Origin of the sequence: Ramlibacter tataouinensis (assembly GCF_001580455.1) — a bacterium.
GTDB classification, from domain to species: Bacteria; Pseudomonadota; Gammaproteobacteria; order Burkholderiales; family Burkholderiaceae_C; genus Ramlibacter; species Ramlibacter tataouinensis_B.
The window spans coordinates 1,220,095-1,275,235 of sequence record NZ_CP010951.1 but is presented as its reverse complement, the minus strand read 5'-3'; the positions used below and the strand labels follow the sequence as shown (position 1 = coordinate 1,275,235).

Sequence of the window (55,141 nt, the reverse complement as noted above, 5' to 3'; positions counted from 1 at the left end):
CGGCGTCGAGCGAGCGCATCGCGGCCTCGGCCTCGGGGCTGCGCAGGCTGGCGAACGCAAAGACCGGCAGGCCCAGCGCCAGTGCGTCGGCTTTCAGCGCGTCCGGCCTGGCGCCGGGCTTGTCCGGCACGCAGAATACGCCGGCGATGGTGTCGCCGCGCGCCAGGAAGGCTTCGAGGACGGCCTTGCCGAATTCCTGCTGCCCGATGAACGCGATTCTCATGGGGTGCGTGCGGCCTCAGCGCAAGGCGATGCCGGCGATCCGGATCACCAGCTCTCCCGAGACGGGTCGTGGAGGCAGTCGGAAAAGGCGCATTGATTCTTGGCAGCCCGGTTGTCCCTGTGCATTCATCCAATATACCGGCCGGCTGGCCGCGTCAGCGCCGAATTTACCCGTTCGTTCCTTCCAGGTCGTCCGCCGGCCTCCCGGGTTATCCCGCACCCGCGCGCATGTTCCGCCGCGCACAACAACCCTTCGCGGGAAGGTTCACGCGTTACCCAGCACAATGGCCCCATGGATCTCTCCCGCTTTCCCCGCCGGCGCTACACGCCTTTCGCCACTCCCATCGAGCAGTTGCCGCGGTTTTCGGCGGCGCTGGCCGCGGGCTGTCCCGGCGGGCGCGGACCGGATGTCTGGATCAAGCGCGACGACATGCTCGGCCTGTTTCCCGGCGGCAACAAGACACGAAAACTCGAATTCCTGGTGGCCGACGCGCTGCAGCAAGGTGCGGACACGCTGATCACCTGCGGGGCGCCGCAGTCCAACCATTGCCGCATCACGCTCGCCGCCGCCGTGAAGGAAGGCCTGCGCTGCCGCTTCGTGATCGAGGAGCGCGTGCCGGACAGCTACAAGGCCGACGCGAGCGGCAACAACTTCATGTTCCGGCTGCTCGGGGTCGAGGCCATCACGGTCGTCCCCGGCGGCAGTGACATGGGCGCCGCGATGGCGCGCGTCGAGGCCGAACTGCGCGAACAAGGCCGCAAGGGTTATGTCATTCCCGGCGGTGGTTCCAACGCGCTCGGCGGGCTCGGCTACGTGGCCTGCGCCCAGGAACTGCAGCAGCAGTTGTTCGACCAGGGGCTGTCCTTCGACCGTATCGTGGTGGGCTCCGGCAGTTCGGGCACGCATGGAGGGCTGCTGGCCGGATTCCTGGGGAACAACATCCGCATCCCGATCACCGGTATCGGGGTCAGCCGCGATCCGGCGGACCAGGAGCCGCTGGTCCATCAGGAGGCGCAAGCGGTCATGGACCTGTTGCAAACCGGCATTCGGGTGCCGCGCGAGGCCGTCAGGAGCGTCGGCGGCTACTGGCAGCCGAAGTACTCGGTGCCCAACGCCGCCATGGTGGAAGCAGTGCAGATGCTCGCGCGGACCGAAGGCATTCCGCTGGACCCGGTCTACACCGGAAAGATCATGGCGGGCCTGATCGGGCTCGCGCGCAAGGGCGAGTTGGCTGCGGGTGAGCGCGTGCTGTTCCTCCACACCGGCGGCTTGCCTTCGCTGCACGCGTACGAGCCGCAAGTGCTGGGCGACGCATCGGTCTAGCCGCTGCGAGCGTCGTCTGTGCAGGTTCTGCCGTGGGTCGACAGCGGCCCTCGCGCAGAATGCCTGAATGATCGAACTAGCCAAAGACGTGCGCCAGCAGGCGATCGCGTCCATCGAACGCTACTTCCTCCAGAACATGGAGGAAAAGATCGGCAATGTTGCCGCTGCCGGGCTCCTCGGCTTCTTTCTCGAGGAGATCGGGCCCGCGGTCTACAACCAGGCTGTGCGCGACGTGCAGGAGCGCCTCCGCTTGCGCGTGGAGGAACTCGACCTTGAGGTGCACGAGGACGAGTTCACGTACTGGCAGAAGTTCGAGAAAGGCGGGAAGCGCCGCTGATCTTGGCCAAATAGACGAGATACAAAAACGCGGGCTGATTGATAACGGCCGAATACACGCGCGCCGGAGAGTGGGAGAACCCGCGGGGCACACGGGTCCGAGCGAACCCCGTCCACCCTGCCTCCCGTCCTTCGCTCCCGGAGATCGCCATGAGCCCGCGTACCGACATGATCCTGGGCGGCGCCACAGCCGTCGGCCTGGCCGCGAGGAGCGTGCGATGAACGAGCTGCCACGCTCTAGATCCGGCGAGGGACTTCGCGCCTGGCTTATGGTGGCTGCCTGCGCCGTCATGGTCGCGATGGGCTTCGGCGCGATCGTCAACATCGCCGTGTTCCTCACGCCACTCGCGGCGGAGTTCGGCTGGTCGCGAGGCGACCTGTCCCTTGCCTATTCGCTGGTGACCATCGGCACCGGCACGGGCGGGATCCTGATGGGCCACTTCGCCGACCGCATCCCGATCCGCAGAGTGGCCCTGTGCGGCGCCATCATTCCCGCGGCGATGCTGCTCGGCCTGTCGCAACTGCACAGCATGGGCGAACTCTATGTCTACCATGCCGTCCTGGGGCTGCTCGGCCTCGGCGCGATCATGGCGCCCATGAACACCGTCGCCGGCCTCTGGATGCCGCGCAATCCGGGGCTGGCGATCGGCATCGTTTCCGCCGGCGGCGCATTCGGGCAAGGCGTGATCCCCTTCATCGCCCGCCACCTGATCCTGGTGGATGGCTGGCGCCAGGCCTACGTCGGCATGGCCCTGCTGCACGTCGCGGTCATGCTGCCGCTCGCGCTGCTGCTGCGCAACGCGGACGGAGGCACGAGCGGACGTGCCATGCCGCAGGCCAGGCACTACGCCGTGCCGCGCCACGTGCTCATTGGCTTGCTGTGCCTGGCCGTCGTGTTCTGCTGCATGTGCATGGGCACGCCCATCGTGCACGTGGCCGCCCTCGGTGCCGATCGCGGCCTGCTCCAGCAAGAAGCCGCGGGCCTGCTGACGGTGATGATGTTGTGCGGCATGGTGGGCCGCATCGGCTTCGGAAAGGTCGCGGACCGCATCGGCAATCTGAAGGCCTACATGGGTGCTTCGGCTGGGCAGACGGCGCTGGCTTTCCTGTTCCCGCTGATGACGGGCAAGACGGGGCTGTACCTGCTCGCGGGCCTCTTCGGGCTGGTGTTCAGCGGCGCCATGACGGCGTTCATCCTGTGTGCGCGCGAATATGCGGACCCCCGCCGCGCCGGGTTCGTCATCGGGTCCGTCATGTTCTTCGGATGGGTGGGAATGGCCGTCGGCGGCTGGCAAGGGGGCGTCTTCTACGATCTTTGCGGCAACTACGAGGTCTCGTTCGCGAACGCTTCACTGGGCGGTGTGGTCAACCTGCTGGTGCTCGCGCTGCTCTATCGGTTCACCGTGGGGGCGCCTGCGCCGAAAGCGCCGGCATCGGGCCAGGTTGCAACACCATCGGTTAAGCTGGCCACTGTCGCGAAGAACCGCAGTGCGCAGTGACCACCGAACCCTATTGGCTTTATCTGCTCGAGTGCGAGGGCGGCGCCTACTACACCGGCATCGCGCTGGACGTGGAGCAACGCTTCTATCAGCACCTGTTCGGTGTCGGCGCCAAGTTCACGCGGGCGTGGTCGCCTCTTCGGGTACTGGCCGCGCGGGAGTACCCGAACAAGTCGGAGGCGCTGCGGGCGGAACTACGGCTGAAAGCTCTGGCCAGGGCCGACAAGATCGCCTTCTTTTCCCTTCCGTCTGACGGGTAGTCGAAGCTGTCTCAGGGAGCCGAGCTGCTTCTGTCCGGCCTCGATGATGAGCTCGAAGGGCGGCTGCATTGCTGCCCGTCTTCAGCAATCTGCAGCTGTCCCTTGCCGGGAGTCAGGAGCCAGCGCTTGTCGCATGCTCGAGCTTGATCGGCATAAACTCGTGTCGCTCGCCGCATCGCATCCCCGAACAGGAGTCCGCCATGCCCGCCTACAAGCGCATCCTCATTCCCGTAGACGGGAGCGACACTTCCAGCAAGGCGCTCCTTGCCGCCCTGCAACTGGCCCGCGACGCAGGCGGCCGCGTCCTCGTGCTGCATTCGCTGGAGCAGGCAACGCACGTCATCAGCTACGAATACGTCGGGCAGGTCATGAATGCCGCACGCGATGTCGCGGCGAAGGTACTGGATGACGCGGTCGAGGTCGCCAAGGCCGCCGGCGTCGAGGCCGAATCCAAGCTGATCGATGGGAAGGGCCGGCGTCTGGGCCAGGCTGTCGCGGATGCCGCCACGGAGTGGCAAGCCGACCTCATCGTTGTCGGAACCCATGGTCGCCACGGCTTCAGCCGCATGCTGCTGGGCAGCGGCGCCGAACAAGTGATTCGTCTGGCCCCGACCCCCGTGCTCGTGATCCGCGGCGAAGAATCGGCCTGAACTCGCGCACCTGGCTGCCCCGCCGCGGCGATGGGAGTTCGGCGAGGATCCGCGCCCTTGCTACTGAACCAGGCACCGCTGGCAATAGGCTTGGCCCATGCGTCTCGTGCACTCGTCCTGCAGCCCGATGAACGAGCGCTGCTGGAAGTAGCCGCTGTACGGCCGGCACTGCGGATCGGCCTCCATGGCGGCGATGGGGTTGCCTTGCGGCGGCGCCGCACAGCCGACCGAGAGCAGGGCGGCCGCAAAGGCGATGAAGGGGCGGATGTTCATGGCCACCTCGCGAGGATGGGGCCGCCAGCTTACACCCGGAAATTCGTGAATGCACGGTGACGATGAATGTCGGTATCAGCCGTCACCCAGGCTCCTCCATTCCGGCAAACAATGCCACGCCAGTGCCGTCACCCAGTACGGTTCCGAAGGATCGAAGGCCAAACCAAACTGCGGGCTGATCAGGAATCCTGCGCGCTCGAATGTCTCTGGGTCGTGAGTGCGGATGAAGGCGGCGAGGTTCGCGAAGGGCACGGCGAGATTGCCGATGTTCACCACCTCGGCCTCCCGCGTGATCTCCTCCAATCGCCCGCAGTCCTGAAAGCGATACACGACGTCTCCGTAGTCCATTTCGTTGAGACCCACGCCGTTTCGCTGCGCGCGCCAGGGTTTGCCGCGTACGCGCAGCACGTCGTCGCCCGAGAAAGTGAAAGGCGTGTTGTCGACCTGTACATAGGGATCGAGCCTCATGCTCCGATGCTAGCGCCAGGCGCAGGCGTTCGCCCCGTGGGCCGAAGGCCAGAAGCAGACGTTCACTGTTGAGCGAAATCTCGTGACCGGGATCACCGAGTCGATTGCGCATACGTCGCTGCACTCGTGGCCGTGTCCGGGCAGGATGCTCGATGTTGTGAACTTACTTGTGGAACTTTGACGCAGGGAGAAATGGACCTATGAAAACGCCGTTGTTGTCTCCCTCTGTCCGATTCCTTATCGCTTTGGTCGTGGCCGGAGCACTGGCGGCCGTTTGGATTTACGCTGAGCGGCAGAGTCGGACTGCGGTTCATGCAAGCACCAACGCGCTCAACGTGACCCGCGTAACCTTGCCGAGAGTGGAAATCGTTGGGCGCCGGGAGTCCGCCGATGCGGCCAGAGTCGCCGCATCGAGCGCAGCGCCTTCGCTTGAACGCGCAGGAGTTGCGCTCTAACGCAGCCCAGAACCGGTCAATGCCTCGTAAAAGCGAGGCTCTCCGGTTTGCCGCGTCGTCCAGGTCTCGGGCTACTTCAGGCCCGGTAGGCCTGTTCCCAAACGGCTGCTCTGCGCGACTCGATGTCTGCTTCTGGCCCGAAGCGGACTTGGGCGCCCCAAAGACGTCAGCCCTGCTTGTTCTTCAACTTGCCCTTGGGCAATACCGTTGTTGTCGGCGGAGTTGGCCGGTCCGAAGTTGAATCGCGTGGCGGTGCGGTGTCTTTCTTCGGCTTCTTCACCATCTTGTTGCTGCGTTGATCGCCTTTAGCCATGTTGGAATCCTCATCGGGTGTGCGAGCGCGAGTTGTAGCACGGCTTTGCGCCTGCGAATCAGCAGATTGCTTCTCCGGTCGCCAGGCCTTCCAGACCTGGGGCCGATCAGCGGCACTTTCCGCCCTACTCGAACTTCTTCCAGTACGTGAATTCTTCCTCCCAAGCGGTCCGGCATGGGTCTGCTTTCGACCCCTTGCCGCCTCTCGCAGCGACCGCCAAAACGACCACTTTGCAGCGATTGCTGTCGATCAACTTCCCGCGGCGAATGTACGGTCCTCGCGAGATACCGGCTCTTCGACACCTTCGCATGCCCCCAGTCATCGACCTTGTCCCGCGACTCGAGGTCGTAGTCGACCATCAGCATGCAAGGCCGCGATCGCATTTACCTTGGCCGCGGGCGCGGCCAGAACGTGGCGCTGAGCGGCAGGCTCTTCGGCTCGCACCGGGCCTCTGTCAATCAGAAGATGGTTGTGCTCGCCACCGCATTTTGAGCATGTCGCCCCCGCCGCTCTAACCCAGCACACTCTTCGTATGGCGGAACAGGTTGCCCGGGTCGTACTTTTGCTTCAATTTCGCCAGCCGCTCGAGGTTCGCCCGGCCATAGGCGGCCTCGATGCGCTCGCGGCCCTCTTCCTCGTTGAGGAAATTGATGTAGGTGCCGCCGGTCGAATGCGGGGCGGCGGCCGCGAAGCAGTCGCGCGCCCAGCGCTGGTTCACCGCGTCGTCCGCCGCCCTTTCCCACGAGCTGGTGATGTTGAGCACGAAGGCCGTGTCGCGGTTGCCGGCGGGGGAGTAATCCGCGGACAGTTCGCCCAGAGCGCCCTGCAACTGGAAGAAGATGATCGCCGAATGCGGCGACGGGATGAGCGCGGCGTGCTCGATCGCTGTCGCGATGATCTGTGGCTCGATTCGCGACAGGTAGTTCGACTTCCAGTAATAACGTCGGCCCTTGGGCTGCGTCGCGTCGAGCAGGCTTTGCATTTGCGTATAGGGTCGACGGGTGATGATGTCGGCCACAGGCCGGCCCAGCGTGCGCAGCGGCGCCAGGATCTTCTCCCCCTCGTCGATGCCGCCGCTGTGGCAAACGAAGACGGCAATGATCGGCTTGCCGTGGACGTCGGCAGGCAGCCATGGCGCCGGAGGCGCAATGCGCAGCACGGCGACACAGGTGGTCTCGCGCGGGGTGGTCGCCGTGAAGCTGCGATAGAAGTCAAGCACCTGGGCCGCGTCCTCGGCACGCCAGACTACGGCACCGCCCAGGATCTCGGGGCCGACCGGGTACAGCTTGTACTCGAAGGACGTGACGATGCCGAAGTTGCCGCCGCCGCCACGCAGCGCCCAGAACAGCTCGGGGTTCTCGTCGGCTGCGGCGCGCATCACCTTGCCTTCGGCGCTGACCACTTCCATCGACACCAGGTTGTCGCAGGTGTAGCCGTAGCGGCGAGACAGGTAGCCGAAGCCGCCGCCTGTGGTCAGGCCGCCGATGCCGGTGGCCGAGACGAAACCCAGCACCGCGGCGAGGCCGTGCACCTGCGTCTCGCGGTCGACGTCGCCCAGGGTGCAGCCGCCTTGCGCGCGCGCTGTCCGCCCCTTCACGTCCACCGACACGCCGCGCATCAGCGACAGGTCCAGCATCATGCCGCCGTCGCACACCGCCAGGCCGGCGATATTGTGGCCGCCGCCGCGCACCGACAGCAGGAACGCGTGCTTACGCGCGAAGCGCACTGCGTGTTGGACGTCGGCGGTGCCGGTGCAGCGCACGATCAATCCGGGGCGGCGGTCGATCATCGCGTTCCAGATCTGGCGCACCTCGTCGTACTCCGGCGCATCGGGGCCGATGACCGGCCCGCGGATGCCAGCCTTGAAGGACTGCAGGATCTCCGTCGAGACCTGCACGGTGCCGCCGTCGGCGGCACGCAGTTGGATGCTCACGTGCTGACTCCTTTGTGTGTTGTTTGCGTGGAGGTGGTCATGCTCAATCTTGCCTGAAGTACTTGGCTGCGACCAGCTCGCCGACCTTCTTGCCGATGGCGCTGCCGACCACCGTGGAGTTGCGGTAGTGCACGCCGTCGTAGATGCGGGCACTCGCCACTTCCTGCATGAAGTCGGCCGTGCTCGTCCAGCTGCGCGCAGCGCCATTGGCAGTCGGGCTGGTGGTGGTCAGCAGCGGCACCGGTCCGGCACCGATCTCGGCCTGCAGCACCGTGCCCACGGCGGCGGCTAGCACACAATGCGCGCACGGGTACTCCGGGTGCATGGGCGTGTCGATGAACGGCGTCCACGACGCATCGCGTTCGGTCGCGTCGTTGCCGTCGGTGTCGCCGTTGCGGATGGCGGTCACGGGGCGCCAGAAGTTGTAGTGGTACTTGGCGTCGAAAATGGCGATCGCCGCGTCGTCGCTGGCTTGGGTCGCGGCCATGAAGAGACGCGCGTTCTGCGTCGGGTCGCGCCCGGGCTGGTTGGTCACCGAACGCACCACACCGTGGTAGACCGGCGGCAACGAGTAGTCCCAGAAGCGCGCGATCGCGGTCTGCTCGGCGCTGCGGCTGGTGCTGTTCCTGCTGCCGATGGCCTTGATCTCGTTGTAGTCGCGTGCCCAAAGCTCGCTGTTGAGTGACGGCGGCGGGCCGGGGCGGAACTGCGCCGGGCCGGACATCACCCAGGGCTTGCGCTGGGGCCATTGCGTCACCGCGGGCACGACGGTGGGCACGTAGGTCCCCGGCGTCGTGTGCGGCCGGTAGGCCTCGGCAGCGTTGGCCTTGTCTTCGGCGGCATCCGCCAGCACGGCAGCAGCGGCCTTCTCGCCGACGGCGATGCCCGCCGCCTTGGCCGGGCCGTCCGCGACCTTTGCCAGTGCGGCCTGGTAGGCGCTGTCGACGGCCGGCTGGACCGACGGCAGCAGCTTCACCAGCGTGGCACGGTTGGCCGTGGCGACGGCGGCTTCCAACGAAGCCTCGGGTGCCGCGTCGAGCTTGAGCGCGCCGGCCGGATAGCGCCGGGTGACGGCATTCGCCGCCTCATAGACGGCGGTGTGCACGATGGCCAGCACGCGCATGGCCGGCGGCGTGCCGAGCTTCGCCTCGACGACCATCTCGTTGGCCTTGATGTTCCAGTCGGTGACCACGTCGGCGCGTACCGACGGGGCGGCCAGGCTCATGCCCAGCAGCACGGAGGCTGCAAGCGTGATTTGCGTAGGGCGTTGCATCTTGGATTCCCCGGTGGTTGAAGACGGCCCCAGTCTGCGGCGGGTTTCCTGCATTTCCATCCACCGGGCGGATAGTTTTTATGCACACGGGAATCCACGCGCGCATAGTCAGAACGGATGATTCGCTACTCGGGCGCAAGCAGTCCGTTCCGCACAGCAAAGGCTGCTGCTTCTGCGCGATTGGCCGACTGCGTCTTGTCGAGAATGTTGCGTACGTGGATCGCCACCGTGGCCGGGCTGCGGTGGAGCGCTGCGGCGATCTGCGGATTGGTCTTGCCGGCGGCGACGAGGCGCAGGACCTGCAGCTCGCGTTGCGACAGCCCGGCGGCGCGCTGCGCGCCAGGAGCCTGCTCAAGCTGCGGCAGCAGCGCCAGCGCCTGCTCTTCGATGCCGCCCAGCCCCAATGCGCGCGCTTCGTCGAGCGCGGCAGCGGCCAGCGAGTGCGCGCGCTCGCGGTCGCCCGGCCCGGCCCGTTGCAGCAGCATGGTTGCGAAGTCGCAGCGCGACCGGGGCAGCCAGGGGCGGCCGCCGCTGCGCTCGTCGAAATCGAGTGCGAACTCGAAGTGTCGCTGCGCCGCATCCCACTGCCGCAGCGTCGCCGCCAGCAGCCCGAGAAGGCGCGCTGCCGCACCGAGCGATGCGGTGTGCGCACCGAACACGATGCAACGTTCTGCGTAGGGCTGCAGCAACTCAAGGAGCACGGGCGCGTGCCGCGCATCGCCGAGCCGGGCGCAGACCTCCGCCAGGTAGGCGAGGCTGGCGGTTCGGATGGCGTCGTTGGCAATCGCGGCAAAGCCGTCGCTGGCCAGCGAGTCGAAGACCTGGCGCGCTTCTTCGTACGCGCCCAGCTCGCAGTGCAGGATGGCCAGCCCCGGCCGCCAGGCCAGCGAGCCGTGGTCGAGGAACTGCTTCAGCACAGGGGCCACTTCGCGCAGCCGCCCTTGGTGACGGCGCAAGGTAAACATCTGCACGCCGAAGATGCCAGCAGCGTTGGCGCGGTCGAAACGCTGGCCGCAGCGCAGCGATTGCATCGCCAGTTGTTCAGCGTCGGCGAAGCGGCCCTGGTGCGTGGCGATCATCGCCTGTGCCGCCAGGGCGGTGGCCTCGTTGAAGGGCTCGCCGGTCGCCCGGCTGTGTTCGAGGTGCGCGCGGGACGCGGCCAGGGCGGCCACGCTGTCGCCGGACTCCATCATGTCGCCGGAGTGCCAGCCCAGAAAAGTCGAGTGCGACCACGCCAGGTGCGGCGCGCGCCGCACCAGTTCGATGCCTTCGCGAGCGGCCTCAATGCGCAAAGCCAGTCCTTCGGGGTACCAGCGCCCGGAGACGATCGCGCTCAGCGCCTCGTACAGCGTCTGCGGATCGCCGAGCCGGCGTGCGATGGCGACGGCCTCGACCGAAACCTGCTGCGCCTCCTGCGGCCGGCTTGCGAAGAGCAATGCACGGCACAGCGCGCTGAGCAAACCAACGCGTTCGCGACTATCGGCTGGTGCCGTCCGCGACAGGGCTTCCTGCAGCAGCGGCACGGCGGGCGAGCCGTCGCTGCCTTGCCGCCAGATGGTGTTGCCGAAGCCGACGGCTGCCGTGGCAAACAAGCCGGCATCACCCACCCGCCGCGCAAGCTCTGCCGCGCGGGTGAAGGTGGGCAGCGCCCCGGCGCTGTCGCCGGCGCTGTTTTGCGCCTCGCCCAGGCTCAGCAGCAGGCGGCACCGCTGTGCATCGTGGACGGCAGCGGCCGGCAGCGCTTCGGCAGCGAGCCGGTAGTGCCGCGCCGCTTCTTCGTGCGCCAGCATGGACGTGGCCCGCCGTCCGGCCCGCGTCGCGTACTCGATGGCCTTGCTCGAGTCGCCGGCCGCATGCCAGTGATGAGCCAGCGCCGACAGTGCGGGTGTCGCATCGTCGGCGTGCTGCTGCTCCAGCGCTTCGGCCGTGCGCCGGTGCAGCACCTGCCGTCGTGCGGCGGCCAGTTCGTCGTACAGCGCGTCGCGCACCAGCATGTGCGAGAACTGCCATGCGTCGGTGCTTTCATCGACCAGGCTGGCCGCGCGCGCTTCATGCAGCAGTTCCATGCAGCGGGCGTCTGTGTCATCGGCTAGCCGACTGAGCAGCGCCGCGGGGAACTGCCGGCCGATCACCGCGGCGCACTGCAACAGGTCGAGGCAGGGCGTCGACAGCCTGTTGAGTCGCGCGCCTATGACCTCGCGCACGCCCTTGGGCACGCGTCGCAACGCGATCGCGTCGTGGCCGGATGCGGCGTGCGCGCGCAGCAGATCGCGCACCATCTCGGCAAGGAACAGCGGGTGGCCTTCGGTCTGCTCGTACATCAGCGCGCCCAGCTCGGGCTTGGCTACGCCGGCGGCGGCGACGAATTCGGCAGTCTCGGCGGCGGAGAAGCCGCCGAGCAAGAGCCGCTTCACTTGGGCGTGGCGGTGCAACTGCTGCAGGCAGTCGGTCAGCGCGTGCTGGCGCGTCAGTTCGGCGTCGCGATAGGTGCCGAGCACCATCAGGCGGCTGCGGCCGGCCTCGGCCATCACGAACTCCAGCAACCGCAGCGACGGTACGTCGGCACGGTGCAGGTCGTCGAGTACCAGCAGCAGTGGCTGGCGTTGTGACGCGCGCTGCCAGAAGCCGGCCACCGCATCGAACAGGCGAAAACGGGCCTGCGCCGCGTCGGTGTCCGACATGGCCGGCGCATCACCTGGTAGATGTCGGGCGAACTGAGGATCGAGCGATGCCAGCGGCGTCGCTGCCGCGCCGAAGTCCTGCGCAAGTTCGCTCTCGTCGTGCAGCGCGATGTAGCGGCGGATCAATTGCACCCATGGCCAGTACGGCGGCGCACCGGGCTCTTCGGGGCACCGGCCCCAGAGGGTGAGCACTTTGTGCCGAGCGGCGAACTCGATCATCTCCTGGGCCGTACGCGTCTTTCCGATGCCGGGCTCGCCGGCTAGCAGAGCGATGCCCGGTTGACCCGCCACGGCGTCTTGCAACGCCCGATGCAACGTCTGGAGCTCGCTGTGCCGGCCGACGAAGCGGCGCTCGGGCGAGCTAGCCGGCGGACTCGATGGGATGACCATGGAACGTCGGACGCCTGGCGACCAGGTTCACTCGGTGGCGCAAAGACGCACGCGGGCCGCCGCCGTACTCAGACAAGTGACTCGGGCCGAAACTCGCTGACCTCGACGATCACGTCGGCCGGAACGTTGGCGCGCCGCGCCGCTTCGCGGATGGCCTCGGCATTGGGCGCCTCGTACAGGCAGTAGGTCTTTTTCTTGTCGGCTGACAGAAACGAGAACAACCAGTGCACGCCGGTCTCGGCGTTGATTTTCGAGACTAGCCGGACGGAATCGGCCGTTAACTCCAACTGCTCAGCGAATTCTCGTTCGATAACAAACAAGGCCATGACGATCCTCCCGCAGGTATGAGTTACAGGCGCATTTTGCACGGCACCCGGCATTCGATCAAAGGACGGCAGCAAGGCTCGGATGGCTGTCAGGGTCGGGAACTCGCGCTCGAGCAGTTCGTTGCCCTTGGCGAGCAGCGCCTCGCCCACCTTCTTGGCGGCCTCGATCTCGCGGCGCTTGAGGGTGGCCGGCGTCGATGGCGCCGTTGGTCAGGCCTGGTTAGCCGCTTGCCGACGCGCCGGCGGCTTTGACCACCTGCTCGCCGGCTTCGGCCGCCGCGCCTCTCGATGTCGTCGAACTTGACGCTGCATGCTTTGTCTCATGTGATCTTCGCTGCGCCCACCCCAGCGCCGCGGCCCTTGCCGGCGGTGTCATTGCTCGTCTAAATGGGTTCACGGCCGAACGTCAAGGCCAGCTTCGGAGCGAGAATCTGTCCGGCAGCTTGGAGCGGTTTTTGCTGACTCTCGCGAGCGGAAGTTAACTGTCGGCAGCCAGTCTGAAGCGGCCGCCTGGGCAAGGTCAGATCGACCTTGCGCTATCGATGACCGCCCCCGCCACCAGCGCTGTGGGCCCAGGACGCCGCCGAGTGCGCTGGCGGGCATGGCACCCGCATTCAGAGGTCCGGTATTCAGCATCGGCAGCGGGCAGTTCGATCGAAGCGCGCGCCGTGAGCTGATTGAGCCGGCCTACCTTGCAGCAGGGCAGGGCTTTTGGGTGGCAGGCGAGCGCGAGCTCAGACTTCGACCTCCACCGCGTCACCAATCAGGCGCACCTTGTAAGTGGCGACATCGTCCGTTGCCGGGTCCATGGTCACGCGGCCGGTTTTGATATTGAATTTCGATGTGTGCCACGGGCATTCGACCTCCTCACCGCTGATCGCCCCTTCGGAAAGGGGACCACCCTCGTGAGGACATTCGTCATCGATCGCGTAGATTTCGCCGCCGAGGTTGATGAGTGCGAGGCGCTTGCCCCCGACCTCCACACCGATCGCCCCGTTTTCGGGAATCTCGGATTTCCTTGCAACTTCAACGAACCTGCCCATTTGCTTGTCCTGGCAAAAAAATGAACCGACCTGCGTGCTGCTGAGGTAGCGAAGTCTCAATCCAACATGAAATGGTACTGGCGGAGGTGGCTTTCTCCAGTCGATTTCCACGGATGAGTCACACCCGCTTAACCTGGTGCCTGCACAGTGAGCTAATGCCGAGCCACTTCGCCGCTGACTGTCCGACACTCCCGCCACCAGGAAAGCGCAGCGGGGAAGGCAGCGGCTCCCTGCTCCCGTTCCTGGCCTGGTCTCTTGCTGCAAAGGCACAGGTAGCTTCGCAGGAACGGTACCTCGACAGGAAAAACACATACGCTGATCTGCGTCCTGGACCGAACCCCCGTGGAGCGGGCCATACGGGTAGCCTTTGAAGTATTCACGCGCACCCGACGGGCTGAGCAGCTCGCACGAACACTTCTGGGCGGTCCAACGGCGGCACGCAACGTCGCCGAGAGCGGTCGTTCGACGGTTTCCACCGATCCGAAGCGGACGAGAGGGGCGACGAGGATCAACGGGGATCGTCGTCCTCGGCTCAGGGCACCGATCGCGGCGCCAGGAAGGTCTCGGCCGGGTCGAACGTCGAGCGCACACCGATGTCGGCTCGGTGCCGGGCGAGCCAGCCGTGCGCCGCGGCGTAGCCGAGGTCGAATAGTGCTTCGAGAAAGCGGCGCTCGGTATTGAGCTTGCTCGAAGGGTGGAGCTGTCCGAGGTGCTGTTCGTCGGCGATCATGTGCAGCCGCAGGTACTTGTACTCGCCTTCGCCCAAGCGCCCTTCGCGCATCAGCCGTTGCACGAAGGAGATTGCCCGCATCTCCGATACCAACGAGGCATTGAAGGTGATCTCGTTGACGCGGTCGGCGATTTCTCCACTGGTGTCGGGCGTCTCGGGCCGCACCAGCGGGTTGATCTTCACCAGCATCACATCGAGCGCTGGGGTCTCGTAGATCAGCGGCCAGATCGCCGGGTTGCCGCTGTAGCCGCCGTCCCAGTAAGGCTCCCCATCGATGACGACAGCGCGGAAGAGCTGGGGCAGGCACGCCGAGGCCAGCAGCGCGTCGATGCTCAGGTCGTCGCGGTGGAAGATTCGCGGCTGGCCGGTGCGGACTGCGGTCGCGGTGACGAACACCGCTAGCGGCCCCTTGCGCAGCGCCTCTTCACGGACGTGCCGCAGGACCACCTTGCGCAGCGGGTTGATATCGAGAGGGTTGAACTGGTAGGGGCTGAACGTATGCAGGAACTGCTGCGACCAGAGGTAGAGCGGGTTGTCCACGAGGTTGGACGCGGCGATCCCGGTCCGCGCAGGCCCGCTGCCACCGAAGCAGCTGCCTTGCTCGGCGACGTCGAGCCAGAACGCGCGCAGGGCCGCTTTCGCTCCGGAGCGGCCGCCTTCAGCCCAGCCAGTGGCCATCACTGCGGCATTGAGCGCGCCCGCGCTAGTGCCGCAGGCTCCGTCGATGGCAAGCGTTTGGTCGTCGAGCAGGCGGTCGAGCACGCCCCAGGTGAAGGCACCATGCGAGCCGCCGCCCTGCAGCGCGAGGTCGAGGGGTGCGCCCGGGCCGGCGAGCGAAGTCGGCTTCTTCTTGCGCGTTGCCATCGGTGCGAGGTTAGCGCGTCCCCGAGCGCGTGCATAGGTCGATTTCGGGAGCACGAGCGCAAGCGCGCGGCGCGGGAGGCGAGGCGGTCGAATAACGCCGGCGAGCTTGCGGCCACCGTGTCAGACGTGCTCAGCCATGGGCTTCTCGCGCGGTCATCTTTGACTCACAGCTATTGAAGTCCATCCTGCCAGCAGAAATCATCTGTAGCATGAACGGTCCTCGCAGCAAGTGCGCCCAGGAGGTGAATATGAGGCTTGCTCTCGCCCGTGTGCTGGTCTTGTGTTTCCTCACTTTCCCGATTGCCGGGATTGCACAAGGATCTTTTCCGGACCGTCCAATCAAGCTGGTTGTTCCCTTTCCGCCAGGCGGGGCGACCGATACGTTGGCGCGGGTCGTCGGGATCGCCCTTGGTGACAAGCTTGGACAACCTGTGGTGATCGAGAACAAGCCGGGAGCTTCCACAATTGTGGCTGCAGCGTATGTCGCCAAGACTGCCTCGGATGGCTACACGCTCATGCTCGGATCGAACAGCACGTTGACTCTCAACCCAGCGCTGCGAGCCTCTTTGCCGTACGACGCGGTTCGCAGCTTCACGTTCCTGGGTCCCGTCGCCCGCATGGATCTCGTGGTTGTGGTGAATCACAGTTCACCCCTCGACTCCTTGAAGGGCCTGGTCCAGCGCGCAACCCTGAGTCCTGACAAAGTCAGTTACGCCACATTCGGCGCGGGTTCGACGGTTCATTTCGCTGCCGCGATGCTGAGTTCATCGGCCAATGTGAGCATGGTGCATGTCCCATTCAACGGAAGTGCGCCCAGCCTCACTGCGTTGATGGGAAACCAGGTTGACCTTGCAGTCGATTCATTGGTCGCCTCCGCTCCGCTTATCAAAGCGGGAAAGCTTAGGGCGCTGGCTGTACTTTCGGAACATCGCTCACCACTTGTTCCTGAAGTGCCAACCGCCGCAGAGAGCGGCTATTTGAACGTGAACCTGGAATCGTGGTTCGCCCTGATGGCGCCCGCGAACCTTCCGGCGGCCGTCCAACGCAAGCTCGAAACAGCGTTGCGAGAAGTTCTTGAGATTCCAGCGGTGCGCCAGAAGCTGCTCGAATTGGGCCTCACTGCCACACCAGGGACAGGGACATCGGTCATCTCTCGCATCGATCGTGAACTGCCGCAGATGCGAGCGGTCGCCGCAAGAGCAAACATGAGAGCTGATTGAGCCGGCATCGACTTTCGGCCGCCCTCCTGATCGCACTCGCACTGGGAGGGCATGCCCGGGCGCAGACGCAGGACCGGCCGCCGTTGCCGGAGCTGCTGCAGCGGGCGGGCGCCGCAAACAGCCGCGGTGCCGCCGACCTGACCGGGCTGGACGCTTCCCCGACACGCGACCAGCAGCTGCCGTTCTTCCGGGCGGTGATGGCCGCGCCGCTGGATGCGCCGTACCGTGCCGGCGTGCTTGGAGATTCCTTCCGGGGCGCGGCCGGATCGCCGCGTGAACTGATAGGCCGGGCTGGGGCGCTTTGGGGCGTCCGGCTATCCCGTCCGGCCGATTTCGGCATGGCCGCCATCGAAGCGCGGCTGCGCACGGCGCCTGACCCGCTCGCGGCCGGACTGGCGTGGATGGCCTCGACGAAAGCCGGCGCCGGCTGGGTGCCCCAGTTGCCCGATCAAACGCAACTGCCCAATCCCTTGCGCTACGAGCTTGCGCGTGTGCTCGCCGCCATGTCGCAGCCGCACCAGTTCCTGCAACGCGCGTTCGAGCGCTTTCCTCCCGGTGTGACGCCGCAGCTGCTGCGCCGGCAGGCGCACGAGGACCACCTCTCACTGTCCAAGGCATCGGACTATCGACAGCTGCTGCCGCTGGTCGAGCGCGAAGCCGTCCTCGCCGGCATGCTCGATCTGGCCGGCGCCATCGAACGCCTGCAAGCCTTCGTGAAGAACGAAACGGCGCTGCCTTCGGTCGCGTGGTCACTGCAGACGCCTTTCGGCTGGATCGTCGTCGACACCACCGGCCGCAACAACCGCCGCCAGCTGAAGGATGCCTTGCTGGTGCTGGACGTCGGCGGCGACGACGACTACGAGTTCCTGGAGCGGGGCGACACGCACGCGATCAGCGTGCTCCTGGACCATCGAGGCAACGACAGGTATGTGACGGCCGCCCCGGGGGCAGACCCGTCGAGCGCGACGCTCGGCTACGGCATCCTCTGGGATACCGAAGGCGACGATCGCTACGAGGGAACCCAGCAAGCGCAGGCCTCCGCGCTCTTCGGCGCCGCCTTGCTGGTCGATGGCGGCGGCAGCAACCGCTTCGTGGCGGGCAGCCGTTCGCAGGCCTACGCAGTCGGCGGGGTCTCGGTGCTGGTCAGCGGGGGCGGCGACGACGAGTTCACTGCGCAAACCTACTCACAGGCGACAGGCGGCCCGCGGGGCGTCGCGGTGCTGGTCGACACCGGCGGCAACGATCGCTACACGCTGACCGCCTTGCCGTTGGTCCGGCCTTCATCGCAACTGCCGAACCGCAACACGTCGATGGGGCAGGGCGCGGGCTACGGGATACGCGGGGATTTCTTCGACGGCCGCTCCATCGCTGGAGGGATCGGCATGCTGCTGGACCTGGCGGGGAACGATCGATATGAAGCGCAGGTCTACGCGCAGGGCTTCGGCTACTACGAGGGCCTGGGCATGCTGTTGGACGACGGCGGCAACGACCGATTTGAGGCGGCCTGGTATGCGATGGGCGCATCGGCCCACTACGCCGCGGGGATCTTGCTCAAGCGCGATGCCGGGAACGACGTTTACCGCTCAAGCCACGAGATGGTGTTGGGCACCGGGAACGACCTCTCGGTCGGCGTCTTCGTGGACGAGGGCGGGGACGACGAGTACACCGTCGGCCAGCTGAGCCTGGGGGTGGCGTACGCGAACAGCACGGGCATCTTTGTCGACGGCGCGGGGAATGATCGCTATACCGTCATGTCGCCCACATGCAGCGCGCTTGGAGCCGCGTATCAGCACGGGTGGGGCAATTCGCGCGAGACCTTGCCGAACCTCGGGCTCTTCCTCGATCTCGGAGGCGTCGACAGCTACCCGGCGCATTGCGTGCGCGCGGCGAATAACAAGCTCTGGGCGGGCCCCCGCGTGTGGCCGCTGCTCGAGTTGCGCAGCGAAGCAGCAGCTGGAGTCGACGGTGAATGGCCGCTTCCGTTCGCACTGCGCCTGCTGACGCGGCCGGCGACTCCTGCGTCCGCACCATGAGGACGGCTGCGTGTCCGACTGGATCGTGAAGGCCGGATAGTGGCACGCCGGCAGGGTCGGATGAATGCCCCGGTCCCCACGGACAGGTGGTAGGCGGTCGCGGCCTCCGGCGGCTACCGCTCTTGGGGTGGAATGGTTTTGGGCACGGACGTTTCTGGCCGAAAGAGGCCATCACGGTCGATCGCTGGTTCGAACCTCCTGGACTCTGAATACGGCGGATCAGAAGGCAGCCCAATGGTGATCTAGTTCCGCGTGCGGGCACCGACCGCGTTCAGTACGCGCAACGCCAAGCCCCAAAGTACCCCTGTACAGCCATGGCTGCTTTTGGCCGAAAGAGGACATCCGCACCAGCGTATCCTCACACGATCACAAGCGTGCCAGCGCCAACTCCTTTCAGTCGGCACGCCGAACCTTCTCGTCTCGAAACCGCTGCACCGCAGTCGGGCCTTGCGGCGCCGTTGCTATCGCCCCCTCGGCTCGAGCGAGGGCTTTAGGGCGCATTCGAGCGGTACGTATAGCTGACCGAGCTTTCCTGAACCTCGGACATGGATTTCCTTTCATCACCAGACCGGATTGAGGCCACGACGCGCTTGTACGTGGTGATCTGATGGGGAATCAGTCCATCAGTCTCAGTGACCAGGCGGATGTTTTCCTCGACATCGATGGATTCCATGACTTCGCCCTTGCCTGGTGAGGGGAGCGCAAACTGCCGGGAGAACGAGTCAATTGCTGCCGCCATATCCGCCTGATCGGGCGTGGTTCGCATCTCGAGCTCAACACACTTCCTTGCCTGTCCGGTCCTTGTGCAAGGCACCTCCTTGATAACCCTGAATTTGGACTGCATCTTGATGGTTCTACCAGGGAGCAGCGGAACGGAGCCCTCGTATTCGGACGAATAGGTCTCACCCATGTCAAGTGTCGCGTCAACCCAAAAGCCGACGTTCTGATTCCACTCCCCGCCAACGGCAGCCGTCAAGAAGTCTTCTGAGGTTACTTGCTCAAGCAATTGACGTAGCTGCGGGACCTCGTACATGGCAGGCAGTACCTGTTTGAAAAACCTCAAATATGCAACCTTGAAGGCGGCTGCGTCTTCAAGGCGATCAAACTCGCCTGACTCCTTCACAACATATGGTGGAAGGGCGGCCTGAGCAAACAATTGGAGTTGCTTGTCAGTATCAGAGAGTGCCGAAGATGCCTTCGAAGGCTTAAGGCGGACGTTGGTGAAAGAGATGACGGTCCCTGCAGACCCCTTGATCGCCTTCATGTCATACGACAAGGTTACCGAATGTGGGGCTGGGGTTCCTGTTCGTACTCGGCTCTTGGTTTGCGTGACCGTCGCTTGTAGTCCGTCGGGCCATGCAAAGTCCAACTTCACCTGCGCTAGTGAGGCGCTCGCGCTCAAAGTGATTGCCGTGGCCAGTATGCAAAGTCGAAGTTTGAACATGGGGAACAGGAGGTTTGCTAGGAGAGGAATCGCTTGAGTGAGTGAGTGTAGTTCGGCCACCCAGTCGGCACTGAGCGCCTGGGTCGGCGTGGAACCCCGCAAATGCTCTCGACCTTAGGGTAGGCGGTCAAAACGCGACTTGAAATCGGGATGAAGCTGCACCGCTGTGCGGAACTTGGATGTCCGCTTCTGGCCGAAAGCGGACTTGGGCGCCCCAAAAGACGTCAGCCCTGCTTGTTCTTCAACTTGCCCTTGGGAAATACGGAAATACCGTTGTTGTCGGCGGAGTTGGCCAGTCCGAAGTTGAATCGCGTGGCGGTGCGGTGTCTTTCTTCGGCTTCTTCACCATCTTGTTGCTGCGTTGATCGCCTTTGGCCGATCAGCGGCGCTTTCCGCCCTTCTCGAACTTCTTCCAGTACGTGAATTCTTCCTCGTGCACTTCGCGATCGACTTCTTCCACGCGTAAGCGCAGCCGCTCCTGCACATCGTGCACCGGCCTTGTTGTAAATTGCGGGCGCGATCTCCTCAAGAACATCACCCTCTCGATCTCCCCTGAGAAGCTGCGTCAAGGCGTGCATTTGAGCAGGTAAGAGCCCTGGACGACCAGGTACCTGTCGCGCATCCCGGCTGGAGGCTCGACTCGTTCGTAGTTGTTCCTTAGCCCAAGTTCACGCCAGTTTGGAATCATGCGGTTCGCCAGCCCTCCACGCGGCACCTGTGCGGGGAACTCCACGAATTCACTAAGGGCAAGCCGCTCGTTATTCCCGGGGTCGAGCACTCTCACGCGCAGGGTCATTCCCTCGGCCGCCTTGAGGCCGGAAGGCAAGATCGCGATGCCCTCCCACCACCCGTCGGTCATGACAGCGCAGTGCACGCCGACTGCCCGCCCGGCTGCGATGTCGCCATCACTCACCCCAGCGGCCCTCAATTGAGTGAGCTCAACTGGCTTCAATCGATTCGGCTTGTCTGCTCTGCCGAATACCTCCCACACCTGAACTGTGGCCACGCTGTTCTGCGCGGGCATCGAACCGCAGCCTGCCAGGAGTGCTGAAAGGGCGGCCATCGGGAGAAGCGCAGAGGTGGCCTTTTTGTGTCGCATCCCGCCATCTTGCCCGATCGGCCCTCTGGCCACACTCACCTAGTGAGTCTGTCCGGGTCTCCGGGCCCGCCGCAAAAGTCGTTTGTGGGGTCACACCTGCGGGCCCGGCGCGCTCAGGATCAGGCCACTGATGGGTGGTTCCACATCACCCAGCGCGGGTCCACCTGATGCGAGTAACGTGGCTCCACTTCGGTCCAGTGCTTCGGACGCGTGGGCTCCTTGGCCTTAGGAAGCGTCAGGGGCTTGAACATGCCTGCACTGTCACGGGTCAGCGCGGCGACGTTGGGATCGACGGATATGTACCAGCCAGAGACCTTGCCGCTGTTGTAGCAGTCACTCGATTTCGTGTTGTTGGTTCGCGCCTGTCCCGTCGTCGAGCAAACGCAGTGCCATACGCCACCTTCGTAGCGCGAAAACTGCCTCCCATAGCCCGGGTATTTCGCGGACTCCACCGAGTACACGCCATCCTGGTCAGGCGGAGCGCTCATTGGCATCAATGTCACTTCTTCCATGAACAATGGCTCCGTACCCTTGATGGGGGCAATCATCGATCTCGCGAAGGCGTGGTTGTTGACCCGTGGCAATTAGAGGTGCAACAAACAGCGCTGCTTGAGCTGCGAAAGGAAGGCGACCGCACGGGCAAAGGAGTCCATATCGAGGGCGCGAGGCGCTAGGTTTGCACGAGCGGTGCCGTGTAGGTGGTGGCTTGGCCACTGAGGCAGACCTCGCCTTTCTGGTTGCGCACCTCGACGGCGATCTTGCAGATAGGCTTGTCTTCTCGCACGCTCATGATCTCAAGGCTGGCACTGGCTGTGTCACCGACATAAACGGCCTTGACAAACTTGAGCTGCATGTCCAGGAAGACTGAACCTGGACCGGGCAGATCTTCGGCGACCAGCGCGTTCAGCAGTCCGGACGTCACGCCACCCTGCACGATCAGCCCGCCGAAGACACTTTCTCGGGCTGCCCGCTCGTCGTAGTGCAGCGGATTGCGATCACCTGTGATCTCCGTGTAGAGCTCGATGTCGCGCATGTGCATCGTTTTGGAGCGCTTGGCCGTTTGTCCCTGGACAGGCATGCCGCGCAGCGTGCCCGTCCATCCATTCGCAGGAGTCATGGCAGATCCTTTCTATTTAGGGTGGGGCAGCTACAGGCCGAACGCACTTTCGGCCCGCATTAAAGAGATGATGCTCCCAAAGGCGCCATGCCCGGAAGCCCGGTCCCTCCGCCGCACGCTGTTCCTTCCTGACATTGAAGTCCGTACCTTCAAAAGGCCATCAGCATCCCAAACCTCGGCCTCACGTATGCTTCCGTTCCATGTCCAGAGAAGTCGTCGTCGCCATCGACTTCGGTGGTGAGTACATCACCGCGAAGTGGGGTATCGGTTCGCAACCATGCGCCGAGCTATGTTGGGACGCGCCGGTGCGAGAGCCGGGTGGGCCGGCGTTCTGGGAGACAGACGACTGTCATGCGCTCATCCTGGAAGCGCTTGCCGTCGCGCACTTCCCGAACGTGGATAGGCTCGTGCTGGCCCTGCCTGCCAGCGAAGCCGACGCGTACCGCTCCGGTCTGGAACAGACGTACACGGGCATCCACGACGTGCGCAACACCGAATGCCGCTCACAGCGGCTGGCAGTCCAAGTCCGCCGGGTCGCCGTCGTGTCGCAGCCCCCGGCGCCTCACGCCGCGGCGCGCCAGAGTGACGCCAGCTAACGACCGCATCAATCAAGCCGATCAATCCAAGAACGCCACAGGCTGGAGCGGCTTGCGGTTCACCGAGAGAGAAAAAACATCCGGCCGGGCATAGTGGCCGCAGACGTCCAATGAGCGCCGTGCTCGTCGCGCCGCCTCGGCATCGACTTCGGCATAGAGAATTCCCTTCTCCCGATGCAATGGCCCGGCGGTGACGGCGCCGCCCGGATCGACGACGACTGCGTCACCATCGTTGATCCATTCGTCCGGTTTGTAGAGCCGGTCGCGCTCGGGAAAGTCCTCGGCCAGGTCACAGCCCTGCAGCGCGGTGGCGGTTCCTATCACCCAGCAACCCGCCTCCCTGGCGATGTGGCGCAAGGTCACCAGGCAGGCATCGCCGTTGTCCCAGGTCGGATTGACGAAAATTTCCAGGCCCTGCGCGTAGAGGGCATACCGCGCGAGCGGCATGTAGCTTTCCCAGCAAATGAGTGCACCCAGCCGACCGGCGGGCGTATCCGCGACCCTCAGGCCGCTGGCATCACCCATGCCCCAGACCATGCGTTCCGGATTGGTCGGCATCAGTTTGCGATGACGGTTCAGGAGCGCCCCGTCGGGGCCGATGACGACCACGCTGTTGAACAGCGTGGTGCCGGAAAAACGGCTGTCGATCTCGTTGATTCCCATGACGACGGTCACCGCGTGCTTGCTTGCCGCCTCCTGCAGCGGGCGCAAGTGATCCCGGTTCAGGTCCACGGCGTTGCGCCGCAGCCTGGCATGAAGCTCACCCGACAGCTTCATGTCCCCGCCCGGCTTGAGCCGCCAGATCCAGGCCGGGTAGCCGGGGATGTAGGCCTCGGGAAACACCAGCAGGGTGGCGCCCGCGTCCGCGGCTTCGTCGATCAAGCCAAGCGCACGTTCAATCGTCTGATCCCGATCGAGCAGTAGCGGGGGCTTCTGTATGACACCAACTTTGGCGGGCATGAGGGCCTCCTGTCGATTGAGCACTGCTATCGAGACAGCAACGATTGTGGGATAGACACTTGGCCGGACCATGCCGTAAGTGTCTGCAATCAGGTGTTACTCAGCCCCAACTTGATCGTCGTCGTGCCTAGACTGCCGGCTTTCCGACGCAGGACCACCGATGAACAAGACCGAACTCGTGCAATCCCTCGCTGCAGCCACGGAGCAGCCTCAGGCCGCCGCACTGAGGTCCGTTGACGCCTTCGTCAAGATCGTTTCCGACGAGCTCGCGAAAGGCGGAGAAATCCTGATTCCCGGCTTTGGCAGCTTCAAGAGATCCGAGCGTGCGGAGCGCGCCGGCCGCAATCCCCAGACCGGCGAGGCTCTGACGATCGCTGCGTCCACCAGCGTGCGCTTCGTACCCGGTGCGGCGCTGAAAGCCGCCATCAACAACAAGAGCGAATAGCGTCCTGGCCGGGGCGTCGGTCCGCGTCCGGCCGCAGGCCGTCACCCCGCCCCATGGCACTTCTTGTACTTCTTCCCGCTACCACAAGGACAGGGATCGTTCCGGCCCGGCTCCGCCGCTTTCCGCAGCGGATCGATCCGAGGCCCCAGGCTGCGCCACAGCTGCCGCAAGTCGTACACCGCCCAGATCGCCGCTCCCACGGCGTCGAGGCGCTCGTTGCTCACGCTCGGCGGGCCGTCTTCGGTGTACATCGACACCGCAGGCTCGCCCGCATCGCCTGCCGTGAGCGCAACGATGTCTTCGAGCGCCGCATCCAGCATCGCCGCGGCTTCCTGGTCCCGGGGCGGCAGCCAGTCTTCCGGCCAGTTCTCCACCGCATACATGAACCCCAGCGCCCACACCTGCGCGTAGGCCGGCAGGTTGTCGGTGTCGCCCGCCGCACGCTCTTGCGCGGGCAGCGCCAGGATCGCGCCGCGCGTGTCCAGCGCTTCGGGATGGTAGGTGCGCTCGTCCTCCAGTTCTTCCACCGGCTGGTCGAGCGCAAGCGCAATCTCATCGCGGCGCCGGCGCCAGCGCCACACGAACTCCATGTGCGCCATGGGCTGAAAGGACTCTCCGAGCAGCACCGGCCAGTATTCCTCGGGTGGCACCTCGCGGCGCATGCAGACCACTGCGGTGAGAAAGCCTTCGCAGAATTCCCATTGCGGAATCTCATCGTCCTGCTCGCGCAACAGGTCGAGCTCGGCGTCGAGCAGGTCGAAGTCCTCCGGGGTCAGGGGGCCGGGATGGGGTGCGGGCGCGTGGGTCAACTGGATGTCCGGGGAACGGAGAAGAACGGAGGAGGTAGCGGCGATGGCGGCGGCGGAAGAGGGGATTATCCCTCGCGCCCATTTGCCGAAAGCCGCTATGGAGAGGCACGGTCCGGAGAGCGCCGGACCATCGCCAGCCAATCGGATGCGGGCAGCCCCCAGCGCTTCTCGATCTCGACCGCACGCGCGGCCAACATATCCGGCGGCGTCTCGCCGTCGTGCGCGATGACAACCACATTGCCCGCCTCGGTCGGCGGAAACTGCCATACCGCCCGGGGCTGCAGGCCCGCGCGGATGCGAGCCACGCTTTGGCCGGCATCCAGCCCCCGTCCCATGAGGTTCACGGCCACCGTGGCGCCCTCGCGCAGGCTGGCCCGGCAGTCGGCATAGAAGGCTTCCGTGTCGATCGCGGGCTTCTCGACCGACGCGTCGTACGCATCGACCTGAAGCACGTCGATGCTGCGTTCATGGCGATGCTGCGCCATGAACCAGGCGGCGTCTGCATGCACCACCTGCAGGCCATGGCCATCGGGTGGCAACATGAAATGCGTCCGGCATGCGTCGATCACCCCGGCATCGATTTCCACGGCGGTCGCCTGCATGCCGAGCACGCGGTAGGCGAACTTGGTGAGCGAGCCCGCGCCGAGTCCCAGGGTCACGAGGTGCTTGCCCGGCAGGCTGGCTGCATCGTGAAACAGCAGCCAGGCCGACATGCGCACCGCGTATTCGAGTTCCAGCTGGTCCGGCGCATCGATGCGCATCGCCCCCTGGCACCAATGGGTTCCAAACTGCAGCAGTCGAAACCCTTCGGTTTCGGTGATGACGATGTCCACCGGAGGAAGCCTACCGCAGTCGCCTTGGGCCGCGAGCGGAAAGCCGTTGCCGTCTCTTGCGCCGCCGTCCGCGTGTCATAAGGTGAGACGAGCTTTCATGTTGCAGTGCAATAAGAAGGCGCTTTTTCCCCAATAATCCAATCAACGCCATGGCCCTCGCGCCACGTGCCCCGGTTATCAACTCTGGAGAAAGCATGTCGTCCATCCTGATTCTCGGTGCCTCGTACGGCTCCCTGCTCGCGACACGCGCGGCCATGGCCGGGCACCAGGTGTGCCTGGTGTGCACGCCCGGCACGGCCGACCTGATCAACGCGGAGGGGACGCGCGTGCGCTTCCCGGTGCGCGGGCGTGAGCAACTCGTCGAGGTTGACAGCCGGAAGCTGCCGGGCTCGATCCGCGCCGCCGCGCCCGCCGGTGTGCAGCCCGCGAACTTCGATCTGGCCGTCCTCGCGATGCAAGAGCCGCAGTACGGCGAGCCGGGCGTCCGGCAACTGATGGACCGCCTCGCGCGCGCGGCCATGCCCTCGCTCGCCATCATGAACATGCCGCCCTTGCCCTACCTGCGCCGCATCGCAGGCCTGGACGCGGACGGGCTGGAGCCGTGCTTCACGGACGCTCGCCTGTGGGACGCGTTCGACCCGGACCTGCTCTCGCTGGCCAGTCCCGATCCGCAGGCCTTCCGTCCGGTGGACCAGCCGAAGAACGTGCTGCAGGTCGGGCTGCCGACGAACTTCAAGTGCGCTCCGTTCGCGAGCGAGCACCACACCGCGCTGCTGCGCCGGCTCGAGGCGGACATCGAGGCGGCGCGCTACGACCAAGAGGGCGAATCGCTGGAGTTGCCGGTGAAGCTGAAGGTCCACGACTCGCTGTTCGTCCCGTTCGCGAAATGGCCGATGCTGATGACCGGCAACTATCGCTGCATCGGCGACGAGGAGATGAGTCCCATCGCCAATGCGGTGCACGACGACATCGAGCTTTCGCGCTCCACCTATGGCTGGGTGGCGCAGCTGTGCCTGTCGCTCGGTGCCCAACCGGACGACCTGGTGCCGTTCGAGAAATACGCCGCGGCGGCGCGCTCACTGCAGAAGCCGTCGTCCGTGGCGCGCGCGCTGGCCGGCGGCGCCACGCGGATCGAGCGCGTCGACCTGCTCGTGCAGAGCATCGCGCGGCAGAAGGCGATCGCGCATCCGGCGGTCGACCGCGTGGTCGAGCGCGTGGACGCGCGCTTGCGCCGCAATGCGGCTGCGGTCGAGCGCCGGGTCGCCTGAGCGGCCTGGAAAGTGGAAAGGAAAAAGGCCGGCGTGAGCCGGCCTTTTTCATGGGCTTGCGTGGTGAAAAGGCGCCGCTAGTCGGCACGCACCTTCACGTAGCGGCCGGGGGCGGGCTCGATCGGCTTGAAAGCGGCATTGCCGAGCTTCTTGGGCGCCGGAACGCTCTTGCCCGCCTGAGGCTTGAGCCATTTCGCCCAGTGGGTCCACCAGCTGCCCGGCATGGACTGGGCGCCGGCCAGCCACTCGTCGGCATCCGCACCCTGCGTCCCGCCGGCCCAGTAACTGCGCTTGTTCTTCGAGGCCGGGTTGATGACGCCGGCGATGTGGCCGCTGGCGCCCAGCACGAACTCGGTCGGACCGCTGGTCAGCCCGGTGGTGCGGTAGGCCGAGCGCCACGGGACGATGTGATCCTCCTGGGTGGCCAGGACGTAGGTGGGCACGTCGATCTGGCCCAGGTCCACCGGCTCGCCGCAAACCGACAGGCGGCCCGGCTCGCGCAGGTTGTTCTCCAGGTACATGTTGCGCAGGTACCAGGCGTACATCGGACCGGGCAGGTTGGTGGCGTCGGCGTTCCAGTACAGCAGGTCGAAGGCGGCCGGCGTCTTGCCCTTGAGGTAGTTGTTGACGACGTAGGGCCAGATCAGGTCGTTGGCGCGCAGCGTCTGGAACACGAATCCGAGCTCGGCGCCCCGATAGATGCCGCCCTTGCCGATCGTCATTTCGCGTTGCAGCACGTTGGCTTCGTCGATGAAGACGCCCAGGTCGCCAGGCTCCTCGAAGTCGAGCATGGTCGTCAGCAAGGTCAGGCTCGCCACGCTCTCGTCCCCGCGGGCGCGCAGCAGTGCGAGCGCCGAGGAGAGCAGGGTGCCACCCACGCACCAGCCCAGCGTGTTCACCTGGTCGGCCCGGCTGACCTTGTGCGCCACGTCGAGCGCCTTCATCACGCCATCCTCGACGTAGTCGTCCCAGGTCACGTGAGCCTGGCTCGCATCCGGGTTGCGCCAGGAGACCAGGAACACCGTCATGCCCTGTTCGCAGGCGAAGCGCACGAACGAGTTTTCCGGCTGCAGGTCGAGGATATAGAACTTGTTGATGCACGGCGGCACGATCAGCAGCGGGCGCGACGCGACCTTGTCGGTCAGCGGTGCGTACTGGATCACCTGCATCAACTCGTTCTCGAAGATCACCGAGCCTTTGGAAGCGGCCACATTGGTGCCGACTTCGAAGGCGGTTTCATCGGTGATGGAGATGCGTCCGCGGCGCATGTCTTCCATCAGGTTGCTGAGGCCGACCTGCATGGTTTCGCCCTTGGACTCCAGCGCGCCGAAGATGGCGTCCGGGTTGGTCGATGCGAAATTCGCCGGGCTCATGGCGTCGGCGAACTGGCGCGAGAAGAAGCGCAGCTTGTGTTTTTCGCGCGGGTCCATCGCGGCGGCTTCGACCATGCCGTCGAGCAGCTGGGAATTCAGCAGGTAGTTCTGCTTGAGCAGGTTGAACCAAGGGTGCTTGCTCCACTGCTCGCCATGGAAGCGCCGGTCGCCGCGCTCGGCGTCGACCACAGGTTCCAGACCATTGCCGGAACCGGCTGCAAGCGAACGGGTCCACAGCGCAGCCTGCTTCTCCCAGTAGGTCCCGGCCACGCGAGCGAGTTCGCGAGCCGTCTCTTGCGTTGGCGGTTTTGCCGCCGACCCAAGCCCGCTGAAGGCCTTCAGCATCGCCTGCCCGGACTTGAAGAAGCCTTGCACGTACTCGTCGGGCGCATTGAACAGGTTGATCATCTTCACTCCGTTTCAATCAGGCCATCAGCATGGCGAGCGACTCCGCCACCATCACCGGGCGCTCGAGGTCACCCTCGCAGTACGCGGTGTTGCGGCAACGTACCAGCGTGCGGCCGGGTCCCTTGGACTGGACCTCGGCCAGCTCGACGCGGATCACCACCGAGGCGTCCGCGGCCACCGGCGCCAAAAACCGGACCTTGTCGGAGCCGTAGTTCAGGATCTGGGTCGTGTCCGGGGGAAAGATGCCGACGTCGTACTGTGCTTTCGTCGTCAAAGACATGAGCAACAGTCCGTGTGCGATCGTGTTCCCGATGGGGCTGTTGCGGGCGCGCTCCACATCGACGTGAATCCACTGATCGTCGCCGCTGCACTCGGCAAACTGGTCGATACGCGACTGAGAGACGCGCATGGCGCGCGAGAGTCCGAAATCGTGACCGACATGGGCGGGCAGCGTCGAGAGGGAGTAGTCAATGGGCTTGCTCATGAGAGGATTGTCCTAGGGGAAACCCTAGGGCCGCCCCCTCTTCGGCGGGGGGGCAGCTCAGCAGCAGGCCCTGCTACTGCTGAGCCAGCGCCGGCCGGCGCAGCGAGCTGAAACCCAGCGGATACCGCGTCGATACAGAGCGGCAACGCATCGAAAAACCGCCGATACCGGCGTCGCCCAGACTGCCTCGGCCCGACGCGCTGCGCCGCGAGCGGCTATTCGTTGACCCATGACCGGGAGCCACCATGCCAACCACCATCCATCATGTCCGCCTGCCCGGCGGGATCACCATCGAATGCGCTGAGCAAGGGCGTCGCGGCGGCCCGGCGCTGCTGATGCTGCACGGCATCACCGACACCTGGCGCTCGTTCGAGCCGGTGCTGCCCTTGCTGCCGGCCGACTGGCACGTGATCTCGATGACGCAGCGTGGCCACGGCGGCTCGTCCGTCGCCGCGAGCTATCGCACCCGCGACTTCGCCGCCGATGCCGCCAGCCTGATCGCAACGCTGGGGCTGAAGCAGGTGCTGGTGGTCGGCCACTCCATGGGCGCGGTCAACGCTTTGCGCATGGCCATCGACCAGCCGGCCCGGGTGCGCGGCGTCGTCGCTGCAGGCGCCTTCGCGAGTTTCTCCGACAAGCCGGACTTCGTGGATTTCGTCCGGAGCCAGATCATGACGCTGGGCGAGCGGGTGCCGCGTGCGCTGGCGGAGTCTTTCCAGCGCGACACCGTGGCCGGTCCGGTCGCCCCGGGGCTGATGGACACCATGGTCGAGGAGTGCCTGCGCACGCCGGCGGCCACCTGGCGCGGCGCCTTCGCCGCGCTGCTGGAGGACGACTTCAGCGCCGAGCTGCACGCCGTCGAGGTGCCCGTGCTGCTGCCCTGGGGTGAGGCCGATGCCTTTTCGCCCGAGTCGGATCAGCAGCGGCTGGAGCGGCAGCTGCCGCGGGCCACCCGGGCCGTCTACGCCGGCGTGGGCCATGCGCTGCATTGGGAGCAGCCACGCCGCTTCGCGGCCGACCTGCTCCGCTTCGAAGAGATGTTGGCGATGACCAGCTGAATCGCAGAGGGGGCGAAACGGGAGCAGCCCGCGCCGCGGCTAGGCCGCCGCGGGATGCAATTCTTCGTGCAGCGCGACGTACTCCTGCGTGAGCTTGTGGCGAGCATCCAGGAAGATCATCGGCTTGGCGAGGTCATGGGATTCCTTGACCCGGACCGACGAGCTCAGGTAGGAGCCCAGCACCGGCAGCCCTTCTTCGACCATCTCGCGCACCAGCCGCTGCGGCAGGTTGGCCCGTGGCTGGAACTGGTTGACCACGATACCCTTGACCTTCAGGTGTTCGTTGTGGTCGGCCTGGATCTCCTTGACATTGGCCAGGAGCACATTCAGGGCGTGACGCGAGAAATCGTCGCAGTCGAAGGGAATGACGCAGCCCTCGGCAGCGATGAGCGCCGAACGCGTGTAGAAATTCAGCGAAGGCGGCGTGTCCACGTAGATGCGGTCGTAGTCCTGCGCCAGCTCCGCCAAGCCTTCGCGCAGTTTGTAGATTTTCCCGCGGGACTCGAGCTTGCCGTGCAGGTCGTCCAGATCGTCGCCGGGAGGCAGGACAGAAAGGTTCTCGAACGGCGTCTCGATGACGAAGTCGCCGATCGGCTTGGGCCGGACCATGAACTTCAAGGTCTGCGCGAAGTACCCGGCGATGCCCTCGCCCGCTTCGTTGGCCGCTTCGCCGAGAAGATACCGGGAGGAATTCCCCTGCAGGTCCAGGTCGACGACCAGCGTCTTGAAGCCCTGCTGTGCGCTGATGGCCGCCAGATTGCAGGTGATCGTCGACTTGCCGACGCCGCCTTTTTGATTGAAAACTACCAATCCCAAGATGCTCTCCGTTCTTGCGGAGCCATTATGGTGCTGGCTCGGCAGGCATTTCACGTCCGTGCAGCCCAAAGCGCAATCCAGGCCGTTTTCCAGGCATCCGTGTCGCAGGGCACGCACACAGTCTGTCGAAAACCGTGGTACACGGCCATGACGTGGCTGGCGACGCACTGCTGGTCAAGCACTGAGTGAACTTCGCCCCAGGTCAGCGGGTCCAACCACCGCGGCCGTCAGATGGCCGTAGGGCAAGCACTGGAGCTCGGCATGAGGGCTCGTCGATTCAAGAACATCGTTATCGCATCCTTGCTGTGTCTGCTGTCGGTGACGGTCGCAGCCCAGCGCGCGGGCGGCGGCCAGGCGGGTGGTGGCCACAGGGGCGGTAGTCACACAGGCGGTAGTCACACAGGCGGTGGACACAAGGGCGGTTGGCACACAGGCGGTGGCCATATGGGCGGTGGCCACATGGGTGGCGCTCACCGGGGCGGACAATTCGGAGCATCGGCTGGCGGCGCGCACTTCCAGGGTGCGATGGCACCGCGCCACGGGGGGTCGCATCACCACGGCGGTCGCGGCCATGGTCATGTCGGGCATGGCGTTCGCGGCGGGGTGGCGGCGGTGTGGTGGGGTTCGAATGGTGGGTGGTACCCCTATGCCTACCCGTATCCAAGCTATTCGTATACGTATGTGTATCCGGCGGCACCGGCCTATGCGAACGTCTGGTACTACTGCGCCAGCGTCGGGGTGTACTACCCCTACGTCCAGGTTTGTCCCGAGGGCTGGGTGCCGGTCGCCCCCTACGCCTACTGAGCTGCCGAAGCTTTAGAACGGTGCTCGGCGCGAAGCACCAGCCGCCCACGCTGTTGCCGAATGCCCGGGATGCACCCGCAGGCGACAATCCCCGGATGGCGCAAGGCAAACGCATCTCGGCAGAAATCGGCGGCGACGCCCTCCACGCGATCAAGGCGATGGGGGCGGCCGCGAAGCTGGCCCGCTCGGCCGCCGGCGAAGGCCAGTCCGCCGCGGCCGCGCGTTTGGGCGTGCATGTCCAGACCATAGGCCGCATCGAGTCGGGTGAGCCGGGCGTCGCCATCGGTCACGTGCTGGGCCTGCTGGCGCTCTACGGCGTCACCGTGAGGTTACAACTGCCCGACGCGGGCGCGCCTGCCTCCTGAGCTGGCGCGGCCCCACCGCCTGCCTATGCCGTCCCTCATCAACGAAGCCGAAGTCGAAGTCACGGCGATCCGCGCCCAGGGGCCGGGTGGGCAGAACGTCAACAAGGTGTCGAGCGCGGTGCACCTGCGCTTCGACATCCGCGCGTCCTCGCTGGCGCCCTATGTGAAGGAGAGGCTGCTGGCCTTGTCGGGTCGCCGCGTGACCAAGGAGGGTGTCCTCATCCTGAAGGCACAGTCGGCGCGCACCCAGGAGCAGAACCGGGCCCTGGCCATGGCGCGCCTGGACGCGCTGGTGGCGGAGGTATCGCAGGTCCAGGCACCCCGGCGGGCCACGAAGCCGACCCACGGTTCGAAGCTGCGCCGGCTGAAGGCCAAGGCGGTCCGCTCGCAGGTCAAGTCGGACCGGGGGAAGGTTCAGGAGTGAGCGCATCTTCGGCCTCAGGCTGAACCCCGATATCCCCAGTGCTGCGCTTCAGCGCGCGGGCGGCGCCGTTCTACGCGGCGGCCGGTGTCACCACGCGAAGCAGGCCGGCGACTTCGACCAGTTCCTCCAGAACGCGCTCGGAGGCAGAGGTGAGGCTGAGGTACTTGTCTTGTCCGAGGTGCGTGCACTCGTGCACCACCAGATTGCTGAACTTGGTCGCGAGCTCGAACAGATTCCAGGTGTCCTCGCCCAGCTGCTGCGGGGCCGACTTGGCCGCGTAAAGGCGAAACACTTCATCAACGAGATCGACCGGGTTCTTCAGCCGCACCTGCTGGTAGCGGAAGTGCGCGGAGGCAGGAGGGCGCCCAGGCGCGTGTACCAGCAGCGAGCGCGCGAGCCCTTCGACGGCAGACACAATCGTGACCAATCGGCTGGATCCGATCTCCGCGTCGGCGCGGGCCAGCCGCTGCCGGATCACATGCAGCCTGGCACTCGGCTTTGATTCCGCATGCGTTCTTCTGAGTAGGTCGAGTTCAGCGCGAAGCTCTTCAATCATGCTACGAAGTGTAGGCCGCGCTGCAGGGCGTAACTGAGGTTCTCGCGAGTGCACGCGCCGGAATGTGGCGGCGAGGTCACAGATTGGCCCGCGCAATTCCTGTCAGGCCCCGATGTCTCGCAGCAGCGCTTGCAGCGGCTCGCCTGCCAGGCTGTGGGCACGCCCGAAACCCGCGACGAGGCGCGCGGATTGAAGGCGCACCGCGAAGAGGGAAAAATCGGCCAACCCGAAGGTCTGCAGCGCATCGGGGAAACGGGCCAGGTAGCGCAGGCGGGCCGTCAGGTACGCCGGGCTGTCGCGCTCCAGGGGCACCGCGTCGGCGACGAGCGACACACGCGGCAGTGCTTGTGGCGAAATGGCGGCCGAGATTTCATCCGTCAGCAGGACGCTGACGCGCGGATGGTCGAGCATGTCCCGCGTGTGGGTGGCCAGGGCGCTGACGTGGATCAGAAGCTGCGTCTCCGCGGGCGAGACAACGAAGGGCACCATCGAGATGGCCGGCTCGCCGCGATGCAGCGTTGCCAGCGCGGCGACGGGACGCTCGGTCAACAGGCGTCGCAGCAGTGCGCAGGCATCGGCATCCATCGCATCATTGTGCGGCACGAACGCCACACTGCCCGGCAGATGAAGGACCGTGCGCTGTTCGCAAGCGCGGGTTGCAGGCCCGATACACAGCCAGGACAGAGCGAGACCGCCGGGAGACACAGCGAGACTGCCTGGATACAGCGGCCGCCTATTCTTTCTCCGTCGCAGTCCTTGTTCATTCCCCAAGGACCCCGCCCCTGGTACGGAGGAAGTCGCCATGCAAGCCGATGCAGTTACCGCAGTGCTCGAACTCTTCTACCGGCCATTGCGCGCCCAGCGCGGCGGCATGAGCTTCCCATGCGATGCCGACGGCGTGGTCGATCTCGACACCCTCTCGGACGACGACCGGCGCAACTACCTGTATGCGCGCGTGGTCGCCGGCAACGAGTTCGCCTGGCCCGTCGTGCGGCCCTCGCTCCTGCACTGAGTGGCAGCGCATCCTCAGTCCCGCATGCAGCCGGAGCGAGGCTGGTCCTGCGACCCCAGCGGCGGGGCGATGAGTTCGAGCGGCTTGCGCTCGGCGTCCACGGCCCACCGCCATGCGATGGCCGCCGCCACGATCACGAGCGCGGCGCCGACCGCATAGCCCATGAACACATTGGCGCGGCTGCCGCTGGCGATCAGCGCGCCGAAGAACGCCGGCGCGGCGAAGCCGCCGATGCCGGTGCCGACCGCGTAGAAGATCGATATGGAGATGGCACGCATCTCCAGCGGGAACACTTCGCTCACCGTGAGGTAGGCGGAGCTGGCCGCCGCCGACGCGAGGAAGAACACGACCGACCACGCGAGCGTCTGTGTGGCCGCATCGAACAGGCCCTGCACGAAGGCCAGGCCGGTCAGCGCCAGAGCGACGCCCGACAGCGCATAGGTCGTCGCGATCATGCGGCGCCGGCCCACGCGGTCGAACAGCGGGCCCAGCAGCAGCGGCCCGAGCAGGTTGCCCGCCGCGAAGGGCAGGATGAACAGGCCGACCCGCTCGGCATCGACGCCGTAGAAGCGCGTCAGCACCAGCGAATAGGTGAAGAAGATCGCGTTGTAGAAGAACGCCTGCGAGATCATCAGCGCCAGCACGACGGCGCTGCGTTCCGGGTAGCGCCGCAGCAGCACATGCGCCACTTCCGCGAGCGTCGGCACCGCCCGCCGGGTGAAGGTGACGGTGTGTGCTGCGGCCACGGCGGCGGGCGAGCCGGCGGCCTGTTCGATCTGCGCGACGATGCGTTCGGCTTCGGCGGCGCGGCCGTGCGCGAGCAGCCAGCGTGGGCTTTCGGGCACATTGCGGCGTACCAGCAGGATCGCCAGCGCCAGCACCGCGCCCAGCAGGAAGCCGGCGCGCCAGCCCTGCACGGGGCCGAGCACCCGCGGGTCGAGCAGCACCAGGCTCAGCAGCGCCCCGAGCGCCGCGCCCAGCCAGAAGCTGCCGTTGATCGCGAGGTTCACGCGGCCGCGCACCCGGGCCGGGATCAGCTCGTCGATCGCCGAATTGATCGCCGCGTACTCGCCGCCGATGCCGACACCCGTGACGAAGCGACAGGCCGCGAAGCCGGCAAAGCCGGTGGTGAACGCGGTGGCCACCGAGGCGCCCATGTAGACGGCGAGCGTCAGCAGGAAAAGGCGTTTGCGCCCGAGCCGGTCGGCCATCCGGCCGAACACGAGGGCCCCGATCACCGCGCCCGCGACATACAGCGAGCCGGCCCAGCCGACCTGCGTCGCGCTGAGGCCGAGCGTGTCGGGCCTCTCGAGGACGCCGCCGACCGAACCGACGATGGTCACCTCGAGCCCATCGAGCACCCAGGCGATGCCCAGCGCCAGCACGACGCGCCAGTGCCAGCGCGACCAGGGCAGCCGGTCGAGCCGCGCAGGGATGTCGCTATGCACCACGGGTCATTGTGCGGCACGGCCGGAATCCGGTGCGGGTGTCAGGACGCCGCTCAGCCGCTGCGGCTCGCTGACTGACGCGCGGTTGATCTTTCGCCGCGCCAGGTCCACATTCGGCACAGGAGGACCGCCACGATGCATCCTGGTCGCTGGTGGCACCGTCTCGACGACGGCCGCATCCAGTGCGATCTGTGCCCGCGCGACTGCCGGCTGCATCAAGGCCAGCGCGGCATGTGCTTCGTGCGCCAGCGCATCGGCGACGCGATGGTCCTCACCACCTACGGCCGCAGCTCAGGCTTCTGCCTCGATCCGATCGAGAAGAAGCCGCTCAACCATTTCTTTCCCGGCTCCAGCGTGCTGTCCTTCGGGACCGCGGGTTGCAACCTCGCCTGCAAGTTCTGCCAGAACTGGGACATCTCCAAAAGCCGGGAGATGGACCGGCTGATGGACGCCGCCACGCCGCAGCGCATCGCGCAAGCTGCGCAAGCGAGCGGTGCCGCGAGCGTGGCCTTCACCTACAACGACCCGGTGATCTTTGCCGAATACGCGATGGACGCCGCCGAGGCCTGCCATGCGCTCGGCCTGTACAGCGTGGCGGTGACGGCCGGCTACATGCACGCGCTACCGCGCCGCGAGTTCTACGCGAAGATGGACGCGGCCAACGTCGACCTGAAGGGCTTCACCGAGAGCTTCTACTTCCAGCAGACCGGCGGCCATCTCGCGCCGGTGCTCGACACGTTGCAGTACCTGCGGCACGACACGGCGTGCTGGCTGGAGATCACCACGCTGCTGATCCCCGGGCTGAACGACGACGCCGACGAGGTCGAAGCGCTCTCGCGCTGGGTCGCGCGCGAGCTGGGGCCGGACGTGCCGCTGCATTTCACGGCTTTCCACCCTGACTTCAAGATGCTGGACCGGCCGCCGACGCCGCCGGCGACGCTGCGGCGTGCCCGCGCCATTGCGCTCGCCAATGGCCTGCACCATGTCTACACCGGCAACGTGCACGACGTCGAGGGCGGCACGACCTTCTGCCCCGGCTGCGGCGAAGCGCTGGTGCGGCGCGACTGGTATGCGGTGCTGGAATGCGTGCTCGATGCCGACGCCCGCTGCCCGCATTGCGGCGCGCGCGTGGCCGGGCGCTTCGGCGCGAAAGTGCCCGCTTTCGGGCGGCGGCGCATCCCGGTGCGGCTGGCCGCCGCGGGCGTTGAGTCGTGATGGTGACGGCGACCTTCCGCTTCTACGAGGAGCTGAACGATTTCCTCGCCCCCGAACGGCGGCGGCGCGAGTTCACCGTGCCCTGCGCCCGCGCCGCCACCACCAAGCACATGATCGAGGCACTGGGCGTGCCGCATACCGAGGTCGAGCTGATCCTGCTCAACGGCGCGTCGGTCGGCTTCGGCGCGCTGCTGCGCGAAGGCGACCGGGTGGCCGTGTACCCCAAGTTCGAGGCCTTCGACATCACGCCGCTGCTGCGCGTGCGCGAACACCCGCTGCGACAGACCCGCTTCGTCGCCGACGTCCACCTCGGGACCCTCGCGCTGTTCCTGCGGATGATGGGCTTCGATACGCTGCACGACTACAGCTTCGCCGACGACGAGATCGAGCGCATCGCCGCGGCGCAGAACCGCGTCGTGCTGACGCGCGACCGCGACCTGCTTAAGCGCCGGAGCATCACGCACGGCTGCTATGTGCACGCACTGCGGCCGCAGCAGCAGTTGCGCGAGGTCTTCCAGCGGCTGGACCTGATGCGCAGCGCGAAGCCCTTCACGCTGTGCCCGGGCTGCAATGCGGCGCTGCAGGCCGTCGCCAAGGCGCAGGTGGAGCCGCTGTTACCGCCGCAGGTGCGCGAGAGCTACCAGCAGTTCAGCGCCTGTGCGGTCTGCGGGCGCGTGTTCTGGGAGGGCGAGCACTGGCAGCGCGTGCGGGCGCTGGTCGACTGATCCCACTTTGTCAGGCCGCGTCGTGGAAGATGAGGCCGGCCGTGGTGCGCGTGCCGCGGCGGATCCGGCTTACGCCGTGCCGCATGTTGACGCGGTAAAAGCCGCGCGTGCCCTGCACCGGGCGATGGCTCACGGCGAAGATCGCCGCGTCGCCCTGGCCCAGCGGCACGACCGACACCCGCGACTGCATGCGCGGCCGTTGCTCCGTCAGGACCAACTCGCCGCCGTCGAAGTCGCGGCCCGGCTGCGACAGCAGGATCACCGCCTGCAGGGGAAAGACATGTTCCCCATAGAGGTCCTGGTGCAGGCAGTTGAAGTCGCCCGGCCCATAGCGCAGCAGGAGCGGCGTCGCGCGCGGCTGGCCGGCCGCATGGCAGCGCGCCAGGTACTGGGCGTGCGAAGGCGGATAGCGCAGCTCCAGCCCCAGCGCTGCGTTCCAGCGGTTCGCGATCGGGGCCAGGCGGGGATAGAGCAAGGTGCGCAACTGCGCGACGATCTCCGGCAGCGGGTAGTCGAAGTACTTGTACTCACCCCGGCCGAAACCGTGGCGGGCCATCACCACCCTGCTGCGGAAGGTGCCCTCGTCGCCGTCGTCGTAGAGCGCCGCGAGCGCCCGGCACTCGGCCGTCGCCAGCAAGCCCGGCAGGACGGCGACACCCTCGCAATCGAGCTCGGTTTCGACGCCTTGCCAGTCGTGCTTCGCCAGGCGGTCCGCGCTGTCGTGCGGGTTCGCCGCGATGGGTGGGTGTGCGAGTGCTGAAACCATGTGCCACAGCGTACGGCATGCCCTCGATTCCCGTCTGGCCGGATTCGGACACGTGCTTGCGCAGGCGCGCAGACGCGCAGGCGCTAGTACGGGACGGGCGTGCTGAACTGCGGCAGCTGGTGCCAGGCCCAGTAGGTCTGCGCCAGCTGCCGCGTGATCCGCCCGGGCTTGCCGTCGGCGATCGTGCTTTCGTTGACGCGCGTCACCGGCATCAGCCCGCCGCCCGAGCTGGTGATGAATGCCTCGTCGGCCGCCAGCAGCTCGGCCAGCGGAAGCTCGCGCTCCTTCACGGCATGACCGTGGGAGCGGGCCACCTCGATCGCCGTCCGGCGGGTGATGCCGTGCAGGACCCCCTCACGGGGCGTGACCAGGGTGCCGTCGATCACGGCGAACACGTTGAAGCCGGGGCCTTCCACGACGTTGTCGCGGGCGTCGCGCAGCAGCACCGAGTCGGCGCCGGCATCCAGCGCCCCCAGCAGTCCCATGGTGAGGTCGTTCCAGTGATAGTTTTTCGCGGTGGGATCCACGCTGGCCGGCGGAATGCGCTGCACCTCGCTCACGATCACGTGCAGGCCGCGCTCGCGTTGCTGCTCGTTGGCGATCCATACGAAGGGCACCGCGAAGGCATAGAACTGGTTCACCGCCTGCCGCGGGTCGCGCGATCCCCACGGGGGCTGTCCGCGGGTGACGATCATTTCCACGTACGAGTGGCGCAGCCCCGAGCGGCGCACGCACTCGGTGAGCACATGCGCGACTTCGGCGCGTGACCTGCCGGGATCGAGCCGGAAGCGGCCGCAGCTGGCGAAGAAGCGATCGAGGTGCGCGTCCAGACGGAAGAACGAGCCCTCCCACACGGTGACCACGTCGTAGGCGGCGTCGGAGCGCAGGAAGCCCCAGTCCGTCATCGGGATGCTGGCTTCCGAGATGGGAACGAATTGCCCCCGCTGGTAGGCGCAGCCGCTGGAGAAATCGGGTGTGCTCATCGCTGCATTGTTGCCGACCAGCCTGCGGCCCGCCCGGCACCGCGGTGGCTGCTCTGCCGCTGCAGAAGACGAAAACCGCCGCTAGAGTGAGGCGATGCAACGCTTCCTCGTCGCGCTCGGGGCCCTGCTGATCGCCGTGGGCCTCGCATGGCCCTGGCTCGGCAAGCTGCCCTGGGGCCGCCTGCCGGGTGACATCTCGATCGAACGCGAAGGGTTCAGCTTCCACTTCCCGCTGATGACTTCGCTGCTGGTGTCGCTGGTGCTGTCCTTGCTGCTCTGGTGGTTCTGGCGCAAGTGAAGTGACGGGGATCGCGTCTCAGGCGCGCAGCCGGGTGAAGCCGTCCGCGCTCCACTTTTCGCTGCCGACCCCGTGGTGCACGAAGAACAGGCCGTCGGGGTCGTACTGCTGCTTCACGGCCGCGAGCCGTTCGTAGTTGGCGCCCCAGAAGGCCTGTTGCCAGTCCGGCTCGAAGTAGTCGCTTTCCGAGACGTAGGAGCCCCAGCGCGGCACCAGCGCGCGCAGCGCGCCCATGGCGTTCACGATGGACCTGGCGCGCTGGCGGGCGAGCGCCACGTTGGGCTCGTGGCCGGCCACGCCGGGATAGGCGGGCTGCTCCTCGGCGCCGCTGATCGCCAGCGCGAAGGCATCCAGCACGGCGGGATTCATCGCGGTGTCGCGCGCTGCGGCGACCGCCTCCGCGGGCGCGCCGGCCAGGCCCTTGTTGACGTGCAGCGACAAGCCCCAGTGCCGGGTCGCGGCGAACAGGGCGTCGCACAGCGCGCCATGCCGGGCCGGCTGCAGCAGGGCGGCCGGCAGCCAGGTGGACTGGTAGCCGTGCAGCACCTGGCCGGCCTGTCCCTGGTCGCCGGGCCAGAACACATTGCCTTCCGGCGCGCCGGGCCGGTCGTCGCGGCGGATGAAGCCCAGCGTGCGCTTGAGCAGGGTCGGGGACCAGAAGGTGCGCGCAGAGGTGGCGACGACCTTGAGCGGCGAGAAGTCGATCGAGAAGTCCTGCTCCTGCCCTTCGACCTGGGCGAAGAAGGGTGCCCAGGTCGCCTGCGCCTGGGCGCGCTCGATGCCCTGGAACACCATGGACACGACCAGCACGTTGCCGGGACGAAAGCGGATCTGTTCGCCCCAGTGCGGGTTCATGAGCTGGTCGGCATAGAAGCGCGTCACCAGCGCGATCAGCTTGCGGAACGCGGCGTCCGATTTGGCCCGTACGGTGAAGTTCACCGCGCCGAAGGTCTCGGGCAGGGCATGCACGCGCAGCGTCAGGCGCGTGACCACGCCGAGGCTGCTGCCGCCGCCGCCCTTCAGGCCCCAGAACAGCTCGGGGTTCGTGCAGGCGTTGACGATGCGCGCGCGGCCGTCGGCGGTCACGACCTCCGCTTCCAGCAGGCTGGAAGCGGCCAGGCCGAAGGCTTTGGAGAAGCTGCCGAAGCCGCCGCTTTGCACCAGGCCGGCCACGCCCACCGTCATGCAGCCGCCGCCTTGCACATAGCCGCCGCCGCGGGTGGTGACCGCATCGTAGGCGTGGGCCCATAGCGCGCCGGCGCCGATGCTGGCGGCGCGCGCCGGCGCCATGCGGTCCTCGCAGCCGCGCGGCACCCAGTTCTCGTGCAGCGTGACGTCCTTCATGTCGCGCGTCCACACCAGCAGCGAGTCGGGCGCGTTCGAGGTGCCCTGGTAGCTGTGGCCGCCACCCTTCACCACCAGCCGCAGGTTGTGGTTGCGCGCGAAGTTCACGGCCGTCACCACATCGGCCGTGTTGCGGGCGCGCACGGCATATGCGCTGGGCGCGGAAGTCCAGGCGTCGACCCAGCCCAGGGTCTGCGTCAGCGCGACCTCATCGCCGAGGAAGTAGGGGTTCTTGGCCTGCTTGAACACCTCCGCGCAGGCCTTGGCCGCGGGTGCGCGCACGCACTCCGTCCAGGGCGAGCGCACCGCGACCAGCGAGCCGGCCAGCTGCCCGGCCAGTGCCTTCCAGATGTCGGCGGCGGGCCAGGCCGCGTCGGACGGCCGCACGCGCGCGCCAGGCGCCGCGCCGGCGCGCGTCAGGCGGGGCAGGGTGGCGGTGAGCGGCACGGCGAGGCCGGCCTGCAGCACGCGGCGGCGGCTGGCGGCGTGGTCGGGCTTCATCGGCATCAGTGTGCACTAGTGTCCTGTCCCACAAATTCCTGCGCTCTCGTTCGGACGCATGCGGGGATGAGCGGTGGCTGGCCAGAAAGGGGCAAGACTGGGCGTCTTGCCCCTTTCTGGTCGGCCGCCGGGCGCCCCGCAGGCGCCGAACCCTTCGGGCTGCCCCGTATCGGGCCGCATGCCGCGTTGTGTCCACGGGTCAAGCCGTCCAGGCTTGACCCGCGTCCACGCCTTGCCTGCGGCCCGATACGGGGCAGCGAGAGCACAGGAATTTGTGGGACAGGACACTTGTGTGACATTGGTGCCCTGCGTCACGCCTGGAAACCGCATGCGCTAGCATGCAGCACTTCGCCCGAACGCTTCCATGCCGTCCCCAGCCGCTGCGCCCGCCGATCCCCGCCTCATCGACTCGCGCCAGGCCGCGCTGCGCCTTCTGGTCGTGCTGGGCGTCTCGACGCTGGGCAACAGCGGCATGTACGTGCTGTCGGTGGTGCTGCCGGCGATCCAGGCGGATTTCGGCGTGGATCGCGGCCAGGCCTCCTTCCCCTATGCGCTGACCATGATCGGCTTCGGCATCGGCGGCGTGCTGTGCGGCCGCTGGGCCGACCGCTACGGGCTCGCGCGGGTGGTGACGATAGGCGCCGTCGCGCTGGCCGCCGGCTACGTGATCGCCGCCCTCGCGCCTGGCCTGCTGGTGTTCGACCTCGCGCACGGCGTCCTGATCGGCGGCCTGGGCGTGGGCTGCGCCTTCGTGCCGCTGATCGCCGACACCTCGCTGTGGTGGGATCGCCGGCGCGGCATCGCCGTGGCGGTGTGCGCCAGCGGCAACTACCTCGCGGGCACGCTGTGGCCGCCCATCATCCAGTTCGGCGTCGAACAGTACGGCTGGCGGCCCACCTACATCGCGCTGGGCATCATCGGCGGCGTCGGCATGGCGCTGCTGGCGACCCTGCTGCGCCAGCGGCCGCCCATGGTGCAGCACAGCGCGCCGACGGCGGCCTCGGCGCCGGCGCTCGACCGCGACCGGCCGTTCGGCCTGTCGCCCGGCCAGGCCCAGGCGGCGCTGTTCGTGGCGGGCGTCGGCTGCTGCGTGGCCATGTCAATGCCGCAGGTTCACATCGTGGCCTACTGCGCCGACCTCGGCTACGGCGCGGCGCGCGGCGCGACCATGCTGTCGCTGATGCTGGGCTTTGGCATCGTCAGCCGGCTCGCCTCCGGCTGGATCTCCGACCGCATCGGCGGCCTGCGCACGCTGCTGCTCGGCTCGGTGCTGCAATGCGTGGCCCTGCTGCTGTTCCTGCCCTTCGACGGCCTGGCGTCGCTGTTCGTGATCTCGGCCCTGTTCGGCCTGTTCCAGGGCGGCATCGTGCCCTCGTACGCGATCATCATCCGCGAGTCCTTCGCGCCGCAGGAGGCGGGCGCGCGCGTGGGCACGGTGATCCTCGGCACGCTCATCGGCATGGCGCTGGGCGGCTGGATGTCGGGCAAGGTGTTCGACCTCACCGGCTCCTACACGGCAGCGTTCGTGAACGGCATCGCCTGGAACCTGCTGAATTTCTCCATCGCCTTCTGGCTGTACACGCGCTCGCGCCGCGCGCGTGCCCTGGCCGCGGCGGCTGCCGCCCGCGCCTAGCGCCTGGGGCTTGGCTCCTGCCTGTCGCACGCGGCGCGCTCCGACACCGGACGAGCCGCGGCCGCCGCCAAAATGATCCGAGCGCCGGACACTTCGGCGCTGATGAAGCGAGGAGCACGAGCATGGAACTGCGCCTTCAACTCCTGGAAACCTTCAATGCGCGCGGCTCGGACGGGGCGACCTACAAGCTGTGCGCCTACGACCGGCTGGCGCCGGACCTGTCGATGGCGCCCGGCAGCGAGCGCTGGGAGTCCACGGGCAAGGTCGAATACCGTCTCGACGACGGCCGGTCGGTCGAGGTGGATGGCCAAGGCGGGCTGCGCATCGCGGGCAGCGGGGTGGTCCTGACGCCCGAAGGCACGCGCGCCAGACCTTCGCTTTGAGGCGTTCCAAATGCGCGACTGAGCCCGGTTTGGCTCGCGCCCCCACCCCCGCCCTCCCCCGGAGGGGGAGGGAGTCATGCTCCTCCCCCTCCGGGGGGAGGCTGGGAGGGGGGCGCCCGCTTCGTTGAGGCTCTGTGGCTCGCCTTGATGCTCATGCTGCTGAGGAACTCAAGGCCCGGATCGCCGCCCCCGGGTGCGCCTAAAGGCCAATGGCCGAACGATGAGGCATACGGACAATCGTGTGCAGGAGCGCGTGCATGCAACTGCCACCCGATCTCGCGACCAACGAACCGCGCGAACCGGTGCTCAGCCCGGTCGAGCGGGTCTGCGAGCTTTGCTTCGGCCTCTTCATGGCCCTGACCTTCGTGGGCGCCGTCTCGGCCGCCACCGCGGGGGCCGATGCGGGGCGGCTGATGTTCTATACCGCGCTGGGATGCAACCTGGCCTGGGGCCTGGCCGATGCGGTGATGTACCTGGTGCGGACCCTGACGCAGCGCGCCCGCCGCCTGCGGCTGGCCGCCGCGATCCGCGCCGACGCCGATCCGGCGCGGGGCCTGCGTCGCCTGAAGGCCGAGCTGACGGGCGTGATCTGGACGCTGGTGGGTGACGCCGAACTGGAAGCCGTGCGCGCCCGGCTGGCGGCCCTGCCGCAGCTGCCGCCCAAGCCCCACCTCACCGGGCCTGACTACGTGGCGGCGGCCGGCATCTTTGTGCTGGTCGTCCTCGGGACCTTTCCGGTCGCCTTGCCTTTCCTGTTTCTCGCCACGCCCACGGCCTTGCTCGTGTCGCGGGTCCTGACCCTGGCCATGCTGTTCGCCTGCGGCCTGGCCCTGGGCCGCTACGCCGGGGGTGGCGGCTGGAAGTCGGGCCTGGCCATGACCGTGGTGGGCGTGGCCCTCACGGCTGCCATCATCGCGCTGGGCGGGTGACCCCATGAGCCGCCCGGCCGCTCCGAAGGCTCATAGCACCGCAGCCCGCAAGGGCGGAGGTTGTCGAATGAACCGCCCGGCCGCTCCGAAGGCTCATGGCACCGCAGCCCGCAGGGCGGAGGTTGTTCGATGAAAGCGCTGTGGCAGGAGATCCGCAGGAACCCGCTGCTCTGGCTGCTGGTGTTCGTTCCCGCGGTGCTGCTGGCGGAACACGCCTTCCATGCGAAGGGACAGCTGCTGTTCATCCTCTCTGTGCTCGCCATCGTCCCGCTGGCGGCGCTGCTGAGCCATGCCACAGAGTCGGTGGCCGCCAGCACCGGCGACACGGTCGGCGGGCTGCTCAACGCCACGCTGGGCAACCTCACGGAGCTGATGATCGCGCTCACCGCGCTCAGCGCCGGCCAGTACCTGCTGGTGAAGGGATCGATCGCCGGCGCCATCGTCACCAACAGCCTGTTCATGCTCGGCGGCTCGCTGCTGCTGGGGGGCCTGCGCCACCATGCGCAGGAGTTCAATGCCGCCACCGCCCGGCTGCAAGCCGCGCAGCTGTTCCTGGCCACCATCGCGCTGCTGGTGCCCTCCCTGGTTCCCGCCACCGCCGGGGAGCCCGAGGCCTTCGTGCACGACTTGAGCCTGAGCCTGGCCGTCCTGCTCATCGTGACCTATGCCCTCGGCCTGCTGTTCTCACTGAAGACGCACAAGGCCTTTTTCGGTTCGGCCCGGCACGCCGACGCAGCGGCCGAGGAGGGGCACGGCGCGCCCTGGCCGATCGGGCTGGCGATCGGCGTGCTAGCGGGCGTCACGGTGCTGGTGGCCCTGGTCAGCCACATCTTCGTGGCCTCGGTCGAGGTCGCCGCGCAGAGCATGGGCATGAGCGATGCCTTCGTCGGCTTCGTCATCGTGGCGCTGGTGGGCGCCGCCGCAGAGATCGCTTCCGCCTTCTCCGGCGCGCGCAAGAACCGGCTGGACCTGAGCGTGGGCATCGCACTGGGCAGCGCCACCCAGATCGCGCTGCTGGTGGCGCCCCTGCTGGTGCTGGCGAGCTACTTCGTCGGACCGGCGCCGATGACCCTGCAGTTCTGGCCGAGCGCCGTGGCCATGATGCTGCTGGCCACGCTCACGGTCGCGATGGTCTGCAACGGCGGCCGCAGCGCCTGGTTCCTGGGCGTGCTGGTGCTGGCCGTCTACCTGACCTTCGCCATCGCGCTGTACCTGCTGCCGCCCAAAGCGTAGCGAAGGCCCTTGTGCCAAGGAAGAGCTGGGGCCATGGACGGCCAGCCCATTAGCGGGAGCTCCGCATCGCGCCTACATTGGAAGGAGCGCTGGCACAGACAGGAGGCATCCATGTCCACCCATCCGTCGGTCACCATCCTGCCAGGCTCCTACCGCGCGAACCGGCCGCAGAAGCCGGACGACGTCGTGGACATGATCAAGCAGAACGACATCGGCATCGTCGACCTGCGCTTCACCGATTTGCCCGGGCTCTGGCAGCATTTTTCGGTCACCTTGCCGGAGATCACCCACGGCCTTTTCAGCGACGGCATTGGCTTCGACGGCTCGTCGATCCGCGGCTTCCAGGAGATCCACGAGTCGGACATGCTGCTCAAGCCCGACCCCGCGACGGCGTTCATCGATCCGGAGCGCGAGGCGGCGACGCTGGCCATCATCTGCGACGTGGTCGATCCGGTGCAGCACGGGGCGTATTCCCGGGACCCGCGCTACGTGGCGCGCAAGGCCGAGGCCTATCTCAAGGCCAGCGGCGTCGCCGACACCTGCTATTTCGGGCCGGAGCTGGAGTTTTTCATCTTCGACTCGATCCGTTTCGAGCAGAACCAGCATTGCGGCTACTACTTCGTCGAATCGGCCGAAGGCGAGTGGACGTCGGGGAGGAACGAAGGCGCTTTCGGCGGCGGAAACCTCGGCTACAAGTCACGCTACAAGGAGGGCTACTTCCCGGTCCCGCCGCACGACACCCTGCAGGACATCCGCTCGGAGATCGTGTTCGCGCTGATGAATGCCGGCATCCAGGTGGAGATCCACCACCACGAAGTGGCGACCGCCGGCCAGAACGAGATCGACATGCGCTTCGCTTCGCTGCTGCGCATGGCGGACAACGTGATGATCTACAAGTACATGTGCAAGAACGTGGCGCGTCGCCACGGCAAGGTGGCGACCTTCATGCCCAAGCCCCTCTTCGGCGACAACGCGAGCGGCATGCACTGCCACCAGAGCCTGTGGAACGGCGACAAGAACCTGTTCTTCGACCCCAATGGCTATGCCCTGACGTCAGAGCTGTGCCGCTGGTACATCGGCGGGCTGCTCAAGCACGCCCCGGCGCTGATGGCCTTCTGCGCGCCCACCACCAACTCCTACAAGCGGCTGGTGCCCGGCTACGAGGCGCCCGTCAATCTGGCGATGTCCCAGCGCAACCGCTCGGCCGCGGCCCGCATCCCCATGTACTCGGACTCACCCAACGCCAGAAGGGTGGAGTTCCGCTGCCCCGATCCGTCCGCCAATCCCTACCTCGCCTTCGCGGCGATGCTGATGGCGGGCCTGGACGGCATCGAGAACCACACGCCCCCGGGCGATCCGCTCGACAAGAACATCTATGACCTGCCGCCGGAGGAAGCGCGCAAGGTGCAGCAGGTTCCCGGCTCGCTGGACGAATCGCTGCAGGCGCTGGAGCGTGACCACGGCTTCCTGCTCAAGGGCGACGTCTTCACCCGCGACCTCATCGAAACCTGGATCGACTACAAGCGCACGCATGAGATCGATCCGGTGCGGCTGCGCCCGCATCCCTGGGAGTTCCAGCTCTACTTCGACATCTGAATTCGATACTTCCAGCGGTCCAGCTATGCCCCTGCTGGCATATCAACAGAGCGCTCTCTCTCGCCAATGAATACCATGGGCTGGCCACCGGGTCGATGACCGGTTGGGCATCGGCGCCGGTGCATCAGGGAGAGCACCATGGCGACATCGAGCACCGACATTCTTCTGAACAACAACGGGCGCTACGCCGGCGGGGACACCCTTCATCGGGCAAGCCATCCGGGCATGCAGCCGATCCGGCCATCAAAGCGCGTGGCGGTACTGGCCTGCATGGACGCGCGCCTCGATGTGGAGGACCTGCTGGGACTGCAGACCGGGGAGGCCCACGTCATCCGCAATGCCGGCGGCGTGGTGACCGGGGACGCCTTGCGCTCCTTGATCATTTCCCACCACCTGCTGGACACGCGCGAGTTCATCCTGGTCCACCACACGCGCTGCGGCATGCTGGCCTTCACCGACGACCTGCTCAAGGCCGGCCTGGAAGGCGATCCGGCGTCGGAAAAGATGCTCGCGCAGGCCACGGGCCGGGCCTTCGCGAACTGCGGGAAGTGCGCGTCTTCTCCGGAGGCGTTTCATGCGTTCCGCGGCCAGCCCGAGCCGCTGGATGCGGCGCCCGACGCGGCAAATCGTCAGCGCCTGGAGTGGGACGTGCGGCGCGGCATGTCCGCCATCCTGAACCACGCCTGGCTTCCGACGCAGGGCCCCGATGCGATCACGGTGCGGGGCTTCGTGTACGACGTCGACACCGGGCTGCTCGATGAAGTGAGCTACCCGGGTCCGATGACGGCCGCCGGCTGAGGCGCTGGATCAGCGGCCCGCATGCCGGCGCGCGGCGATGGCCCGGACCCAGGGCCGCGCGGTCAGCAGCAAGCCGGCCAGCACCGCGCCCAGGCCCAGCGCGACGTGTATCGCGGCGACACCGCGCGCGCCCGACTGCTCGACCACCAGGCCGAAAGCCAGGGTCAGCACCGCATAGCCGGCCGCCGCCCGCAGCGGCGAGCTGCCCTGGCGGCCGCGCCGCGCCGGTGCCCAGAGCTGGCCGCTCCAGGCCAGGCCCCAGGCGGCCCCGTGCGTGACCGCCAGGCCGAGCAGGTCGACGGGTGCAGGCGACCAGGCGGCAAAGGCCGCGCCCGCCACCAGCAGGGCGGCGCAGACAACGGCCAGGGCGCGCAGCGGCCAGCGCGTCATCCAGGCCCGCAGCACCAGTGCCGGGCCGAACATCGCCGCCAGGTGAAGCAGCACCAGCACCTGCGGCGCGATGCCGCGGGCGCTGCACCATGCCGCCATCAGCGGCAATGCGGCCATCAGCGGCAGCATGGCCAGCCCGGCCAGCAGCATCGGCCACTGCAGCGGATCGCGCCAGGCGCCCGGCGGCCACGCCGGCAGCGAACAGTCGAACAGCCCGGCGCGGCAACCGGGCCCGTGGGCGCGCTCGTCGACTCGCAACTGCAAGAGCGCGAGCAAGGCGGCGACGGCCAGCACGAAGGCCGCGAGGCGGGCCGCCAGCGCGCCGACATCGGCGGGATCGCCCAGCAGCAGTCCCGCGCACAGGGCGCCCAGGCTGGCGGCGGCGACCGGCGGCGCCGGTGCTGCGGCCTGCATCTGCCGCAGGCTGCGCACCACGCCGGAAGCCAGCGCGGTCAGCGCCGCCCAGCCCACCAGCGCCAGCAGCAGGGCCGGCAGGCCGACGCCGCGCACCGCGGCCCACAAGCCGGCAGCGGTGAGCAGCGCGACGCTGCCCAGCGCCAGCGCGCGCGTCCACCGCCGCATGCCACCATGCGTGGCAACGGCTGCCGCCGCCCCCAGGCCCAGCAGCCACAGGGCCACCAGACCGAACGCCTGGCCCACCGTCGGCGCCAGCACCAGCGACAGGCTGCCGATGCCGACCCATCCCGCGATCAGCAGCGCCCACGCGCAGGCGCGCGCCAGGGCCAGGCGGCTGGCGGTGCTCATGTCACCGTCTCGCCGGCGAACGACGACGGCCAGGTGAGTACGTGGCCCGTGCCCGCGGTGAAGCGCGCCAGGTCTTCGGGTGTGTCGATGTCCAGCGAGTAGCGGCGGTTGTCGGTGTCCAGCCAGCGCACGAGATCGCGATGGGCATCGCGCCATTGGCGGCAGGCCAGGTCGGCGGCGCCCGCCAGCCAGGCCTCGCGCAGCGCCGCATCGAAGATGACCGGGTTGCCCGGTTGCGGCGCGCCGCCTTCGGTCATCACGCGCGGCACCACCATCATCGCGTCGCCGCGCTTCTTGAATGCGCCGATCAGCGCCGTGATGTCCTGCGCGTTGATCAGCGGCTGGTCGGCCAGCGCGACGATCACCGCATCGAGCCGGGGCGACAGGGCCTGCAGCCCGGCGCGCACGGACGAGGCCTGGCCCTCGTCGGGCGAGGGGTTGCGCACCAGCGTGATCGGGAACTGCCCGATGGCCGTCTCGACCGCATCGGCGTGATGGCCCAGCACGACGACGACTTCGTCCACGCCTGCGCCCGACAGCGCGATCAGCTGGCGCATCACCAGCGGCACGCCGCCCAGCTCGAGCAAGGCCTTCGGCCGCCCGCCCAGCCGCTTGCCGGCGCCGGCGGCCAGCAGCACCGCGCCCACCGACATCCGGCTGTAGAGCCCGTTGGCCTTGAACATGCAGCCCATGGGCGACCTCCTTACCTCTCTTACCTCAGTGCGGCGATCAGTTCCGGCAGCACCGCCTGGATGCTGGCCAGGTCCGCCCCCGGCGCGAGCAGGTCCAGGTGCGGCAGGGCGGCCTGCATGCCCTGGCAGACCGGGGCATAGCCGGGCCGGTTGCACAGCGGGTTGAGCCACACGATGCGCCGCGCCCGCCGCCGCAGCTGTGCCAGTGCGTCCGACAGCCGCTGCGGATCGCCGGTGTCGTAGCCATCGCTCATGATGACGATCGCGGTGCGCGAATGGACGATGCGCGGCGCGTGCTCGCGGTTGAACTGCGCCAGGCTGTCGCCGATGCGCGTGCCGCCGGCCCAGCCCTGCGCGATCAGGTGCAGCTGTTCCTGCGCGCGCCACGGGTCCGGGTCGTGCAGCGCCTGCGACACCGCCGTGACGCGGGTGTGGAAGATGAAGCTGTGGATGTCGGTCAGTTCCGCGGCCAGCGCCCGCGCCAGGCGCAGGTAGAAGAAGCTGTACAGCGCCATCGACCGGCTCACGTCGATCAGCAGCACGATGCGCGGCCGCACCTGGCGGGGCTCCTTCCAGGCCAGGTGGAAGGGCGTGCCGCCGCTGGCCACGCTGCGCCGGATCGTCGCCGGCAGGTCCAGGCGCCTGCCCCGGCGCGCGCGCCGCTGGCGGCGCAGGCGGATGTGCTTGAGCCGGCGCGCGAAGCGCCGCATCAGCGCCTCGATGTCCAGCGTGTGTTCCTTCTCGGTCAGCGTGCGGAAGTCCGCCGAGCCCAGCGCTTCCTGGCCGCTGGCGGTGCGGCGCGGCCGCAGCGCATCTTCGTCGTCCGCCCGGTCGTGATCGCCGGCCGGGCCTCCAGGCCACTCGCCGCGCAAGGCCTTGTCGCCGGCATCGCGGCGCTGCGGACGCTGCCAGCGGTTGGGCGGCAGGAACCAGGCGTCGAACAATTCGTCGAAGCGCTGCCACTCGTCGGCGCGCCCGCACAACAAGGCTTGCAGGCTCCAGCGCAGGATCGCCGGGTCGAGCACGCCCACCTGCTGCGCCGTCCGAAGTACCGCCACGGCATCACCGCCGCCGACACCGAAGCCGTTGGACCGCAGGAAGCCGGGAAAGCCCGCCAGCCGCTCGGCGGCGCGGGTGTCCAGTGAAGCTTCGAGGGTCAACATGCGGCCGCCAGCCGGGCGACGATTTCGCGCGGAAAGGCCGCGCGGTCGTCACGCGTCTTGATGAGGGCGCTGAGCGTTTCCATGATGCGCTCGGCGCCGTCCTTGTCAATCACCGACAGGCCCAGCCGCAGCAGGGCGGCGGTCCAGTCCAGGGTCTCGGCGATGCCGGGCTTCTTCTGCAGTTCCATGCGCCGCACGCCCTGCACGAAGGCCACGATCTGCGCCGCCAGCGCGGCCGGTGCGGCCGGCGCCTTGGCGCGCACGATGGCGAGCTCCTTGTCGTAGTCGGGGTAGTCGATGTACTGGTAGAGGCAGCGGCGGCGCAGGGCGTCGGACAGCTCGCGCGTGCCGTTGGAGGTGATGACGACCAGCGGGCGGCTGACGGCCGGCACCGTGCCGAGCTCGGGGATCGACAGCTGGAAGTCCGACAGCAGCTCCAGCAGGTAAGCCTCGAAGGCCTCGTCGGCCCGGTCGATCTCGTCGATCAGCAGCACCGGCGGCTGCGCGCAGGTGATGGCCTCGAGCAGCGGGCGCTTGAGCAGGTAGCGCTCGGAGAAGATGTCCTGCTCCTTCTGCGCGATGCCGCGCTGGTCGTGCTCGAGCAGCTTGATGGCCAGCAGCTGGCGCTGGTAGTTCCACTCGTACATCGCCGCATGGGCGTCCAGGCCTTCGTAGCATTGCAGCCGGATCAGGCGCGCGTGGCGCACGGCCGCCAGCACCTTGGCCACTTCGGTCTTTCCCACGCCGGCGTCGCCCTCCAGCAGCAGGGGCCGCTCCAGGTCCTGCATCAGCAAGAGGGCGGCGGCCAGGCCCGGTTCGGCGATGTAGCCGGCATGCGCCAGGTCCCGCTGCAGCGCTGCCACCTCCTGTGCGCGTTGCGACACCATCGCGGTCAGTGCGCGCGCCCCGCGAACAGCGAGCGCAGCCAGTTCTTGAGGGCCGCCCACAGCAGGGCCGGCCCGTTGAGCGGCCGGGGCGGCGCAGGCTCCGGCGCGGCGGCCGCATGGCCCGAGGCGGGCGGGCCGCCGGGCGGCGGGGCCGCCTGGGCTTGCAGCACTTTCAGTTGCGCGGCGAAGTTGTCGGCGAACTGCTTGAGCACCTGGTCGGCCACCGCGCCCATCATGCGACCACCGAAGGTGGCAGCCTTGCCGCTCACCGACAGCTCGCTGGCGCCCACCAAGTTGCAGGCGTTGGCGTCGATCGGATCGACCCGTGCCGTCAGCTCCATGCTGGCGCCGGAGGTGCCGGTGGAGTCGGTGCCCTTGCCGGTCAGGCGCAGCGTCCTGGCCGCCGGATCCAGGTCCTGCACCACCACATCGCCGCGGAACGACAGGTTGGCCGGTCCGAACTTCACCGCCACCGTGCCCTTGTAGTGCTGCGGGTCGATGCGCTCGACGATGCGCGCGCCGGGCATGCAGCCGGCCACGCCCTCGATGTCCTGCAACAGGGTCCAGGCGAGGTCCGCGGAGGCGGGCATCGCGAAGGTCTTTTCGAGCTGTACCTTCATGGCGCCGGGTACGCGTGCGACAGCACCAGGATCAGCAGCAAGACCGGCGCAGCCACCGCCAGGGCTGCCAGGACCTGAAGCGGCCCGCTCGCCGGTTTGGCCACGGACCCGGCGATCACCAAGGCGGCCAATGCCAGCGCCGCCGGAAAGGAGGCAATGAGAAACTGGAGCTGCCACCGTGCCGCGCCCGCGCCCTGCAGCTGGCCCAGCACGGCGGCGAGATGGGGTTTCGCCAGCAGCGCGGTGAACGACGCCGAGGCCGCGAGCAGCGCCGTGGCGATACCCGGGACCAACCACTGCTTCATCGCTTGTTGATCCCCAGCGCGTTGCACTGCTGCCAGACCCGCCAGGCGCTGTGCGGCATGTCCATGTGGACCACGCCCAGGTGCGCGAAAGCGTCGATCACCGCGTTGCTCATGCACGGGATGCCGCCCACGTGCGGCGACTCGGCCACGCCCTTGGCGCCGATCGGGTGGTGCGGGCTGGGCGTGACGGTGTAGTCGGTTTCCCAGTGCGGCGTTTCCATCGCCGTGGGCAGGAAGTAGTCGAGCAGGCTGTTGCCCAGGTGGTTGCCGTTCTCGTCGAAGGGCATCTGCTGGCCCATCGCCACCGCGAAGGCCTCGGTCAGACCGCCGTGGATCTGGCCTTCGATGATCATGGGGTTGATCCGGGTGCCGCAATCGTCCAGCGCGTAGAAGCGGCGCACCTTGACCTCGCCGGTGAACTTGTCGATGTCGACCACGCACAGGTAGGCGCCGAACGGGTAGGTGAGGTTGGGCGGGTCGTAGTAGGTCACGGCGTTCAGGCCCTGCTCCATGCCGGCGGGGATGTTGCCGGTGTGCGCGACCATGCAGATCTCCTTCATGGTCTTGGCCTGGCTCGGGTTGCCCTTGACCGTGAAGCGGTCGATCTCCCACTCCAGGTCGCCTTCGCCCACTTCGAGCAGGTGGGCGGCGATCTTGCGTGCCTTGTCCCGGATGGTGCGCGCCGCCTGCGCCGTGGCGGCGCCGGCGACCGGCGTCGAGCGCGAGCCCCAGGTGCCGGCGCCGTAGGGCGCCTTGTCGGTGTCGCCTTCCTCGACCACGATGTCGCTGGCCGGCAGGCCCAGCTCGGTGGCGATGATCTGGGCGTAGGTGGTGGCGTGGCCCTGGCCCTGCGACATAGTGCCCATGCGCGCGATCACGGCGCCGGTCGGATGCACGCGGATCTCGCAGCTGTCGAACAGGCCGATGCCCAGGATGTCGCACACCTTGGTCGGGCCGGCGCCCAGGATCTCGGTGAAGGTCGCCAGGCCGATGCCCATCAGGGTCGGCGAGTTCGGGTCGGCGCGCTGGGCCGCCTGCTCGCGCCGCAGTCCTTCGTAGTCCACCGCCTTGAGCACCTTCTCGAGTGCGGGGTGGTAGTTGCCGCTGTCGAAGGTCCAGCCGAAGGCCGAGGTGTAGGGAAACTGCTCGGCCTTGATCAGGTTGCGCCGGCGGATCTCGGCCTTGTCGATGTTCAACTTCTGGGCCAGCACGTCGATCATGCGCTCGATCAGGTAGATCGCCTCGGTCACGCGCAGCGAGCAGCGGTAGGCCACGCCGCCGGGCGCCTTGTTGGTGTAGACCGCATCGACGCGGGCGTAGGCGTTGGGAATGTCGTAGGAGCCGGTGCAGATCGAGAACAGGCCGGCCGGCAGTTTGGTCGCCGACACATGCGAATTGAAGGCGCCATGGTCGGCCAGGGCAGTGAAGCGCAGCGCCTTGATCCGGCCGTCCTTGTCGGCGGCCAGTTCGCCCACGCCGTGGTAGTCGCGCGCGAAGCCGGTGGTGGAGATGTTCTCGATGCGCGACTCGATCCACTTCACCGGCACCCCGGTGACGATCGAGGCGACGATGGCCACCACGTAGCCGGGGTAGACCGGCACCTTGTTGCCGAAGCCGCCGCCGATGTCGCCGGCCACCACACGGATCTTGCTTTCGGGGATGCCCGAGAGCATGGCCAGCACGGTGCGCACCAGGTGCGGCGCCTGCGAGGTCAGGTACACGGTCAGCGACCCGGTGCCCTTGTTGAACGAGGCGACGCAGCCGCAGGGCTCCAGCGGGCAGGGGTGCACGCGCGGGTTCAGGATCTCCTCGCGCACCGTGACCTCGGCATTCTTGAAGGCCGCGTCGGTGGCCGCCTGGTCGCCCGCTTCCCAGGTGAAGATGTGATTGGGATGGGTGCGCGGACCGTGACCCACTTCCTTCTTGTCGGCGATGTCCTCGCGGATCACCGGCGCGTCGGCCGTCATGGCCTGCTTCGGGTCGACGATGGCCGGCAGTTCCTCGTAGTCGACCTCCACCAGCGCGGCGCCGTCGGCGGCGGCGTAGCGGTCGGTGGCCAGCACCATTGCTACCTCCTGGTACTGGAAGCAGACCTTCTGGTCGGCCAGCACCGCCTGCACGTCGCCACCCAGCGTGGGCATCCAGTGCAGGTTGACGGGCTTGAGGTCGTCGGCGCTCAGCACCGCCACCACGCCCGGCGAGGCCAGCGCCTTGCTCTTGTCGATCCCCTTGATCCGCGCATGCGCATAGGGGCTGCGCACCAGCGCGCCGAACAGCATGCCCGGCAGCTTGATGTCGTCGAC

General features: G+C 67.3%; 58 protein-coding genes (2 of these 58 running past the window's edge). 24 read left to right on the top strand and 34 right to left on the bottom strand.

The window, feature by feature from the left end; genetic code table 11:
* Positions 1-223 carry the 5' portion of a methionyl-tRNA formyltransferase gene (locus UC35_RS06235; RefSeq protein WP_061497238.1) on the bottom strand. Its footprint begins 725 nt before the window's first position, so the window shows 223 of its 948 coding nt (coding positions 1-223); the start codon lies at positions 221-223; the stop codon falls past the left edge of the window.
* A 291-nt stretch (positions 224-514) separates the two neighbouring features.
* Between UC35_RS06235 and UC35_RS06230 the strand changes: the two genes are divergently transcribed.
* The 5 genes from UC35_RS06230 to UC35_RS06210 all read left to right on the top strand — a co-directional run bounded on the left by UC35_RS06230 (position 515) and on the right by UC35_RS06210 (position 4,291).
* The gene (locus UC35_RS06230; protein WP_061497236.1) at positions 515-1,546 is read left to right on the top strand and encodes a D-cysteine desulfhydrase; all 1,032 of its coding nucleotides are present in this window, start codon (positions 515-517) and stop codon (positions 1,544-1,546) included.
* A 67-nt stretch (positions 1,547-1,613) separates the two neighbouring features.
* Entirely contained in the window at positions 1,614-1,883 is a 270-nt protein-coding gene (locus UC35_RS06225) for a DUF2164 domain-containing protein (RefSeq protein ID WP_061497234.1), read from the top strand.
* 217 nt (positions 1,884-2,100) lie between these two features.
* On the top strand, positions 2,101-3,381 hold the full coding sequence (locus UC35_RS06220; RefSeq protein ID WP_082792732.1) for an MFS transporter: 1,281 nt from the start codon (positions 2,101-2,103) through the stop codon (positions 3,379-3,381).
* Positions 3,378-3,641 carry a GIY-YIG nuclease family protein gene (locus UC35_RS06215; protein WP_061497230.1) on the top strand — a complete coding sequence of 88 codons (264 nt, stop codon included), beginning with the start codon at positions 3,378-3,380 and terminating at the stop codon, positions 3,639-3,641. Before UC35_RS06220 ends, UC35_RS06215 begins: the two co-directional genes overlap by 4 nt.
* Before the next feature lie 200 nt (positions 3,642-3,841).
* On the top strand, positions 3,842-4,291 hold the full coding sequence (locus UC35_RS06210; protein ID WP_061497228.1) for a universal stress protein: 450 nt from the start codon (positions 3,842-3,844) through the stop codon (positions 4,289-4,291).
* Between the two features lie 60 nt (positions 4,292-4,351).
* Here UC35_RS06210 and UC35_RS06205 read toward each other — a convergent pair whose 3' ends face one another.
* From UC35_RS06205 to UC35_RS06170, 9 genes are all read right to left on the bottom strand, one after another.
* A complete protein-coding gene (locus UC35_RS06205) occupies positions 4,352-4,564 on the bottom strand; it encodes a hypothetical protein (protein ID WP_145979351.1) in 213 nt (70 codons plus the stop codon).
* 75 nt (positions 4,565-4,639) lie between these two features.
* On the bottom strand, positions 4,640-5,032 hold the full coding sequence (locus tag UC35_RS06200) for a hypothetical protein (RefSeq protein WP_061497224.1): 393 nt from the start codon (positions 5,030-5,032) through the stop codon (positions 4,640-4,642).
* A gap of 621 nt (positions 5,033-5,653) precedes the next feature.
* A complete protein-coding gene (locus tag UC35_RS24065; RefSeq protein WP_173861251.1) occupies positions 5,654-5,800 on the bottom strand; it encodes a hypothetical protein in 147 nt (48 codons plus the stop codon).
* Positions 5,801-6,311: 511 nt separating this feature from the next.
* On the bottom strand, positions 6,312-7,733 hold the full coding sequence (locus UC35_RS06195; protein WP_082792730.1) for an FAD-binding oxidoreductase: 1,422 nt from the start codon (positions 7,731-7,733) through the stop codon (positions 6,312-6,314).
* A gap of 43 nt (positions 7,734-7,776) precedes the next feature.
* Positions 7,777-9,006, bottom strand: coding sequence for a vanadium-dependent haloperoxidase (locus tag UC35_RS06190; protein ID WP_061497222.1), 1,230 nt, complete (start codon positions 9,004-9,006; stop codon positions 7,777-7,779).
* A gap of 125 nt (positions 9,007-9,131) precedes the next feature.
* Complete coding sequence (locus UC35_RS06185; protein WP_082792728.1) at positions 9,132-12,077, bottom strand: ATP-binding protein; 2,946 nt, start codon at positions 12,075-12,077, stop codon at positions 9,132-9,134.
* Positions 12,078-12,145: 68 nt separating this feature from the next.
* On the bottom strand, positions 12,146-12,553 hold the full coding sequence (locus tag UC35_RS24195) for a DUF4242 domain-containing protein (RefSeq protein WP_227820465.1): 408 nt from the start codon (positions 12,551-12,553) through the stop codon (positions 12,146-12,148).
* A 584-nt stretch (positions 12,554-13,137) separates the two neighbouring features.
* Positions 13,138-13,506 carry a Rieske (2Fe-2S) protein gene (locus UC35_RS06175; protein ID WP_227820464.1) on the bottom strand — a complete coding sequence of 123 codons (369 nt, stop codon included), beginning with the start codon at positions 13,504-13,506 and terminating at the stop codon, positions 13,138-13,140.
* 472 nt (positions 13,507-13,978) lie between these two features.
* Entirely contained in the window at positions 13,979-15,040 is a 1,062-nt protein-coding gene (locus tag UC35_RS06170) for a patatin-like phospholipase family protein (RefSeq protein ID WP_061497218.1), read from the bottom strand.
* Positions 15,041-15,288: 248 nt separating this feature from the next.
* Between UC35_RS06170 and UC35_RS06165 the strand changes: the two genes are divergently transcribed.
* The gene (locus UC35_RS06165) at positions 15,289-16,260 is read left to right on the top strand and encodes a Bug family tripartite tricarboxylate transporter substrate binding protein (protein ID WP_061503700.1); all 972 of its coding nucleotides are present in this window, start codon (positions 15,289-15,291) and stop codon (positions 16,258-16,260) included.
* A complete protein-coding gene (locus UC35_RS06160) occupies positions 16,257-18,293 on the top strand; it encodes a hypothetical protein (RefSeq protein WP_145979350.1) in 2,037 nt (678 codons plus the stop codon). Before UC35_RS06165 ends, UC35_RS06160 begins: the two co-directional genes overlap by 4 nt.
* A gap of 490 nt (positions 18,294-18,783) precedes the next feature.
* Here UC35_RS06160 and UC35_RS06155 read toward each other — a convergent pair whose 3' ends face one another.
* The 5 genes from UC35_RS06155 to UC35_RS06140 form a co-directional block, all read right to left on the bottom strand.
* Entirely contained in the window at positions 18,784-19,557 is a 774-nt protein-coding gene (locus UC35_RS06155; RefSeq protein ID WP_061497214.1) for a hypothetical protein, read from the bottom strand.
* 404 nt (positions 19,558-19,961) lie between these two features.
* Entirely contained in the window at positions 19,962-20,306 is a 345-nt protein-coding gene (locus UC35_RS24430) for a hypothetical protein (RefSeq protein WP_321572386.1), read from the bottom strand.
* A complete protein-coding gene (locus tag UC35_RS06150; RefSeq protein ID WP_061497212.1) occupies positions 20,303-20,836 on the bottom strand; it encodes a hypothetical protein in 534 nt (177 codons plus the stop codon). The genes UC35_RS24430 and UC35_RS06150 overlap by 4 nt, the downstream gene beginning before the upstream one ends.
* 119 nt (positions 20,837-20,955) lie before the next feature.
* Entirely contained in the window at positions 20,956-21,348 is a 393-nt protein-coding gene (locus UC35_RS06145; protein WP_145979349.1) for a hypothetical protein, read from the bottom strand.
* A gap of 158 nt (positions 21,349-21,506) precedes the next feature.
* A complete protein-coding gene (locus UC35_RS06140) occupies positions 21,507-21,953 on the bottom strand; it encodes a MaoC family dehydratase (RefSeq protein ID WP_061497208.1) in 447 nt (148 codons plus the stop codon).
* A 200-nt stretch (positions 21,954-22,153) separates the two neighbouring features.
* On the opposite strand from UC35_RS06140, the gene UC35_RS06135 reads away from it, so the two are divergent.
* The gene (locus tag UC35_RS06135) at positions 22,154-22,549 is read left to right on the top strand and encodes a hypothetical protein (RefSeq protein WP_061497206.1); all 396 of its coding nucleotides are present in this window, start codon (positions 22,154-22,156) and stop codon (positions 22,547-22,549) included.
* Positions 22,550-22,570: 21 nt separating this feature from the next.
* On the opposite strand, the gene UC35_RS06130 is transcribed toward UC35_RS06135, so the two are convergent.
* Positions 22,571-23,509, bottom strand: a complete 939-nt coding sequence (locus UC35_RS06130; RefSeq protein ID WP_061497204.1) for a carbon-nitrogen hydrolase family protein — start codon at positions 23,507-23,509, stop codon at positions 22,571-22,573.
* Between the two features lie 160 nt (positions 23,510-23,669).
* Here UC35_RS06130 and UC35_RS06125 point away from each other — a divergent pair, with 160 nt between their 5' ends.
* Positions 23,670-23,954, top strand: coding sequence for an HU family DNA-binding protein (locus tag UC35_RS06125; RefSeq protein ID WP_061497202.1), 285 nt, complete (start codon positions 23,670-23,672; stop codon positions 23,952-23,954).
* 41 nt (positions 23,955-23,995) lie between these two features.
* Here UC35_RS06125 and UC35_RS06120 read toward each other — a convergent pair whose 3' ends face one another.
* Complete coding sequence (locus UC35_RS06120; protein ID WP_061503699.1) at positions 23,996-24,769, bottom strand: UPF0149 family protein; 774 nt, start codon at positions 24,767-24,769, stop codon at positions 23,996-23,998.
* Positions 24,770-24,858: 89 nt separating this feature from the next.
* Positions 24,859-25,596: a hypothetical protein gene (locus tag UC35_RS24190; RefSeq protein ID WP_061497200.1), complete on the bottom strand. Its 738-nt coding sequence runs from the start codon at positions 25,594-25,596 to the stop codon at positions 24,859-24,861.
* Positions 25,597-25,790: 194 nt separating this feature from the next.
* Here UC35_RS24190 and UC35_RS06110 point away from each other — a divergent pair, with 194 nt between their 5' ends.
* A complete protein-coding gene (locus UC35_RS06110; protein WP_061497198.1) occupies positions 25,791-26,864 on the top strand; it encodes a hypothetical protein in 1,074 nt (357 codons plus the stop codon).
* Positions 26,865-26,941: 77 nt separating this feature from the next.
* Here the strand turns inward: UC35_RS06110 and UC35_RS06105 are convergent, their stop codons facing one another.
* Positions 26,942-28,645: a PHA/PHB synthase family protein gene (locus UC35_RS06105; RefSeq protein ID WP_061503698.1), complete on the bottom strand. Its 1,704-nt coding sequence runs from the start codon at positions 28,643-28,645 to the stop codon at positions 26,942-26,944.
* Between the two features lie 16 nt (positions 28,646-28,661).
* Positions 28,662-29,129 (bottom strand): MaoC family dehydratase, encoded by a 468-nt coding sequence (locus UC35_RS06100; RefSeq protein ID WP_061497196.1) that lies wholly within the window; start codon positions 29,127-29,129, stop codon positions 28,662-28,664.
* A 245-nt stretch (positions 29,130-29,374) separates the two neighbouring features.
* Between UC35_RS06100 and UC35_RS06095 the strand changes: the two genes are divergently transcribed.
* On the top strand, positions 29,375-30,187 hold the full coding sequence (locus UC35_RS06095; RefSeq protein WP_061497194.1) for an alpha/beta fold hydrolase: 813 nt from the start codon (positions 29,375-29,377) through the stop codon (positions 30,185-30,187).
* 39 nt (positions 30,188-30,226) lie between these two features.
* Here UC35_RS06095 and UC35_RS06090 read toward each other — a convergent pair whose 3' ends face one another.
* A complete protein-coding gene (locus UC35_RS06090; protein WP_061497192.1) occupies positions 30,227-31,003 on the bottom strand; it encodes a ParA family protein in 777 nt (258 codons plus the stop codon).
* Between the two features lie 525 nt (positions 31,004-31,528).
* On the opposite strand from UC35_RS06090, the gene UC35_RS24185 reads away from it, so the two are divergent.
* The 3 genes from UC35_RS24185 (at position 31,529) to arfB (ending at position 32,596) form a co-directional block, all read left to right on the top strand.
* The gene (locus tag UC35_RS24185) at positions 31,529-31,807 is read left to right on the top strand and encodes a hypothetical protein (protein WP_227820461.1); all 279 of its coding nucleotides are present in this window, start codon (positions 31,529-31,531) and stop codon (positions 31,805-31,807) included.
* 95 nt (positions 31,808-31,902) lie between these two features.
* Complete coding sequence (locus UC35_RS06085) at positions 31,903-32,172, top strand: helix-turn-helix domain-containing protein (RefSeq protein ID WP_061497190.1); 270 nt, start codon at positions 31,903-31,905, stop codon at positions 32,170-32,172.
* A 25-nt stretch (positions 32,173-32,197) separates the two neighbouring features.
* On the top strand, positions 32,198-32,596 hold the full coding sequence (arfB, locus tag UC35_RS06080; protein WP_061497189.1) for an alternative ribosome rescue aminoacyl-tRNA hydrolase ArfB: 399 nt from the start codon (positions 32,198-32,200) through the stop codon (positions 32,594-32,596).
* A 70-nt stretch (positions 32,597-32,666) separates the two neighbouring features.
* Here the strand turns inward: arfB and UC35_RS06075 are convergent, their stop codons facing one another.
* Both UC35_RS06075 and UC35_RS06070 read right to left on the bottom strand, forming a co-directional pair.
* Positions 32,667-33,152, bottom strand: coding sequence for a hypothetical protein (locus tag UC35_RS06075; protein WP_145979347.1), 486 nt, complete (start codon positions 33,150-33,152; stop codon positions 32,667-32,669).
* Positions 33,153-33,254: 102 nt separating this feature from the next.
* On the bottom strand, positions 33,255-33,737 hold the full coding sequence (locus UC35_RS06070; RefSeq protein WP_061497187.1) for a pyridoxamine 5'-phosphate oxidase family protein: 483 nt from the start codon (positions 33,735-33,737) through the stop codon (positions 33,255-33,257).
* A 217-nt stretch (positions 33,738-33,954) separates the two neighbouring features.
* On the opposite strand from UC35_RS06070, the gene UC35_RS06065 reads away from it, so the two are divergent.
* Complete coding sequence (locus tag UC35_RS06065) at positions 33,955-34,164, top strand: hypothetical protein (protein WP_061497182.1); 210 nt, start codon at positions 33,955-33,957, stop codon at positions 34,162-34,164.
* 14 nt (positions 34,165-34,178) lie between these two features.
* Here the strand turns inward: UC35_RS06065 and UC35_RS06060 are convergent, their stop codons facing one another.
* The gene (locus UC35_RS06060; protein ID WP_061497180.1) at positions 34,179-35,615 is read right to left on the bottom strand and encodes an MFS transporter; all 1,437 of its coding nucleotides are present in this window, start codon (positions 35,613-35,615) and stop codon (positions 34,179-34,181) included.
* Positions 35,616-35,747: 132 nt separating this feature from the next.
* On the opposite strand from UC35_RS06060, the gene amrS reads away from it, so the two are divergent.
* Complete coding sequence (amrS, locus tag UC35_RS06055) at positions 35,748-36,827, top strand: AmmeMemoRadiSam system radical SAM enzyme (protein ID WP_061497176.1); 1,080 nt, start codon at positions 35,748-35,750, stop codon at positions 36,825-36,827.
* Positions 36,827-37,552, top strand: coding sequence for a Mut7-C RNAse domain-containing protein (locus UC35_RS06050; protein WP_061503697.1), 726 nt, complete (start codon positions 36,827-36,829; stop codon positions 37,550-37,552). Before amrS ends, UC35_RS06050 begins: the two co-directional genes overlap by 1 nt.
* Before the next feature lie 10 nt (positions 37,553-37,562).
* On the opposite strand, the gene UC35_RS06045 is transcribed toward UC35_RS06050, so the two are convergent.
* A complete protein-coding gene (locus UC35_RS06045) occupies positions 37,563-38,318 on the bottom strand; it encodes a 2OG-Fe(II) oxygenase (RefSeq protein WP_061497169.1) in 756 nt (251 codons plus the stop codon).
* A gap of 83 nt (positions 38,319-38,401) precedes the next feature.
* The gene (locus UC35_RS06040) at positions 38,402-39,301 is read right to left on the bottom strand and encodes an aminotransferase class IV (protein WP_061497168.1); all 900 of its coding nucleotides are present in this window, start codon (positions 39,299-39,301) and stop codon (positions 38,402-38,404) included.
* Positions 39,302-39,395: 94 nt separating this feature from the next.
* Between UC35_RS06040 and UC35_RS06035 the strand changes: the two genes are divergently transcribed.
* Positions 39,396-39,599 carry a DUF2905 domain-containing protein gene (locus tag UC35_RS06035; protein WP_061497165.1) on the top strand — a complete coding sequence of 68 codons (204 nt, stop codon included), beginning with the start codon at positions 39,396-39,398 and terminating at the stop codon, positions 39,597-39,599.
* A gap of 18 nt (positions 39,600-39,617) precedes the next feature.
* Here the strand turns inward: UC35_RS06035 and UC35_RS06030 are convergent, their stop codons facing one another.
* A complete protein-coding gene (locus UC35_RS06030) occupies positions 39,618-41,444 on the bottom strand; it encodes an FAD-binding oxidoreductase (RefSeq protein WP_061503696.1) in 1,827 nt (608 codons plus the stop codon).
* A gap of 364 nt (positions 41,445-41,808) precedes the next feature.
* Between UC35_RS06030 and UC35_RS06025 the strand changes: the two genes are divergently transcribed.
* The 6 genes from UC35_RS06025 (at position 41,809) to UC35_RS06000 (ending at position 48,016) form a co-directional block, all read left to right on the top strand.
* Complete coding sequence (locus UC35_RS06025) at positions 41,809-43,077, top strand: MFS transporter (RefSeq protein WP_061497163.1); 1,269 nt, start codon at positions 41,809-41,811, stop codon at positions 43,075-43,077.
* Positions 43,078-43,199: 122 nt separating this feature from the next.
* Positions 43,200-43,460 (top strand): hypothetical protein, encoded by a 261-nt coding sequence (locus tag UC35_RS06020; protein ID WP_061497161.1) that lies wholly within the window; start codon positions 43,200-43,202, stop codon positions 43,458-43,460.
* A 257-nt stretch (positions 43,461-43,717) separates the two neighbouring features.
* A complete protein-coding gene (locus UC35_RS06015; RefSeq protein WP_061497159.1) occupies positions 43,718-44,389 on the top strand; it encodes a hypothetical protein in 672 nt (223 codons plus the stop codon).
* A 129-nt stretch (positions 44,390-44,518) separates the two neighbouring features.
* Positions 44,519-45,622, top strand: a complete 1,104-nt coding sequence (gene cax, locus UC35_RS06010; RefSeq protein WP_061497157.1) for a calcium/proton exchanger — start codon at positions 44,519-44,521, stop codon at positions 45,620-45,622.
* Positions 45,623-45,733: 111 nt separating this feature from the next.
* Positions 45,734-47,218 (top strand): type I glutamate--ammonia ligase, encoded by a 1,485-nt coding sequence (gene glnA / locus UC35_RS06005; protein ID WP_061497154.1) that lies wholly within the window; start codon positions 45,734-45,736, stop codon positions 47,216-47,218.
* Between the two features lie 138 nt (positions 47,219-47,356).
* Positions 47,357-48,016, top strand: coding sequence for a beta-class carbonic anhydrase (locus UC35_RS06000; protein WP_061497153.1), 660 nt, complete (start codon positions 47,357-47,359; stop codon positions 48,014-48,016).
* 9 nt (positions 48,017-48,025) lie between these two features.
* Here UC35_RS06000 and UC35_RS05995 read toward each other — a convergent pair whose 3' ends face one another.
* The 7 genes in view from UC35_RS05995 to UC35_RS05965 are tightly spaced (at most 20 nt apart) and all read right to left on the bottom strand, a layout consistent with a single transcriptional unit that may run on beyond the window.
* Positions 48,026-49,171, bottom strand: a complete 1,146-nt coding sequence (locus UC35_RS05995) for a hypothetical protein (RefSeq protein WP_061497151.1) — start codon at positions 49,169-49,171, stop codon at positions 48,026-48,028.
* The gene (locus UC35_RS05990) at positions 49,168-49,863 is read right to left on the bottom strand and encodes an NTP transferase domain-containing protein (protein ID WP_061497149.1); all 696 of its coding nucleotides are present in this window, start codon (positions 49,861-49,863) and stop codon (positions 49,168-49,170) included. The genes UC35_RS05995 and UC35_RS05990 overlap by 4 nt, the downstream gene beginning before the upstream one ends.
* A gap of 20 nt (positions 49,864-49,883) precedes the next feature.
* On the bottom strand, positions 49,884-51,026 hold the full coding sequence (locus tag UC35_RS05985; RefSeq protein WP_061497147.1) for a vWA domain-containing protein: 1,143 nt from the start codon (positions 51,024-51,026) through the stop codon (positions 49,884-49,886).
* Positions 51,020-51,913 carry an AAA family ATPase gene (locus UC35_RS05980; RefSeq protein WP_061497145.1) on the bottom strand — a complete coding sequence of 298 codons (894 nt, stop codon included), beginning with the start codon at positions 51,911-51,913 and terminating at the stop codon, positions 51,020-51,022. The genes UC35_RS05985 and UC35_RS05980 overlap by 7 nt, the downstream gene beginning before the upstream one ends.
* A gap of 5 nt (positions 51,914-51,918) precedes the next feature.
* Complete coding sequence (locus UC35_RS05975) at positions 51,919-52,533, bottom strand: SRPBCC family protein (protein WP_061497143.1); 615 nt, start codon at positions 52,531-52,533, stop codon at positions 51,919-51,921.
* A complete protein-coding gene (locus UC35_RS05970) occupies positions 52,530-52,838 on the bottom strand; it encodes a hypothetical protein (protein WP_061497141.1) in 309 nt (102 codons plus the stop codon). Before UC35_RS05970 ends, UC35_RS05975 begins: the two co-directional genes overlap by 4 nt.
* On the bottom strand, positions 52,835-55,141 hold the 3' portion of the coding sequence (locus UC35_RS05965; protein ID WP_061497139.1) for an aerobic carbon-monoxide dehydrogenase large subunit. It continues 108 nt past the right edge of the window; the window shows 2,307 of its 2,415 coding nt (coding positions 109-2,415); its start codon lies beyond the right edge, outside the window; its stop codon occupies positions 52,835-52,837. Before UC35_RS05965 ends, UC35_RS05970 begins: the two co-directional genes overlap by 4 nt.

Coding starts and splice junctions, on each gene's coding strand:
- UC35_RS06230 (WP_061497236.1), top strand. CDS start 515: ATGGATCTCTCCCGCTTTCCCCGCCGGCGCTACACGCCTTTCGCCACT.
- UC35_RS06225 (WP_061497234.1), top strand. CDS start 1,614: ATGATCGAACTAGCCAAAGACGTGCGCCAGCAGGCGATCGCGTCCATC.
- UC35_RS06220 (WP_082792732.1), top strand. CDS start 2,101: ATGAACGAGCTGCCACGCTCTAGATCCGGCGAGGGACTTCGCGCCTGG.
- UC35_RS06210 (WP_061497228.1), top strand. CDS start 3,842: ATGCCCGCCTACAAGCGCATCCTCATTCCCGTAGACGGGAGCGACACT.
- UC35_RS06205 (WP_145979351.1), bottom strand. CDS start 4,564: ATGAACATCCGCCCCTTCATCGCCTTTGCGGCCGCCCTGCTCTCGGTC.
- UC35_RS06200 (WP_061497224.1), bottom strand. CDS start 5,032: ATGAGGCTCGATCCCTATGTACAGGTCGACAACACGCCTTTCACTTTC.
- UC35_RS24065 (WP_173861251.1), bottom strand. CDS start 5,800: ATGGCTAAAGGCGATCAACGCAGCAACAAGATGGTGAAGAAGCCGAAG.
- UC35_RS06190 (WP_061497222.1), bottom strand. CDS start 9,006: ATGCAACGCCCTACGCAAATCACGCTTGCAGCCTCCGTGCTGCTGGGC.
- UC35_RS06185 (WP_082792728.1), bottom strand. CDS start 12,077: ATGGTCATCCCATCGAGTCCGCCGGCTAGCTCGCCCGAGCGCCGCTTC.
- UC35_RS06170 (WP_061497218.1), bottom strand. CDS start 15,040: ATGGCAACGCGCAAGAAGAAGCCGACTTCGCTCGCCGGCCCGGGCGCA.
- UC35_RS06165 (WP_061503700.1), top strand. CDS start 15,289: ATGAGGCTTGCTCTCGCCCGTGTGCTGGTCTTGTGTTTCCTCACTTTC.
- UC35_RS06155 (WP_061497214.1), bottom strand. CDS start 19,557: ATGAAGGCGATCAAGGGGTCTGCAGGGACCGTCATCTCTTTCACCAAC.
- UC35_RS06150 (WP_061497212.1), bottom strand. CDS start 20,836: ATGCGACACAAAAAGGCCACCTCTGCGCTTCTCCCGATGGCCGCCCTT.
- UC35_RS06145 (WP_145979349.1), bottom strand. CDS start 21,348: ATGGAAGAAGTGACATTGATGCCAATGAGCGCTCCGCCTGACCAGGAT.
- UC35_RS06140 (WP_061497208.1), bottom strand. CDS start 21,953: ATGACTCCTGCGAATGGATGGACGGGCACGCTGCGCGGCATGCCTGTC.
- UC35_RS06135 (WP_061497206.1), top strand. CDS start 22,154: ATGTCCAGAGAAGTCGTCGTCGCCATCGACTTCGGTGGTGAGTACATC.
- UC35_RS06130 (WP_061497204.1), bottom strand. CDS start 23,509: ATGCCCGCCAAAGTTGGTGTCATACAGAAGCCCCCGCTACTGCTCGAT.
- UC35_RS06125 (WP_061497202.1), top strand. CDS start 23,670: ATGAACAAGACCGAACTCGTGCAATCCCTCGCTGCAGCCACGGAGCAG.
- UC35_RS06110 (WP_061497198.1), top strand. CDS start 25,791: ATGTCGTCCATCCTGATTCTCGGTGCCTCGTACGGCTCCCTGCTCGCG.
- UC35_RS06105 (WP_061503698.1), bottom strand. CDS start 28,645: ATGATCAACCTGTTCAATGCGCCCGACGAGTACGTGCAAGGCTTCTTC.
- UC35_RS06100 (WP_061497196.1), bottom strand. CDS start 29,129: ATGAGCAAGCCCATTGACTACTCCCTCTCGACGCTGCCCGCCCATGTC.
- UC35_RS06095 (WP_061497194.1), top strand. CDS start 29,375: ATGCCAACCACCATCCATCATGTCCGCCTGCCCGGCGGGATCACCATC.
- UC35_RS24185 (WP_227820461.1), top strand. CDS start 31,529: ATGGCACCGCGCCACGGGGGGTCGCATCACCACGGCGGTCGCGGCCAT.
- UC35_RS06085 (WP_061497190.1), top strand. CDS start 31,903: ATGGCGCAAGGCAAACGCATCTCGGCAGAAATCGGCGGCGACGCCCTC.
- arfB (WP_061497189.1), top strand. CDS start 32,198: ATGCCGTCCCTCATCAACGAAGCCGAAGTCGAAGTCACGGCGATCCGC.
- UC35_RS06075 (WP_145979347.1), bottom strand. CDS start 33,152: ATGATTGAAGAGCTTCGCGCTGAACTCGACCTACTCAGAAGAACGCAT.
- UC35_RS06070 (WP_061497187.1), bottom strand. CDS start 33,737: ATGGATGCCGATGCCTGCGCACTGCTGCGACGCCTGTTGACCGAGCGT.
- UC35_RS06065 (WP_061497182.1), top strand. CDS start 33,955: ATGCAAGCCGATGCAGTTACCGCAGTGCTCGAACTCTTCTACCGGCCA.
- amrS (WP_061497176.1), top strand. CDS start 35,748: ATGCATCCTGGTCGCTGGTGGCACCGTCTCGACGACGGCCGCATCCAG.
- UC35_RS06050 (WP_061503697.1), top strand. CDS start 36,827: ATGGTGACGGCGACCTTCCGCTTCTACGAGGAGCTGAACGATTTCCTC.
- UC35_RS06045 (WP_061497169.1), bottom strand. CDS start 38,318: ATGGTTTCAGCACTCGCACACCCACCCATCGCGGCGAACCCGCACGAC.
- UC35_RS06040 (WP_061497168.1), bottom strand. CDS start 39,301: ATGAGCACACCCGATTTCTCCAGCGGCTGCGCCTACCAGCGGGGGCAA.
- UC35_RS06035 (WP_061497165.1), top strand. CDS start 39,396: ATGCAACGCTTCCTCGTCGCGCTCGGGGCCCTGCTGATCGCCGTGGGC.
- UC35_RS06030 (WP_061503696.1), bottom strand. CDS start 41,444: ATGAAGCCCGACCACGCCGCCAGCCGCCGCCGCGTGCTGCAGGCCGGC.
- UC35_RS06025 (WP_061497163.1), top strand. CDS start 41,809: ATGCCGTCCCCAGCCGCTGCGCCCGCCGATCCCCGCCTCATCGACTCG.
- UC35_RS06020 (WP_061497161.1), top strand. CDS start 43,200: ATGGAACTGCGCCTTCAACTCCTGGAAACCTTCAATGCGCGCGGCTCG.
- UC35_RS06015 (WP_061497159.1), top strand. CDS start 43,718: ATGCAACTGCCACCCGATCTCGCGACCAACGAACCGCGCGAACCGGTG.
- cax (WP_061497157.1), top strand. CDS start 44,519: ATGAAAGCGCTGTGGCAGGAGATCCGCAGGAACCCGCTGCTCTGGCTG.
- glnA (WP_061497154.1), top strand. CDS start 45,734: ATGTCCACCCATCCGTCGGTCACCATCCTGCCAGGCTCCTACCGCGCG.
- UC35_RS06000 (WP_061497153.1), top strand. CDS start 47,357: ATGGCGACATCGAGCACCGACATTCTTCTGAACAACAACGGGCGCTAC.
- UC35_RS05995 (WP_061497151.1), bottom strand. CDS start 49,171: ATGAGCACCGCCAGCCGCCTGGCCCTGGCGCGCGCCTGCGCGTGGGCG.
- UC35_RS05990 (WP_061497149.1), bottom strand. CDS start 49,863: ATGGGCTGCATGTTCAAGGCCAACGGGCTCTACAGCCGGATGTCGGTG.
- UC35_RS05985 (WP_061497147.1), bottom strand. CDS start 51,026: ATGTTGACCCTCGAAGCTTCACTGGACACCCGCGCCGCCGAGCGGCTG.
- UC35_RS05980 (WP_061497145.1), bottom strand. CDS start 51,913: ATGGTGTCGCAACGCGCACAGGAGGTGGCAGCGCTGCAGCGGGACCTG.
- UC35_RS05975 (WP_061497143.1), bottom strand. CDS start 52,533: ATGAAGGTACAGCTCGAAAAGACCTTCGCGATGCCCGCCTCCGCGGAC.
- UC35_RS05970 (WP_061497141.1), bottom strand. CDS start 52,838: ATGAAGCAGTGGTTGGTCCCGGGTATCGCCACGGCGCTGCTCGCGGCC.